This window comes from Agrobacterium sp. rho-13.3 (assembly GCF_033957765.2).
Classification (GTDB): Bacteria; Pseudomonadota; Alphaproteobacteria; order Rhizobiales; family Rhizobiaceae; genus Agrobacterium.
Map to the genome: position 1 here is coordinate 1,812,754 of NZ_CP192774.1, position 57,671 is coordinate 1,870,424.

Below are 57,671 nucleotides of genomic sequence, written 5' to 3' on the forward strand. Positions count from 1 at the left end.
CGCCAAATCCCCTTCATGTTCGCCACCGGTTATGCCGATGGCATCATGATCCCGGCGGAGTTTGCCCATGTTCCGGTTATTCGCAAGCCCTATGACGAGGACGCGCTGATGTCGTCCATCGGTAAGCTGGTGGATAAGCCGGTGGTGGCTTGAGGTTCTTTTTGGGGGTCTGATTTTTCGATAATAGACGGCAGCGGGTGTGGCTTTACCCCCCCTCTGTCCTGCCGGACATCTCCCCCTCAAGGGGGGAGATCGGCTAGACGTTTCTTCGTCACTCCATCTGCAAGGGTCGAGATACGCGAGGGGTTGCCGCGGTTCGATCTTCCCCCTTGAGGTGGAGATATCCGGCAGGACAGAGGGGGTAAGCCACACCCGCTGCCGCGTACCGTAGACCTCTGCCCGACATCCTTTAATCCGCAACCAGACCTATTTTCTTGACGTCATCGGCAGAAAACTTCTTGCCGATATCAAAACGAAAATCCGTCACGAGATAGCGGTCCATGTCGATCTCACAGCGATAATGGATTGGATACCACTCCGCACCGACGTTAAATGCACCATAAGCATCCAGAACGTTGCCCACAATCGGTTCGTTTTTGCCGATATGCGGTTCCAATCCCTCCGCCGGAGACTGGCCTTTCCGCTCGTCTTTGATTTGCGCCAGTGCTTCGACAATACACAGTTGTGCGACCCGCTGACGAGGTGGTAACTGGCCGAGAATTTGCCGCCGCATCGGGGTTGGAGCCTTTGCGCCTGCAAGAATCTTCTTTGCGGGTTTGAGTTTAGGATCGCCAGCGCCATCGGGCTGTGCCTTGGGTTCCTCTTCCGGCTTCGTCTCTACCTCTGGCTTGGGCGTCGGCACGGCGACGGCAGCCGTGTCTGGGGGAGCGTCCGCTTCCACGGCAGCAATTTCCCCCTGCTCTGCTGTCGGCTTGCTGGATGAAGGCTCAGGCGGCGTTTCATACTTCTGAGCCTCCTCCGTCGGCTTCGGCTCCGGTTGTGAGGTTTCAGGCTCCTCCGCTGGCTTGGGCTGCTCCTGCCCACCCGTCTCTTCCTGTGTGGCCGGATCGTCACGCTCGTCCAACTGTGTTCCGTCCGGGCGGATAGCAATGTTAGGGATGCGCGTCTGAGGCGCAGGTTCAGGCGGTTTGGTTTCCGCAGGCGGCGGCGGCGGTGGTGGCGGAGGTGGCTCCTCGGCTTTTTCCTCTTCCGGCTGCGGTTTCGGTTCTTCCTTGGGTGGCTCCTCTTTTGGAGGTTCCACCAGTTCCACGCTCACGCTTTCCGGCTCTGCCGGAGCTTGGATGTTTTCAGGCCATTGCAGGTAAAACACGCCGACGATCAGAACATGCAGCATCACAGAGAGCGGGATGGTCCAACTCCTCTGCCGCCAGCTCTTTTTCGTGACCGGTTCCATACAAACCTGTTCCTGTTTCTGCATGTCACAGATAGGCGTTTTGAACGCCCGTGCCATCCTGAAAAACAAAAACCCGGCCAGAATAAACGGACCGGGCTTTTTGAAATGCTATGCCAAGACTTAGCTGTCGAGGAACGAACGCAGCTTGCGCGAACGGCTTGGGTGCTTGAGCTTGCGCAGCGCCTTTGCTTCGATCTGACGGATACGTTCGCGCGTTACCGAGAACTGCTGGCCGACTTCTTCCAGCGTGTGGTCCGTGTTCATGCCGATGCCGAAACGCATACGCAACACGCGCTCTTCACGCGGTGTGAGCGAGGCCAGAACGCGGGTCGTCGTTTCTCGAAGGTTGGCCTGAATGGCAGCATCGATCGGCAGAAGCGCGTTCTTGTCTTCGATGAAGTCACCCAGATGCGAATCCTCTTCGTCACCCACAGGGGTTTCGAGCGAAATCGGCTCTTTGGCGATTTTCAGAACCTTGCGCACTTTTTCAAGCGGCATGGCCAGCTTTTCAGCCAGTTCTTCCGGTGTTGGTTCACGACCGATTTCATGCAGCATCTGGCGCGATGTACGAACGATCTTGTTGATCGTTTCGATCATGTGCACCGGAATACGGATGGTACGGGCCTGGTCGGCAATCGAACGGGTGATGGCCTGTCGGATCCACCATGTCGCATAGGTCGAGAACTTGTAACCACGGCGGTATTCGAACTTGTCGACCGCTTTCATCAGGCCGATATTGCCTTCCTGAATGAGATCGAGGAACTGCAAACCACGGTTGGTATATTTTTTCGCAATCGAAATCACCAAGCGCAGGTTGGCTTCCACCATTTCCTTCTTGGCGATGCGCGCTTCGCGTTCACCCTTCTGGACCATGGACACGATACGGCGGAATTCGGCGATGGAAATGCCGGTTTCCTGTGCAAGATTCTGGATTTCCGAACGGATATCGCGGATCGTGTTGTTTTCTTCGCGTGCGAATTCCTTCCAGCCCTTGGCGGCCAGATTGGCAATCGACTTCATCCAGTTCGGATCAAGTTCCGCACCGTGATATTGCTCAAGGAAGCCATCACGCTTCACGCCATAGGACTCAGCAAGACGAAGCAAACGGCCTTCGTTCTGCATCAGACGCTTGGAAATATCATAGAGCTGCTCGACAAGGCTATCGACGCGGTTCTGGTTCAGCGACAGCGACTTAACCGCCGTGATCAGCTGATCTTTCAGTTCCTTGTAGCGGCGTTCCTGACCGGTGGACAGCGTGCCTGTGCAAGCCAGACGTGCTTCAACCTGCTGGTCCTGAAGCTTGCGCAGCTTCTTGTAGGTGTCAGCAATGGTGTCCAGCGTTTCCATGACCTGCGGGCGCAGTTCGGCTTCCATGGCAGCAAGCGAAAGGTTCGACTCGTCGTCGTCCTCTTCCTCTTCCTCATGGGGAAGGCCTTCACCTCCCACATTGGTCACATCGTCTTCACCGCCCGGATTGCGCAGACGACGGGTCTTTTCCTTCTCTTCGGCAGCCTTGCGGTCTGCTTCGATCTTTTCCGGGCTCTGGAACTGCGGCGCAGCCTTGGCTTCCGGGCCAGAATAGGTGGTTTCGAGATCGATGATCTCGCGCAGCAGCGTCGTGCCTTCGTTGAGTTCATCGCGCCAGATAATCAGCGCCTGGAACGTCAGCGGGCTTTCGCACAGTCCGGAGATCATCGTCTCGCGGCCAGCCTCGATGCGCTTTGCGATGGCGATTTCGCCTTCGCGCGACAGAAGCTCGACAGACCCCATTTCGCGCAGATACATGCGCACCGGGTCATCGGTACGGTCGGTCGGTTCTTTTTTCTTGGCAGTGGCCAGCGCCGTGCCGCTGGAAGGCGCAAGTTCGCCACCCTCGGACTCTTCCGCCTCGGTATCGGTGTCTTCGGCTTCAGCAGGCGCCTCTTCGGCGTCCTCATCCTCGACAACATTGATGCCCATTTCACTGAGCATCGCCATGATGTCTTCGATGCGGTCAGGATCAACCTGATCCGACGGCAGAACCTCGTTCAACTCGTCCATGGTGACGTAGCCGCGCTTCTTGGCGGCTTTGATCATCTTTTTGACCGCGTCATCCGAAAGATCGAGAAGCGGCCCATCCGTAGCGCTATCGCGTTCGTTTTCAGCTTCTTCGTTTTCTTTGACTTTGGTTGCCATCTATCTCGTCGCTTTCCCTGACGCTAACATCCGCTCCGCCGCAACGCCGTTCGCCCCAAGAGGCATCCGGCTAGGCCGCGAATCACTTGTCAAACACCTAACGGAATGATCTTTAATTGCCGATTAAACACGGCCACTACCGGCGGAATATCAAGACAGTGCATACAGAAATGCTTTTTCATGCAGTTTCGATCCGCCAAGTCCCATTCCACCTTACTTTTCCTGGAATGGTGATTCCCGCTATTTCCCGTCACGTCAAGCCTTTCTGGCCAGACCGAGGGTTAAAAACCAAAAAAGCCGTCATTGCGGCGACATTTTGCGGGCCTTCACCAACTTATCCACTATTTAGGTCGATCTTTTCAAAAGACAAGCCTGCATTGTCGTAAAAGCGCTAACCACGGCTATACGCGGCACCCTTGACCCGGCCCGACATAACTCCAAAACCATCTATAATCGCCTCCTGATTTTCCATGCGTCCGATTTCAAGCTGCACTTCTGACAGTGCGCGCATCAACTGCACCATGCGGTCGCCATCACCCTCTTCCGCGGCCTCGGCAATCTCGCGCTCCAGATCGATCTTCTGCCAGCGCAGCGCCTTGGTGCGTTTGTGGAGAGAAAGTGACTGCGTGTAGCCCTCACGCGCATCCTCGGGAGCCGCCTGCTCCGTTGCAGTCCATAACCGCGCGTTGCGGATCTGCTGGTTCATGACTTTCAAAAGCGCATCGAACCCCTGCACTTCCAGCCGCGACACAAGCCCTTCACGAGACAGCTCGGCTGCATTTTCCGCCGCATAGGTCAGCACCTGCGACCATAACCGTTGCAGATCACGGTTCTCATAATCGATGGCGGCGATCTCGTCATATTCCTCCAGCAAAAGCTGCGGGTGATTGACGATGGTGAGCGCCAACACGCTTTCGCGCAGCGCAGGCGTTGAAAGATGGCCTTTGACAAGACCGGACTGGCTAAGCCGGTCTGAGATGCTGCCAGCACCGGTGGTGCTTCCGCGCGCCGGGGCTTTTTGGCCGTTGCGGGCATTGCCACCGCCACCGCGCTCGAAGTTCCGGTTACCGGGCGCATTGTTGCGCTGAAACTGCGGCTGGAAAAACGCATTCAGCCGTTCGCGAATATCCTGCTGGTAAAAGCGGCGCACGCTTTCATCGCCAATAACGGCCACGATCTGCTTGAGACGGTTTTCCAACTCGGCGCGCTTTTCCGGCGTATCGAATGATACCGACGCCGTTTCACGGCTCCAGATCATCGCCGCAAGCGGCTTGGCCTCAGCCAGCACCCGGTCAAACGGTGCCCTGCCCTCATGACGAACCAGATCATCCGGGTCCTTGCCATCCGGCAGCAAGGCGAAGCTGACGGAGCGGCCCGGCTTGATGTGCGGCAGCGCCAGATCGGCAGCGCGGCTGGCGGCGCGAATGCCCGCGCCATCACCATCGAAACACAGGACCGGCTGCGGCGTCATCTTCCACAACAGATCAAGCTGGTTTTCAGTGAGCGCCGTGCCGAGCGGCGCGACGGCATTTTCCACACCGGCCTGATAGAGCGCGATGACGTCCATGTACCCTTCAACGGCAATGACCGTGCCGGAGGTTTGCGTGGCCCGCCGTGCGCGGGCAAAGTTATAAAGCACATTGCCCTTGTGAAAGAGCTCCGTTTCATTGGAATTGAGATATTTCGCCAGCGCATCCGCCGCCATGGCGCGACCGCCAAAGGCAATCACCTTTTCCCGCGACGACAGGATTGGGAACATGATGCGATCCCGAAAACGGTCGTACGACACCGGCACATTTTCATGCACCACCAGACCGCAGGCCTCCATCTGTTCCTTGGCGATGCCTTTGGAAGCCAGATGTTCTTTCAGCGCGTTGCGGCTATCGGGCGCAAAGCCCAGACGAAAGGTTTCGATGGTCCGGCCCGTCAGCCCGCGATCCCGCAAATAGGCCCGCGCCCGCGCACCCACAGACGTCTGTAATTGATCCTGAAAAAACAGGGTCGCCATTTCCATGACATCTTGCAGCGAGGCCCGCTCACGCTCACGCCGCTCCGCCTGCACATCCGGCTGCGGCATGACAACGCCCGCCATATCGGCAATCTGCTGCACGGCTTCGGGAAACGCCATGCCATCGAGGTCTGTCAGGAAACGGAAATGGTCACCAGACACACCACAGCCGAAGCAATGGTAACGGCCCTTGCGATCTTCACAGTGGAAGCTGGGGCTTTTTTCGCCATGGAAGGGGCAACAGGCCCAGTAGTCACCCTTGGAGGCGTTGCTCTTCTTCCGATCCCACGTCACACGTCTGCCGATAACATCAGAGATGTTCACTCGGTCACGTATCTCGTCGAGAAATGAGTTTGAAAAGCGCATTTTTACCTGGGGTCACTGCCTGTTTTCGGCCAGTCTTTTATATAAGCGCAGTGGAGCCGGAATACCAAGGGCGGAAACAATCCATACCCGTTATTCACAGGCGCATCGCATCACAGCAAATCACTTTCACCTACCAACTTCCGGCAAATTTAAGGCAGGAAAACCGCACCGAAAATTATGTTTTTGTAATTTGATGACGCGGGCTGAAGGGCTTATTCTAACGGCATCGGCATGATGCCGAGCGTGTGCGTACTGATAAATTGTGTGCGTAATGCTTGATGGTTCAGGTGACCCCCCCAAGAGACCCTGTGCCGTATATCCAAGCATAAAGAAAGGCAGGGCACCACAAGTGACCTGCCTTTCTCTTTTCCGGTCTTGAAGGCTACTTCAACAAGTCCTTGATGAGACCCGAAGCCTTGCCGAAATCGATCTGGCCGGGATAACGCTCTTTCAAAACGGCCATCACCTTGCCCATATCGCGCAGGCCAGCAGCGCCGGTTTCAGCGATGACACCTTCGAGGATGGAACGTACCTGGTCGTCTGGAATTTCTTCCGGCATGAAGCCTTTGATGATCGTGATTTCCTCACGCTCATGTTCGGCCAGTTCGGCGCGGCCAGCCTTTTCGTAAATCCCGGCAGACTCTTCGCGCTGCTTGATCATCTTTGCCAGAATTTGCAGAATTTCCTCGTCGGAAACCGGCTCTTTGCCGATGCCGCGATTGGCAATGTCACGATCCTTGATCGCAGCCTGAATCAAGCGGATCGTCGAAAGGCGGCGCGGTTCGCGGGCCTTCATGGCGTCTTTCAAAGCGTCGGCGAATGTATCGCGGATCATGTCTCTCTCCTTGGGAAAAGCCGTGTCTACCGGCATATCCGGGTCAGGCTTTTCCTTCATAATTTTGCCCGTGGCATAAACGAGCAACCGGGCATCGGCAAATCATTTGCATAAACCATTGAATCAGCTGGATTTAAATTCCAGTTAATTATTGGCCACGCGGTTGACCGTTTGCGCCCCTTTCGTTATTTTCCGGCACCTGCACAGGATTTTAACGAAGGTTACGACGCGAAGGCTTTCGCGCGCCCTTATCCGCGAACAAAGATGACCGCTTTGCACCTGCCTTTCCGAAGGCGGGCCGCAGTGGCAGAAACGGAAAACGAGATGACCGAGACAGCACCCTGGACCACCCGCAAACCCACCGCCATGCTCGTTCTGGCAGATGGCACCGTGATCGAGGGAACCGGCATTGGCGCAACCGGCAAGGTACAGGCGGAAGTCTGCTTCAACACCGCGCTGACGGGTTATGAGGAAATTCTCACCGACCCATCCTATCTCGGCCAGATCGTTACCTTCACTTTCCCGCACATCGGCAACATCGGCACCAATGAAGAAGACATCGAAGACCTGACGCCCGCTGCACGGCGCGGCGCGGTTGGCGTCATCTTCAAGGCTGACATCACCGACCCTTCGAACTACCGCGCCATAAAGCACCTTGACGCCTGGCTGAAGACACGCGGCGTCATCGGCCTGTGCGGCGTCGATACCCGCGCCCTAACAGCATGGATTCGCGAGAACGGCGCACCAAACGCTGTCATCGCCCATGACCCGAACGGCGTTTTCGACATCGAAGCACTGAAGGCAGAAGCCAAGGCTTGGAGCGGACTGGAAGGTCTGGACCTCGCCATCGAAGCCACATCCGGCCAGTCTTCCGTCTGGAGCGAAACACCTTGGGTCTGGAACGAAGGCTATGGATCGCTTGCTGAAGGCGATGCCAAGTACCACGTCGTCTGCGTCGATTTCGGTGTGAAGCGCAATATTCTGCGCCTGTTTGCCGGTCTGGAGTGCAAGGTCACGGTCGTGCCTGCGCAAACCTCTGCCGAAGACATTCTGGCGCTGAAGCCCGATGGCGTCTTCCTGTCCAACGGTCCGGGAGATCCGGCTGCAACGGGCAAATATGCCGTTCCGGTTATTCAAGACCTCATCAAGTCGGAGCTGCCGGTGTTCGGCATCTGCCTCGGCCACCAGATGCTGGGCCTTGCGGTTGGCGCAAAAACCGAAAAGATGCATCAGGGTCACCACGGCGCGAACCACCCGGTCAAGGACTTTACGACAGGCAAGGTGGAAATCGTGTCCATGAACCACGGCTTTGCGGTGGATGCGAAGTCTCTGCCCGAAGGCGTTGAAGAGACTCACACTTCCCTGTTCGATGGCACCAATTGCGGCCTGCGCATCACCGGCAAGCCGGTGTTCTCGGTACAGCACCACCCGGAAGCATCCCCCGGTCCGCAGGACAGCCACTATCTATTCCGCCGCTTCGTCAACCTGCTTCGTGAGAAGAAGGGCGAACCGGCTCTGGCAGAACGCTGATAAGACTCATATTATTGAAGAACATGCGGCCCGCTTTAGAACCTTGGCGGGTCAGATTGAGGCTTTCTGCCGGAGCAGATTTTTGTCAGGGCGGCGACGGTTGGTGAAGAGCATACCCAAAGGTATGGTCGAGACAATCGTTGCTGATCCTGATGGAAATATGCCCGGCAGAAAGCCTCAATCTGACCCGCCAAGGTTCTTTTAGCGGGCCGTTTTCATTTCACGCTTCACCATCAGGTAAAAACGGATGGTCAGCAAAATCGCCGCCGCCGAGAGGCCGACGACGAAGCCGACCCAGACCCCGCGCCCGCCAAAGCCAAGCGGAAAGGCGGAGATCCACGCCAACGAGAAACCAATCGGCCAATAGGAAATCAGCGCCAGGATCATCGGTACGCGCGCATCTTTCAGGCCACGCAGCAGACCGGCGGCAACCGCCTGCATTCCATCCACCAGCTGAAAGACGCCAGCAATGATGACCAGCGTGCTGGCATAAGCCAAGACGTCCGTTGCGCCGGGAAGCGCCGGGTCCAGAAACCAGCTGGCCAGAAACTCGGGATAGATGGCAAACAGCAATCCGCCACAGGCTGCGATGGCACAGGCCACGACGTAAACGGTGATCGCTGCCCGCACGAGATTGGGGTAATCATTCTGCCCGTGTGCCACACCGATGCGCACCGTTGCCGCCTGCGCAAGCCCCATGGGAATCATGAAGGCAATAGAGGCAAGCTGTAGCGCGATGCCATGGGCGGCGAGCTCAATGGTGCCGATCTGCCCCATCAGGATGGACGCGGCGGAAAACAGGGTGACTTCGGCAAGAATGGTGACGCTGATCGGCAGGCCGAGCCGCAGCACGTCCCACAGGGCGTGCCAATCCGGTCTCCAGAACCGTACGAACAATTCGTATCGCCGCGTTTCTTCCCGCGTCTGGATGTAGACGATGATAAAAACGAGGCTGAACGCATTGACGATGACGGCAGCGAAGGCCGCGCCAATCATGCCGAAAGCGGGCGAGCCAAAATGGCCGAGCACCAGCGCATAGGCCAGAAAACCGTTGATCAGCAGCATGGCGATGGTGACGTAGAGAATGATGCCCGCCCGTCCGATGGCGCTGACGAGGCCACGCATGACGTAAAACAGAAGTGCTGGCAAAAGCCCGAATTGCGCCACGGCGAGATATTGGCCGGTCATGGCAGACACGGCAGGGTTTTGCCCCAACGAAAGAAGAATGGCTTCCGCGTTGAAAAACAGCGGCATAACAAGCAGCCAATAGACCGTCGCCACCCACATGCCCATGCGCAAGGCGCGGCGTGCGGACGTGGCATCGCCCTGCCCGTGGGCATTGGCAACCATGGGCACCACAGCAATCGAAAAACCGGAGCCGAAGATAAACACGACGAAATAGAATTGCCCGGCCAGCACCATGGCCGCAAGCTTTTCAGCGCCCAATTGCCCGACGATAATCATATCCGTGGTGTGAATGGCGAGCTGCGCCAGTTGCGCGCCGATCAACGGAATTCCCAACGCAAGCGTTGCTCGCAAATGCGCTGACCACGAACTGACACCCACTGGCGTGTTCCCAACCGCAACCGACGAAGACATGACATCACCTCAAAAAGCAAAAGCCGCTTCCCTGCAATTAGGGAAAGCGGCGCGACACGTCCATAAGACATTTCGCCTGGCTGCGCAAGAATGCGGCAAACGCGTAAAATAACAGCAGTCAAATAAGTTATTTAATAAAAACAGTAAGTTATAATAAAAGACTTACTACATTTGAGAAAACTTAAACTTTATTTACAGTTGCACAATAAAACCAAATACAAAGGTACATATACCTAAGGGTGCATGAGGCACGCCACACACGCCAGAGGCATGCTTCCTTCACAACTCCGGTGCTCCCGGTCTCATTCCGAGGTCTAAAAATTGTCCAGGAAATCCAACCTGATGACACGCATTGTTGTTGCGGCGTCCTGCGTGGTCGTCGCCGCATTTGCGGGCTTTTCGATTTACATCGATGGCCTTCAGCGTGATGCAGCCAATCACTTCGTTGAAGATAAACTCAATGCCGCTGGCAAACAGTCCGCACAGAGCATCGCAAACTGGCTGAATGGCCGCGTGATGATGACCGAAATGGTCGGCGCGGCCATGGTCAAGGCCACCGATCCCAAGCTGCTGGACGTGGCTTTGCACAACGACATTCTGGCGCGTGAGTTCAAATCCGCATATTTCGGCGATGAGGCCGGCGTCTTTGAAAACTGGCCGAAAACCACCATGCGGGCCGGTTATGATCCACGCCAGCGTCCATGGTATCAGGCCGCTGTCAAGGCCAACGGCACCGTGCTGACAGAACCTTACGTCGATGCCACCACGGGCAAGCTGGTGGTCAGTGCTGCCCTTCCCGTGATGCGCGAAGGCAAACTTGCGGGCGTTGCCGCCAGCGACTTTATGCTGACGACCCTCGTTTCCATGATCGGTTCTGTCGATGCGGGCGTGGATGGTTATGCGTTTCTGGTGAACAAGGACGGCAAAATCCTCATCCACCCGGATGATGCGATGATCAACAAGACGCTTGCTGACCTCTTCCCGGTCGCGACACCGAAGATTTCGCAGGCGATGTCGCAAACGCAGATCAACGGCGTGGATAAGATCACCAGCTTCATCTCCGTGCCGGGCCTGCCTTCCGTCGAGTGGTCCGTGGGCCTCGTGATCGACCGCAACGTGGCTTTCGCGTCGATTTCGCAGTTTCGTATTGCCGCTGTCGTCGCAACCATTCTGGCCGTCGCTGGCATGATTGCGTTCCTCGCATTCCTCGTCAACAGCCTCATCGTCAAGCCTGTCACGCAGATGACCTCGGCGATGGACCAGCTTGCGGCTGGCAATGTCAACGCTGCCATTCCGGGACAGGAACGCACGGACCAGATCGGATCGATGGCTGCAGCCGTTGCCGTGTTCCGTGCCAATGCCTTGGAGCGGCTTCGTCTTGAAGGCGATGCTGAGCAGACGCGCAATCTGTCTGAACGGGAGCGCAGCGAGCGCGAACAGCATTCGGCGAAAGACACTGCCGATATTCAATTCGCTGTCGATAAGCTGGCAGAAGGCCTTGCACATCTTTCGGATGGCGACCTGAACTACCGCATCAACACGCCGTTCGTCGCACGCATCGACCGCCTGCGCGAAGACTTCAACGGTTCGATCAGCAAGCTCAATGCCGCCCTCGTCAACGTTGGGCAGAACGCCCGCGCCATCGATGCCGGTGCCAGCGAAATCCGCCAATCCGCCGATGATCTTGCAAAGCGTACCGAACAGCAGGCAGCCTCGGTGGAAGAAACCGCAGCGGCGCTGGAAGAAATCACCACGACGGTGAAGGACTCCGCAAAGCGTGCCGAAGAAGTTGGCCGACTTGTCGAGCGTGCCCGCAGCAACGCCGAACAATCCGGCGTGGTTGTCAGCGATGCCGTCAAGGCCATGGAAGGCATCGAGCATTCCTCGTCCGGCATCTCGAAAATCATCGGCGTTATCGACGAAATCGCCTTCCAGACCAACCTTCTGGCGCTGAATGCAGGCGTTGAAGCGGCGCGTGCCGGTGAAGCTGGCAAGGGCTTTGCGGTCGTGGCGCAGGAAGTGCGTGAACTCGCTCAACGCTCTGCCAATGCCGCCAAGGAAATCAAGGTGCTGATCAGCGCTTCGACAACCCAGGTCGAAGCGGGCGTTTCGCTGGTCGGCAATGCCGGAAAGGCGCTGGACACGATCGTGGCCGAAGTGCAGGAAATCAACAAGCACATCAACGCCATCGTGCTGTCGTCCCGCGAACAGTCCACCGGCTTGCAGGAAATCAACACGGCGATCAACACCATCGACCAAGGCACGCAGCAAAACGCTGCCATGGTTGAAGAACAGACCGCAGCAAGCCACGGCCTTGCTTCCGAAGCCGCCGCACTGAACGCCCTGCTCGCCCAGTTCAAACTGGCAAACGAACAGAGCCAGCGTTACTCAGGCTACAACCGCGCAGCCTGATCAACATAAAGCGTGGCCGTGAACGCGGCCACGCTTTCCAATACCCGCTCCCGATAACGTCATGCGTGCCCTTGTCGCAGACGCAAAAACCCGACACGCTGCCGCACAGTGAAACGACTCGGGAGGGAATGATGTCGGAAACCATTTGGCGCGGCGTTGCAATGGGAATTGGCGGCACGGTTTTTATGGATATCTGGGCCATCATCCTTCACCGTTTTTTCCATCAGTCAGCGCCCAATTGGGGCCCCGTCGGACGGTGGTTCTGGCATCTGCCCAAAGGCAAGGTTTTTCACGATACTATCGCGACCGCCAGCCCTTACGACCACGAAGTCGCACTCGGCTGGGTCTCACATTATGCCGTCGGTGTTGCTTACGGAATCATTCTGGCCCTGGTCGCACCAGATGGATGGTTCGCTGCACCATCCTTCATTTTACCATGGGTTATTGGAATCCTGACCGTGGCCGCTGGCTGGTTTCTGCTCCAGCCGGGCCTTGGCATAGGCTGGGCGGCGTCGAAAACGCCCAACCCCACCAAGGTTCGCGCCCTCAACCTCGTCGCACATACGGTATTTGCGCTCGGAATGTACGTGACGGCACTGCTTCTCGCATAATTTCAGATATTGGCGGAAAACGTATCGCAGTCTTCCACGCGGCCACTGTCGAAACCACGCCGAAACCATTCGGCACGCTGCGCAGATGTTCCGTGGTTGAAACTATCCGGCACCACATAGCCTTGCGTTTCCTTCTGCAACGTATCGTCACCAATCTGATGCGCCGCGTTGAGCGCCTCTTCCAGATCGCCGGTTTCCAGAAGCCCCTTCTGCTGTGTGGATTTGCCCCAGATGCCGGCATAACAATCTGCCTGCAACTCGACCTTCACCGACATCTTGTTGGCATCGGTCTGGCTCATGGCTTGGCGGCGGCGGTTGAACTCGGGCAGAACGCCGGTCAGGTTCTGAATATGATGGCCCACCTCGTGCGCAATCACGTAAGCCTGCGCAAAATCACCCGATGCGCCGAAACGTTTGTCCAGTTCCCGGAAAAAGTCGGTGTCCAGATAAACCTTGCGGTCCACAGGGCAATAGAACGGGCCGCTTGCCGAAGACGCCGAACCACAGGCAGAGCGTGTCTGCCCGGCGAAGAGAACAAGCGTCGGCTTCTCGTAGGTTTCCCCGGCGGCGCTGAAAATCTTGCCCCAGGTATCTTCTGTTTCTGCCAGAACGGTCCGAACGAAAGCCGTTGTATCATCATTGGACTGGCCTTGAGGCCGCGTGCCCTGGGTCTGTTGACCGCCGCCATCCAGCGACACATCACCGCCGGAAAGCAGGGTCAGCGGATTGATGCCCAATGCCCAGCTGATCAGCAGAATAACGACAAGACCGCCAATGCCTATCCCGCCGCCACGACCACCACCGCCGGTGGGAAGGCGAAAGCCACCACCACCCGTGCCGCCGGAGGACATTCCGCGCCTGTCTTCAATATTGTCGGATTGGCGACGCCCTCTCCACTGCATATCAGTCTCCCCATCAGTCTGTCGCTAAACGCTAGAGTTTTGAAAGCGTTCCTGCAAGAGCGCTATGCGTCCATTCGGACGCATAAAAGACGCTCGTACCGTTTGAACCGACGCATCGCGCTTTCCGAAAATCGGCAACGATTTTCAGGCAGATGCTCGTCAGCTGTTGGCGTAAACATAGGCGCCACCCTTCTTCAATGCGCGTTGATAGGCAGGACGCGCACGAATGTTTTGAAGAAACTGAACAATGGCAGGCGTTTTGTTTGCACCCGCCGCGCGGCTCATGGCCGCTTCCACCGGAAAGCTCATGGCAATGTCTGCGCCCGTCAGTTCACTGCCCGCAAACAGGCCGTCCCGCGCCAGTTCGCTTTCCCAATAGGCCGTGTGGTCTTTGAGTTGCGGATCAACGAGTTTGCTGGCCACACCGTTTGAGATGAGATTGGCGACAGGCCGCAGCAAAAAAGGAACCTCACGCGGGATGCGTGAAAACAGGAGCTTGAGCAACAGCAGCGGCATGGCAGACCCTTCGGCATAATGCAGCCAGTATATATAGCGTCTGTATGCGTCGGTTCCCGGCTGCGGGCGAAACGCACCGTTTCCATAGGTATCGAGCAGATATTCGATGATCGCGCCGCTTTCCGCGTAGATTTTACCGCCATCCTCGATGACAGGAGATTTGCCCAGCGGATGGATGGCTTTCAGGCTTTTCGGGGCTCGCATGTCCGGCGCGCGTTTGTAGGTCTTCACCTCGTAATCAAGGCCAAGCTCTTCCAGCAGCCAGAGAATGCGATGTGCGCGGGAATTTTCGAGATAATGAACGGTAATCATATGGCCCTGCTCTATCTTTGTGGAAACAAACTAATTCCTTCAAATTTCACTACGTTTTTAGAAGCGACAAGGATCAGGTTGCGGCACAGTTTTATGACAATCAAACTTTCCTGTCAGAAAGCGAAGATTCGGGGTTCCGTTCGCCAAAACATTTGCCTATAAGCCGCTTCTAGCCTGAAAAGATTGGAATTGCGCGCCCCGGCCGGTGGATTTCACCTTGGCCGTTTTTTGCGCAACACGAAAAGCGGAACGAGAGCCATGCCGAAGCGCCAAGATATCAAGTCCATCCTTATCATCGGCGCTGGTCCGATTGTCATCGGTCAGGCATGTGAATTCGATTATTCTGGTACACAGGCCTGTAAAGCGCTGAAAGAGGAAGGCTACCGCGTCATCCTCGTGAATTCCAATCCCGCCACCATCATGACCGACCCCAATCTGGCCGACGCGACCTACGTTGAGCCGATCACCCCGGAAGTCGTCGCCAAGATCATCGCCAAGGAACGTCCAGACGCGCTGCTGCCCACCATGGGCGGCCAGACGGCTCTGAACACTGCCCTCTCCTTGAAGCGTATGGGCGTTCTGGATCGCTACAATGTCGAGATGATTGGCGCAAAGCCTGAAGCCATCGACATGGCCGAAGACCGCGCCCTGTTCCGCGAAGCCATGAAGCGTATCGGCCTTGAAACGCCGAAGTCGATGCTGGCCAATGCCACTGACATCAAGGACGCCGACCGCAAGACGCATGAAGCCGCCCGCGCAGAGTTGAAAACGAAGCTTTCCGGCGCTGAGCTGGACAAGGCGCTCGACAACCTCGAAAACCAGTGGAACCTTGGCGAGACGGACCGCAAGCAGCGTTACATCAGCCACGCCATGGCCATTGCCGCACAGGCCATCGATGTTGTCGGCCTGCCCGCCATCATCCGCCCATCCTTCACCATGGGCGGCACGGGCGGCGGCATTGCCTACAACCGTTCGGAATTCTTCGAAATCATCGGCGGTGGTCTGGATGCCTCGCCCACCACCGAAGTGCTGATCGAAGAATCGGTTCTCGGCTGGAAGGAATATGAGATGGAAGTGGTCCGCGACAAAGCGGACAACTGCATCATCATCTGCTCGATTGAAAACATCGACCCGATGGGCGTTCACACCGGCGACTCGATCACCGTTGCGCCTGCGCTGACGCTGACCGACAAAGAATACCAGATGATGCGCAATGCATCGATTGCGGTTCTGCGCGAAATCGGCGTGGAAACCGGCGGCTCGAACGTTCAGTTCGCCGTCAACCCGAAGGATGGCCGTCTGGTCGTCATCGAAATGAACCCGCGCGTCTCGCGCTCTTCCGCGCTCGCCTCCAAGGCCACCGGCTTCCCGATTGCCAAGGTCGCAGCAAAGCTTGCGGTTGGTTATACACTGGATGAGCTGGACAACGACATCACCGGCGGCGCAACACCGGCATCCTTCGAACCCTCCATCGACTACGTCGTCACCAAGATTCCGCGTTTCGCCTTCGAAAAATTCCCTGGTGCATCGCCCATCCTCACCACGGCCATGAAGTCGGTCGGTGAAGTCATGGCCATCGGCCGCACCTTCGCAGAATCCTTGCAGAAGGCCCTGCGCGGCATGGAAACCGGCCTGACCGGTCTCGATGAAATCGAAATCCCCGGCTTTGAAGAGGGCGAAGGCTCCAAGAACGCCATTCGCGCCGCCATCGGCACACCGACGCCAGACCGTTTGCGCATGGTGGCACAGGCTCTGCGCATGGGCATGTCCGAAGCCGAAGTGCATGAAAACAGCAAGATCGATCCATGGTTCATCGCCCAGTTCAAGGCGATTGTGGACACCGAAGCGCGCGTTCGTGAACACGGTCTGCCGCAGGACGCTGAAAACCTGCGGATGCTGAAGGCCATGGGCTTCTCCGACGCCCGCCTCGCGAGCCTCACCAAGAAGCGCCCGAAAGAAGTGGCAGAGCTGCGCAACAGCCTCAACGTGCGCCCGGTCTTCAAGCGCATCGACACCTGCGCTGCCGAATTCGCATCGCCCACCGCATATATGTACTCCACCTATGAGACACCTTTCGTCGGCCAGCTTCGTTCGGAAGCACAGGTTTCCGACCGCAAGAAGGTCGTCATTCTCGGCGGTGGCCCGAACCGTATCGGTCAGGGCATCGAGTTCGATTATTGCTGCTGCCACGCCGCCTTCGCGCTGAAGGATGCCGGTTTTGAAGCCATCATGATCAACTGCAACCCGGAAACCGTGTCCACCGACTACGACACGTCAGACCGCCTGTATTTCGAGCCACTCACAGCAGAAGACGTGATCGAAATTCTGCGCGCCGAGCAGGAAAAGGGCGAACTGGTCGGCGTTATCGTGCAGTTTGGTGGTCAGACGCCACTGAAACTGGCCGAAGCACTGGAAAAGAACGGTATCCCGATCCTCGGCACAGCGCCTGACATGATCGACCTTGCAGAAGACCGCGACCGTTTCCAGAAGCTGCTGATCAAGCTTGATCTCGCGCAGCCGAACAACGGTATCGCCTATTCCGTCGAGCAGGCGCGTCTTGTGGCATCCGAAATCGGCTTCCCGCTGGTGGTTCGCCCGTCCTACGTTCTGGGTGGCCGCGCCATGCAGATCATCCACTCAGAAGGCCAGTTGCAGACCTACCTGCTGGATACGGTTCCGGGCCTCGTGCCGGAAGATATCAAGCAGCGTTACCCCAACGACAAGACCGGCCAGATCAACACGCTGCTCGGCAAAAACCCGCTGCTGTTCGACAGCTACCTGACCAACGCTGTCGAAGTGGACGTCGATGCCCTGTGCGACGGCGAAAACGTCTTCGTGTCTGGCATCATGGAGCACATCGAAGAAGCCGGTATTCACTCCGGTGACTCGGCCTGCTCGCTGCCATCGCGTTCGCTCTCCAAGGAGACGCTCGACGAGCTGGAGCGCCAGACCACGGCACTTGCCAAGGCGCTCCATGTTGGCGGCCTGATGAACGTGCAATATGCCATCAAGGACGGCGTGATCTACGTTCTGGAAGTGAACCCGCGCGCTTCGCGTACCGTGCCTTTCGTCGCCAAGACCATCGGCGCGCCGATTGCCAAGATCGCCGCCCGCATCATGGCTGGTGAAAAGCTGGATGCCGCCATCGCCGCATACGGCGAAAAGCCTGATCCGCGCAACTTGAAGCACATTGCCGTCAAGGAAGCCGTCTTCCCGTTTGCCCGTTTCCCCGGCGTCGATATTCTGCTTGGACCGGAAATGCGCTCCACCGGCGAAGTCATCGGCCTCGATACGGACTTTGCGCTGGCATTTGCGAAGGCGCAGCTGGGTGCCAGCGTCGATCTTCCGCGCTCAGGTGCGGTGTTCGTTTCGGTGCGCGATGACGACAAGGAACGTGTTCTGCCTGCCATCCGCCATCTGGTGGACATCGGCTTCAAGGTTCTGGCAACCGGCGGCACGCAGCGCTTCCTTGCCGAACAGGGTATCGATGCAGAGAAGATCAACAAGGTGCAGGAAGGCCGTCCGCATATCGAGGACGCCATTCGCAACCGTCAGGTCCAGCTGGTCATCAACACCACGGACAGCAACAAGGCGATTTCCGATAGCAAGTCGCTGCGCCGCGCCACGCTGATGCAGAAGGTGCCTTATTACACCACCATGGCCGGTGCCGAAGCTGCCGCCCTTGCCATCAAGGCATTGAAGGCCGGCAACCTCGAAGTCAGGCCCCTGCAAAGCTACTTCTGATCATGCATGAAAGGGCGCCTTCGGGCGCCCTTTGTTTTTGGGTTATTTATCGATTGCCAATTCCACGATGGAGCGCGAAATTGCCCGCCGTGTGAATGGGGAGGAATGCATGCAGGAAACGACGCTCGACACCACCGCGCCACTGGCCGGGCGGCGGGAATGGATCGGCCTGTGCGTGCTGTCCATCGCCTGCCTGATTTATTCCATGGACCTGTCCGTGCTGTTTCTGGCGATGCCTGCCATCGTCGCCGATCTTGACCCCAATGCATCCGAATTGCTGTGGATCAACGACATCTACGGCTTCATGGTCGCTGGTTTTCTGGTGACGATGGGTACGCTGGGAGACCGCATCGGACGCCGAAAACTGCTTCTCGTTGGCGCTTTTGCCTTCGGAGTCGCTTCGGCGCTTGCTGCCTTTTCGGCAACCGCGCAGCAACTGATCATCTCCCGCGCACTGCTCGGCATTGCGGGTGCCACAGTTGCGCCGTCCACCCTGTCACTGGTCGTCAACATCTTCAAAAACGAATCGGAAAGAAACCGCGCCATTGGAATTTGGGGCTCGGCTTTCGCTTTGGGTGGCCTCATCGGCCCGCTGATCGGCGGCCTGTTGCTGCAATATTTCCATTGGGGATCGGTGTTTCTCATCAACATTCCGGTCATGTTGATTTTGCTGGCCATCGCGCCGTTCATCCTGCCGGAATATAAGAACGAAGATGCGGAAGGCATTGATCTGCCAAGCGTTCTGCTTTCTTTGGCAACGGTGCTACCGGTGATTTACGGTTTCAAGCACATGGCAGCGGATGGTTTTGCGCTGCGCCAGCTCCTGCCCATCGCAGCGGGCGTGGCCATCGGTTTCCTCTTCATCCGCCGTCAACAACGGCTGACCCATCCGCTGATCGATCTCAAGCTGTTTCGCATTCCAGCCTTCACCGCTTCGCTTCTGGTCAATCTGGCAGGCGTCTTTTTCGTGTTCGGAACGTTCCTTTATCAGAACCTGTTCCTGCAATTGGTGATCGGCCTTACGCCTCTGCATGCGGCCCTGTGGTCCATTCCATCCGCGACCGTTTTCACCATCATGTCGTTTCAGGCCTATCGTTTCACCAACCACTTCGGCCCGGTTAAAACGGTGCTGATGGGCCTGATCGTCAATGTCGCGGGTACCACCGTGATGGCGATTGCTGCCTATAATCAAAGCCTTATCGGCATTCTGTTCGCCAGCGTGTTGATCGGCCTCGGCTTCGTGCCGGTCATCCTCACAACAACCGGCCTCATCGTCGGCACCGCTCCGCCGGAACGTGCCGGATCGGCCTCCGCCATCTCTGAAACCAGCGCAGAATTCGGCGGTGCTTTGGGCGTGGCACTGCTTGGCAGTCTTGGAACCGTGTTTTACCGCATGACCATGGCAGGCGTTGACCTCACCGGTCTTACCGAAAGTCAGGCCCATGCCGTTTCCGCGACACTGGCCGGAGCCGTGGAGACTGCAAAAGCTTTGGGCGGCACCACGGAACCAGCCTGGCTGGAACCCGCACGAAACGGCTTTTCGCTCGGCTTTGCCGCTTGCTGCCTGCTGGCATCCGTAACCCTGCTTTTGCTGGCCATGGTTGCCCGCAAGGTCTACGCAACAGCACATATCGATGAAACCGCCGTGGGCACCCATTAACGTATCGGGTACCCACGTCGGCAAACTCGTTCAAGAGCGGCGGCGTCTCGGATTGGATCTATCCGGAGGCTTCAAGATGCAGAGCCATGTCCCGCACCAATTTCATATCTGCCTGAAACCGTTTCAATTCTTGCGCTTTTCGGACCTCATCTGGAATGCGCAGCAGGTAGGACGGATGGACTGTCACAAACAGCGTCCGCCCCGCCTCCATCGGCATTGGTTTTCCACGCAAATCCGATATTTTTTCATTCATACCGGTCAGTGAGAACACAGCAGTTGCTCCCATGGCAACGATCAGCTTGGGTTGCACCAGGTCCATCTCGCGCGTCAGCCACCAGCGGCAACGCTGCACTTCGCCCGCATCCGGGCGCTGGTGGATACGTTTCTTGCCACGCGCCTCATATTTGAAATGTTTGACGGCATTGGTGACATAAAGTTTCTCACGCGCCATGCCGGTCTCACCCAGCACTTGATCGAACACTTTGCCTGCGGGGCCAACGAACGGACGCCCCGCAAGATCTTCGACATCACCGGGTTGCTCACCGACAATCATAACATCTGCGTTTGACTGTCCTTCGCCAAACACTGTTTGCGTAGCCTTGCAATGCAACGGACAAAGCGTGCAGCTTTGCGCCTCGTGTTTCAAACCTTCCAGTGTATCGGCATCTGGCAAAACCGGCGCGGCAACGTTTTCTGCCGCCGCTTGCAGCCGATGATGAAAGAGCTGTGGCTCTGATGCGGCTTTTGCGGCCATCTCCAGCACCCGCGCTTCGGCACCCAAAATCAATTCCGGAATAAGGTCTGCCTCCGGCAGATTTTTCCAGTATTTCTTGGGCATTTCCGATGTCATCGCTTTGATCTTCAACCGTGCCGGATTGAAAATATTGGCATAATAGGTGCGCCAGAGATCCTCGGTCTCATCGTTGAGAACCCGCTTTTCCGCCGCCATCCGCGACGTCTCAAGCGTCTGTCCATCCCACCGCGCAAAACCCTTTGGTGTAGCGATAAACCAATCCATATCGGTAAATCGGCGCTGGAAAAATGACGCCTTGCGCTCGACAATAAAATGGTCCGGCTCAAACCACGCAACAAAGCGCCGCCGTCCGACCTCCCCTTCCGGCAAATCCACTTCCTTGAAGCGCACAAATGCCGTCATCTTGTGACTGTCGCGGCGAACGGATTTCTCCAGTTTGCGCGCCTCTGCCACATCCGAATCAGACTTGAATTGCAGCAGCGCCCGATCCTGAACCAGCCGCCACAAAAGGCGGTAAAGCAGCGCAAAACGTGCGGGATCGCTGTGACAGATAACGGTTTGGGCAAGTGGTACAAAAGACGACGGCACGCTGATATTGGCTGTACTGTCGAAGGACGGAACCGCATCTCCCTCTTCAAATCCCAGCAGGCCAGATTCTTCGCTGTGAAGTCGCCAGTCGATCTCCCGCGGTGAGACATGTGCGGCAAGAAAAGCCCGTGCAGCGTTGCGCCACTCGGCAAAATCTCCTCGTCCCTCCAGCGTAACCCGATACATTACAGCAACGATAGCTGTTCCGGCTGCGGTGCAAACATGGCCCGCAAATCCGGTCGTTCCGTTAATTTCCCCGGCGTCCACCCTTGCGCAACGATGAACGCTTTCACCTTTTTCAAAGACACGCCAAACTTCGCGACGTCTTCCAATCTCAACTGCCGAAACCGCCGCGATGACAAAATGGAACTGACCGTTTTGGTGCCAAAACCGGGAACACGCAGCAGGTTTTCGCGATCGGCCTTGTTCACATCCACCGGAAAATGCTGACGGTTTGCCAGTGCCCAAGCCAGCTTCGGATCAATATCGAGATCCAGCATCCCATCCTGCTGCGTGGAGGTGATTTCGGCGATATCAAAACCATAGAATCGGTAAAGCCAGTCGGCCTGATAAAGCCGATGCTCCCGCATCAAAGGCGGCTTGATGAGCGGCAGATTTTTCGACGAATCGGGAATTGGGCTGAACGCGGAATAATAGACGCGCCGCAACCCGTAACTGCCATAAAGGCGCGAACTGGTGGAGAGAATCGTGCTGTCACTGGCCCCGTCCGCACCAACAATCATCTGCGTGCTTTGGCCAGCCGGCGCAAATTTCCTGACCCGCTTCGTCTGCAATGTTGGCTCCCCCGCCTCCTCTATTTTCAGACGAATATCAGCCATGGATTTGCGAATATTGACGGGCTGTTTTTCCGGCGCAAACCGCCCAATACCGCTGTCGGTGGGCAATTCGATATTGATCGACAATCGATCCGCATAAAGCCCCGCCTCCTCCACCAAACGCGCCGATGCTTCGGGAATGGATTTGAGGTGAATGTAGCCGCGAAACCCATGCGTTACCCGCAGCTCCCGCGCCACACGAACCAGTTCTTCCATCGTGTGATCGGATGAGCGAATGATACCGGAGGACAAAAACAGTCCTTCAATGTAATTGCGCCGATAAAACTCGAGTGTCAGCCACACCACTTCTTCCACTGTAAAGCGCGCCCGCTCGACATTGCTGGAAGACCGATTGATGCAATAAGCGCAATCATAAATGCAGAAATTGGTGAGCAAGATTTTCAGAAGGGAAATACAGCGCCCATCTGGCGCATATGCATGACAAATGCCAGACCCTTCCGTGGACCCCAACCCGCCGGATGCGGATGAATTACGCTTTGTCGTGCCACTGGAGGCGCACGACGCATCATATTTCGCCGCATCGGAAAGAACCGCCAGTCTTTCTTTTATTGACTTTTTCATAGTAATGTTCACTATATGTTCTTGCATTGACTGTCAATCTGCGATTAAAAATAGGCCTATTGGTTTCAACTAGGGTTTGGCGGTTTCAAATTTTCTGGCAATTTGCGACGGTCTTCTGATATAGTCGCAGCAATTGTGATTTTGACATGGTTCCGAAGTTTTGCTCCGGAACCTGTTTCTTTTTGTGTCTGCGGGTGCCGCAGTTTGAATGCGAAGGACTAAAAAATGGTAGAAAAAGTACCGATGACTCAGAGTGGCTTCGTCAAGCTACAGGAAGAACTTCGCTGGCGTCAGCAGGAAGAGCGTCCACGAATCATCGAGGCAATTGCCGAAGCGCGCGCCCATGGCGACCTGTCCGAAAACGCAGAATATCACGCAGCCAAGGAAGCGCAGAGCCACAATGAGGGCCGCGTTGGCGAGCTTGAAGATCTGACAGCCCGCGCCGAAGTCATCGACCTGTCGAAGATGTCCGGTACGACGATCAAGTTTGGTGCGACGATCAAACTCGTGGATGAAGATTCCAAAGAACAGAAGACGTACCAGATCGTTGGCGATCAGGAAGCCGACGTCAAGCAGGGCCGTATTTCTATTTCCTCGCCTATCGCCCGTGCGCTGATTGGCAAGGAAGTTGGCGATAGCATTGAGGTGAATGCACCCGGCGGTTCACGCGGCTACGAAATTCTTTCCCTCACCTGGGGCTGATAAGCCGCATATTTCCCGCGAGATGCCGAATTTGCCCTATGTCGATATACGCGATGTCCGCGTGCTTGCTCCCAATTTCAAGCGCAGGCTTTCGGGCGTGACATCCACCATCATCCAGCTTTTGCCGATCCAGAATCGGCAAGGGCAAAAGGTTGCCGCTATCGGACCCGGCCTGCCGCAAAGCCTGCCGCATGTTCGTTTCCGCGACCTTTGGAGGCTGTGGCAGTTCGGACCGGATCACAAGCCGCGCGTCTGGCATGCGCGGCGCAACATCGAAATGCTGCCCGGCCTCATCCTGCGCGATATTTTGCGCATGAAGCTGAAACTGGTGTTCACTTCCGCATCACAACGCAAGCACAGCGGCTGGACGAAATTTCTGATTTCAAAAATGGACGCGGTCATCGCCACCAGCAGCAAAACGGCATCCTATCTGGACGTGCAAAGCACCGTCATCATGCATGGCATAGACACCGAGCGCTTCTCGCCGCCCGCCGACAAGGCTGAGGCGAAACGCACGCTCGGCCTTGATCCTCATCAGAAATACGTTGGGTGTTTCGGCAGGGTCCGCCACCAAAAGGGCACGGACCTGTTTGTCGACACCATGATTGCGGTGTTGCCACAGCAGCCCGAATGGTCCGCCATAATAGCAGGTCGTGCCACAGGACCGCATGTGGAGTTTGAAAACGGCCTGAAAGACAAAGTCCGCGCCGCCGGTCTTGCGGACCGCATCCTCTTCGTGGGTGAACACACCAACATCAACGAATGGTACCGCTCCCTCGACCTGTTCATCGCCCCCCAACGCTGGGAAGGCTTCGGCCTGACGCCGCTGGAAGCCATGGCAACGGGTGTGCCGGTGATCGCCACGGATGTTGGGGCTTTTCCGGAGTTGATTGTCGCGCCTCAAACGGGCGACATTATCGCCCGTAACGATCTGGACGCCATGAGCCTTTCGGCACTGGGCTGGCTGAAAGACGATGCAAGACGCGGCACCGCTTCGATTGCCGCCCGCGCCCACGTCGCCAATCACTTCACCATTACCGGTGAAGCCGAAAATATTGATCGCGCCTATAATGCCGTCACGGCTTGCGCTTGAACAGCTCAATATAAGCTGACGCAATCGCGTCTTCTGAAAACTGGTTCATCAGCCGCTCATGTCCGCCGGAAGCAACGCGCTGTGCCAAAGCCTGGTCGCTCAACAAACGGTTGATACTCTCCGCAAAACTGTCCGCCTCACCGATATCCGCCAGCAACCCATTCTGGCCGTCTTGCATGAACCACAAAGGCCCTTCCGACTTAGACGACACGACAGGCTTGTTTTGCGCCCATGCTTCCAGAATAACGTTGCCAAGCGGTTCATGGCTGGACGCCATGACAAAAATATCCGCAGCTGCCACATATGGACGCGTTTCATCCTGCCAACCGATAAAACGTACCCGATCACGCATACCACGCGCATCAACCTGCGCTTCGAGGTTTTCCCGCTCTTCTCCATCGCCGGCCAGCCAGAGATAAACGCCGGGCAATGTGGAAACCGCATCAATCAGCGTATGAAAGCCCTTCCGCTTTACGAAACGCCCCATGGACATCACGACCGGCACGCCCTCGGGCGTATCGAGCTGGGCTCGCGAAATCGGCGCTATTGCCTGCGTGCTGGTGAAGTTGGAGATAACCTCAACCCCACGCGTCCAGCCCAGCGCTTTGACATGCTCGCCAATACCCGGCGTGTTGCAAACGAGGACGTCCGTGTTTTTAAAGTAATCCAGCTTGGTCGGGTAATCGCCCAATCGCGAAAGTTTTATGCAGCCTTTGTAATTTGGCATCAAACGGCTGGGGCGTGTCGCCCATGACATGAGAGCGTTCGGCTGCTCCTGACGCGCCATCCGCATGACCTTCAAAGGCAACAAAAACCTGTCCGGCGAAAGATTGCGGAAATTGCTTTCGACAATGCCGCAAACGCCATCAATATTCTTGCGCCACAAGCGACCTGGGCGGATGACGGCTTTCTGCTCGACACCTCTGCGGGCAAGGGCATTCACGAGATGGACGAAAAAGCGCTCCGCTCCACCATCCTTGCCCAAATGATAATGCATGACTTTCATTATTCGGTCCTTCCGCGCTCCATATCATCGACATTGGGTCGACGTTTCAGCGCGTGACGCTGGTGGATTTTCGCTTGCGTGAGAAATGCATAGATTCCGCCCGTTGCAGCCTCGATAAAACCGGGCACGCCGCAGCGCCAGAGACCATTTCTGAAATAAAGACGGAAAAAATAAAGCCAAGGCGAAACCAACAGCTTGGACAGTTTTGCCTTGCGTCCCTCGGCAAATTGCTGATCAGCCTTCAAAGTTGAATATTTGTTCTCTTTCAATATCTGCTCATCGATGATGAGAGGCCGGTAGTGCAGCAAACTACCCTTATCAGATGCGCTGACACCACCCGTCGGAACGATGCCCTCATGCACCTTCTGCGAAAGATCATAGGTGCCCTTGCCGTTGCGGATCAGCCGAAGGTTTTTTCGCTCGCGCGCCTTTTCAGGCGTGTAACCATATCCAATCAGATAAGGTCTGCGGGCAACCCTCCAGCCAACAACAGTTTCCGGCGCTGAGAGCAACTCGGGCAAGACTGAGCGAAGAGCCTCATCCAACCGCTCATCCGCATCGATATTCAGACACCAGGGCTGCGTACATTGCTCAAGGGCAAATTGCTTTTGCCCGGCATAACCGCGCCACGGCTCATGCATGAAACGGATGGGCCAGCCTTTGTCGATGTAGGATTGCACCAGAGCTGCCGTGCCATCTGTGGATCCTGAATCAACAATGACGATTTCTGCGCAACCATCTAGGCTGTCGAGGCAGTTCCCGAGATACGCCTCTTCGTTGAGGCAGATGATGAAAGCGGAATAGGACAAAAAACACTAACTCAGTTATGTTGGTAAGCCGCGACCGAAATCTCTCAGTAGGCTTAGGCCAGAAGATTGGAATAGAATCTAACCGACATCTCGCGATTCACACAGGAATTTATGATATACCGACCAAAAGCTCGAAAAGCGGATCAGTTTGCATAACAAACTAATTTTCAGCTGCGCATTTTAATTAGTTTCGCTGGCACTCCACCATAGATTCCGTAGGGTTCAGTTTTTCCCCGGATGACAGCACCCGCCGCAATAACGCATCTTTTGAGATGTGTGAACCATCTAAAACGGTTACATTTGCGCCTATCCAGACATCATCTTCAATAACAATACCCAACTTACTAAGCTTCTGGAGTCGTATTGGCTTATTCCGGTCAGCAAAAATGTGATTGTATGGAATAATAACACATCCAGCTGCTATACGAACATCGTTGCCGATCACCAAACCACCCTGACCGTAAAGCACCGAGTAGGGGTTCAAGCTAAAATCATTCCCGATTGTGATTTTTCCACCATAGGGAATCAGCATGGCTCCACGCCGAATGCGGCATTTTGATCCCGCAGATATACTGCCGCGCTACCGCATATCAAGAATAGCACCACGCTCAATCCTGCATTTAGAACCTATGGAAATCTTCCCTAAAGATCTGACCCAAAGCCATAGCGGAAGCAAATCATTTGGCCTCACAATTACCTCCTCAAAAAATAAAATTACGTACATAAATAGCTTTTCTTAATCTAGTTACTCAAAGCCCTCAATATACTGTCCCTTCTATTTGGGTAAAATCCGCGCGACGAATTTCCTCCAACCTCCGCGTGTGTGGAGATTGGAGCGTCCTGATCTCAGTGACCAATAGTCGGATGGAGGCATTGTAGGGACGCGTAAAAAGTTTTCGGCACAGGGTAATTTATCTTTCTCTCTCTCGCGTAGAGTTAAAACTTCAGACTCGGAAAGAGAGGTGGCTCGGTTCGTCTGAACAGTTTCGGGCGTTTCGTTAAGTGGATTTCCGCCTCGATTATGCCGCCACCATCATTGGTGCCAGCGCGTTGAAGTAAGCCTGATCCGGCGTCTGCCGGTCAAGGGATGAATGTGGGCGTCGACTATTGTAGAAGGTCAGATATCGGCCAATGCCGACGCGGGCTTCGGACACGGTTTGGTAGGCGTGGAGGTAGACCTCCTCGTATTTGATCGAACGCCAAAGGCGTTCCACGAAGACATTGTCCCGCCAAGCGCCCTTGCCATCCATCGAGATGGCGATTTCGGCTTTCTTCAACACTGCCGTGAAGTCCATCGAGATGAACTGCGATCCTTGGTCAGTATTGAATATGTCGGGTTTGCCATAACGGGCCAGCGCTTCCTCGACTGCTTCGATGCAGAAGGCTGCTTCCATCGTGATCGACAGCCGCCACGACAGAACCCGCCGACTGAACCAGTCCACGACGGCGCAGAGATAGACAAAGCCGCGAGCCATCGGAATATATGTCAGGTCCATCGCCCAAACCTGGTTGGAACGGGTCACCGCCAGCTTGCGCAGGAGGTAGGGATAGATTTTGTGACCGGGTGCTGGTTTGGATGTGTTCGGGCGACGGTATATGGCCTCGATGCCCATCTTCTTCATCAGCGTGGCGACATGCAGCCGCCCAGCTTCCAGCCCTTCTCCTCTCAAGAGCCCTTGCAACATCCGACTTCCGGCAAAGGGGTAGTCGAGATGCAACTCGTCAATCCGGCGCATCAGGGCAAGATCACCGTCAGGCACTGGACGAGGCAGATAGTAGACTGTGCCACGGCTGAAGCCGAGAAGCTTCGCCTGGCGCACGACGGATAGCTTGTGCTCGCGGTCGATCATTTCTTTCCGCCCAGCAATCCCGCCTTGCCGAGCGCACCGGACAAAAAATCATTTTCCAGCGTCAGTTCGCCGATCTTGGCGTGCAGCGTTTTGACGTCAACGGTCGGGCCTGCCGGTTCCGTCTTCCCTTCGTCGCCGAAAACGCCTGTCGCCCCTTCAAGGAGTTGGTCCTTCCACTGCTTGATCTGGTTGGCATGCACGTCGAACTGCTGGGATAATTCCACCAGCGTCTGCTCACCTCGGATGGCGGCAAGTGCCACCTTCGCCTTGAAAGCCGGGCTGTGGTTCCGGCGCGGTCGTCTCGTCATGGTATCTCCTGTTCCCGGCATCTAAGCCGAAGTCAGGCAGAAATTCCACTTATCCCCGCTGTGCAGATTTCCCGAGCCAGCTCTGTCTTCCATGGCACTAAAGCCCAAACCCGACAATTCGGGAGTGGATGTCGTATTCGTGTGCCGCAATGATATTCATCTCATAAACAGTTTCTTACTGCATTACAGAGCGTTAGGAGCAACACGATTTATTGCGGTTGATGATGCCTCGACTGACGGAACCAGAGAGCTGCTGCTAGAGCAACCTGACGTTGACGTGTGGGTGTCTCCTGTTCGCTATTCCGAAGCAAGACGCGGACGACAGTGGCGAGAGCAATTATTTGAGATTTACGGAAAGAATCGATGGTACGTTAACGTCGACTCCGATGAGTTTCTCGTATTTGCAGATAGTGAAACGCGCACAATCTCGGATCTGATAAAAGTATTGGAAGCTGCGGGAGACAAGCGGCTAGCAGCACCCATGTTGGATATGTACAGCGGCCTAGGTCCGAAGGAACTTGCCCCACAGGACCCACCGTGGCTTGTCTCCGATCATTTGGACACGCAGGGCTATGATATGGCTATCGAGAAACGCGGCATCAGCATCAAGGGTGGCCCACGCGGGCGTAAGTTTGGCGAAGACAATGAGTTGATGAAGTACCCGGTTATTTACTGGGATAACTCCTGCTATTTTGGCAGTAGCCCTCATCGGCCCCTACCCTACGGTCGTAACTTTCCGAAAATCTGGGGCGCTCTTTTGCACTTTAAATTTTTCGTGGATTATAAAGAAAAGATTGCGGAAGCTGTTCGCGAAAAGCAGCACTTTGGCGGTTCGGCGCATTACGTCAAGTTGCTTGAAGAAATCCACAATAAAGGATCGATCGATCTTTATGACGAAACCGTCTCGGTTAAATTTACAGGCTCGCAACAGCTCGTCGACTTGGGTTTCATGACACCGATCAGTTGGGACAAATTGAAGTAGAGCTGCCCTCACACCTCAACCAGCCCCACCCGTTTCACCTGCCGTATCGTCAGCATTGTCCGCACCGTTTCGACATGCTCGTCGGCCGTCAGCACTTCAATGACGAAATCCTGGAATTGGGTCAGGTTTTCGGCGGTGCAGTGGAGGAGGAAGTCGCTTTCGCCGGAGACCATCCAGGCTTGGCGGACCAGGGGCCAGCGGTCTGTGGCGGCAGCGAAGGCTTTTAGGTTGGCTTCGGATTGGCGCTTCAGACCCACCATGCAGAAGGCGACGAGGTCGAAGCCGAGCTTTGGGGCGTTCAGCATGGCGTGGTAGCCTTCGATGATGCCGGCCTCTTCCAGCTTGCGCACACGCCGCAGGCAGGGTGGTGCGGAGATGCCGACGCGATCGGCGAGGTCAACATTGGTCATGCGCCCATCGCGCTGCAATTCACGCAATATCTTCAGATCGATGGCATCGAGTTCGACGCTGGCCACTATGCTCTTCCTTTTTGAGCTAAAGCATGTCGCGCAAAAGTGTGCGGCGGTTTTGCGATAACGACATGCGTAAAAACAAAGAGCTAAAACCGATCGCGTGAATCCCTTCACGCGATCGGTTTTAGAATGCTTCCTTCTACTCTTCGCGCAGGGATTCGCAATAATCTTGCACCGCCGCGACACAAAATTACGTGTTCATACCCGTATGCTCTGTTGGAAATGCAATGCTGCCCTTGAATAACGGCACTGGACACTCTTAAATATCCTCCATTGAAGGGGTGCTTCGTAACCGCGCCAGCATAGTGGCGAAATATCCGGTTAGCCCTGTTTTGAAAGGAACGTTCCATGTCCGCCCGCCACACAAAGGTTTTGATCATCGGCTCCGGCCCCGCTGGCTACACCGCCGCGATTTATGCGGCGCGCGCCATGCTTGAGCCTGTTCTGATTGCTGGCATGGAACAGGGCGGCCAGCTGATGATCACCACCGATGTGGAAAACTATCCGGGCTTTGGCGATCCCATTCAGGGACCGTGGCTGATGGAGCAGATGCTGAAACAGGCAACGCATGTCGGTGCGGAAATCGTCAGTGATCTGGTGACGGACGTGGACACGACGAGCCGCCCGTTTACGGTGAAAACCGATTCCGGCGCTGTCTGGACCGCGGACACGCTGATTATCTCCACCGGTGCAAAAGCAAAATGGCTGGGTATTGAGAGCGAACAGCATTTTCAGGGCTTTGGCGTGTCCGCTTGCGCCACCTGCGATGGCTTTTTCTATCGCAACAGAGATGTCATCGTCGTGGGCGGCGGCAACTCCGCTGTCGAAGAAGCGCTATATCTGTCCAACATCGCCAAGTCGGTCACGGTCGTGCACCGCCGCGATAGTTTCCGGTCGGAAAAAATCCTTCAGGAGCGCATTTTTGCGAAGGAGAATGTCAAAATTCTCTGGAACACCGAGATTGCGGAAATCACCGGTACACCTGCCAAGCACCCCATGCCGCCATCGGTAACGGGCACGAAAATCCGCAACGTGAAAACCGGCGAAATCACGGAACTGCCGATCCATGGCGTTTTCGTTGCCATTGGTCACGCGCCAGCGGTGGAGCTTTTCGAGGGCAAGCTGAAGCTGAAGCCGAATGGCTATTTGTGGACTGCGCCTGATTCCACCGCCACGGATGTCGAGGGCATATTTGCCGCCGGTGATGTGACGGATGACACTTACCGCCAGGCGATTACCGCTGCTGGCATGGGCTGCATGGCCGCTCTTGAAGCGGAACGTTTTCTCGCAGCGCAAGCACCGCTTGCGATTGCCGCTGAATAAGAAAGGCTAAAAACCGCATGCCTATGCCATTGGACTGGGACAAACTGCGCATATTCCATGCGGCAGCGGAAGCTGGCTCTTTCACCCATGCGGCAGATAAGCTGCACTTGTCCCAGTCGGCCATCAGCCGCCAGGTCAGCGCGCTGGAGCAGGATGTCGGCGTCAAGCTGTTTCACCGCCATGCGCGGGGCCTCATTCTGACGGAACAGGGCGAGTTGCTGTACAGAACCGCGCATGACGTTCTGCTGAAGCTCGAAACCGTGAAGATGCAACTGACCGAGACGACGGAGAAGCCAAGCGGCAAGCTGCGCGTCACCACCACCGTGGGTCTTGGCCAGGGCTGGCTGACAGACAAGGTGCAGGAGTTTCTTCAGCTCTACCCGGAAATGGCCATCCAGCTTATTCTCGACAATGAGGAGCTGGACGTGAACATGCGCCATGCGGATTGCGCCATTCGCCTGCGCCAGCCGCAACAGTCGGACCTTATCCAGCGCAAGCTGTTTACCGTGCATATGCACGTTTATGCCGCACCCTCCTATATCAACCGATATGGAGAGCCGCAGTCCATAGAAGATCTGGACAACCACAAGGTGATCTCCTTTGGTGAACCGGCCCCGAATTATCTTCTGGACGTCAACTGGCTGGAAAATGCCGGGCGTTCATCGGACAATACCCGTCTGGCGCATTTGCAGATCAACAGCCAGACGTCGATCAAGCGCGCCTGCCTGCTGGGGATCGGCATCGCCTGCCTGCCGGATTACATCGTGGGGCGCGACCCCGGCCTCATCCAGCTCTCCCTGCCCGCAGACATCCCCTCCTTCGATACATATTTCTGCTATCCGGATGAGTTGAAGAATGCTGCAAAGCTGAAAGTTTTCCGTGACTTCGTGGTCGCCAAGGCGCGCAACTGGAACTTCTGATTTTCGCAAAGGCTGAAAATCATCTAACATGCCAATGAGAACAATGTGTTACCTCAAGCAATGCGCTCATATGACTCGCTTGCTGGCGGGTAGATTTGCGAAATAAATATGACGGGAAATAACAGTGATGCGCTTAGCGCATAGCTGCACTGCACAAAAAAGAGTTGCTGCCTGCCCAAAAAAGCACCATATCGCACACAGCTGATGCACACGGCGGCTTTTCCTCCCAGTTCCGCCGCGTCAGCTGTTCCCCTCTGGAGGTTTTTTAAACCTTCACACTTATAAGGGCCCTGGAGTAATCCGGTGGCCCTCTTTTTTTGCCCGCAATATTTTTCTCGCTACTTAGAGTTAATTAAACAAAACGCCCTTGTTCTTGCGTGCCTCCTTTTCCATATTCAGTGCAGCTATCGCGGTGCCTCTTGCATTCGATAGCTGTTCCCCTCTGGAGGTTATGACCTTCAAAACTATCGGGCCGCGGAGAAATCCGACGGCCCTTTTTTTTTAAACAGACATGCAACAAAATTTCTCATCATAAAAATTCGCCCTCCGCCCTTGATATCGACTTTTCCCGATATAAATATCGCTATGTCCAGATATGCGGAAATGAGATGAACCACGAAGACGCTTTAAAGGCCATTGCCAACCCCGTACGCTTGAAGTTCCTCGAATGGCTGAAAGAGCCGGAGCGGCACTTCAATCAGGCGCACCCGTTTACCATGGGCGTTTGCGCACACCAGTTCGAGATCAGCGGCCTTTCACAATCCACCGTCTCCTCCCATCTTGCGGCCTTGCAGGCTGCGGGGTTGGTCAGGTCACGCAAGGTCGGTCAATGGAACTTCTATGAACGCGACGAGGAAAACATCGCAACATTTCTCAATTTTCTGAACCAGAAGCTTTAAGCACCGGACCGAAAAGTGCGAAGCGGTTTTCGGATCGTCCGGCGCTTCACAAACAACATAGAGCGGCGGGACTATTCCCGTTTTTTCTCCTGCCGCTCTAGGCGCACCTCAAGCGCTCTCTATCAACCAGAAGAGAAAGCCCATCCCATGACAAAATTGTTCGAACCGGCACAGGCAGGCGATATCGCACTGGCAAACCGCATCGTTATGGCACCGCTGACCCGCAACCGTTCTCCGGGCGCAATTCCAAACAATCTCAATGCGACCTATTACGAACAACGTGCCACCGCTGGCCTGATTGTGACTGAAGGTACACCGATCTCTCAGCAAGGTCAGGGCTATGCAGATGTGCCGGGTCTTTACAAGGCAGAGGCCATCGCAGGCTGGAAAACGGTAACGGATAGCGTCCACAAGGCCGGCGGCAAGATCGTCGCGCAAATCTGGCATGTGGGACGAGTCTCCCACACATCGCTTCAGCCACATGGTGGCCAGCCTGTTGCGCCCTCGCCCATCAAGGCAAATTCCAAGACCTACATCATCAATGATGATGGCACCGGCTCGTTTGCCGATACCTCGGAGCCACGGGAACTAGGCTTGGCCGAGCTTCCAATTATTCTGGAAGATTATCGCACGGGTGCCCGTGCGGCGATTGATGCCGGCTTTGACGGCGTGGAAATTCACGCGGCGAATGGATATCTGATCGATCAGTTCCTGAAATCCGGCACCAACCACCGCACAGATTCTTACGGCGGCTCCATCGAAAACCGTGCCCGGTTCCTGCTTGAAGTCGTCGACACCGTTGCCAAGGAAATCGGCGCTGGCCGCACCGGCATTCGCCTTTCCCCGGTGACGCCTGCCAACGACATCTTCGAGGCAGAACCGCAGCCACTGTTCGATTACGTGGTCAGCCAGCTCGGCAGCCGTGGCCTTGCCTTCATCCACGTCATTGAAGGTGCAACGGGCGGCCCCCGTGATTTCAAACAGGGTGACAAGCCGTTTGATTACGACGCGCTGAAAGCCGCATACGCCCATGCTGGCGGCAAGGGTCTATGGATCGCCAACAACGGCTACGACCGCGACAGCGCCATTGCCGCAGTCGATAGCGGCAAGGCGGATGCCATCGCATTCGGCAAGGCCTTCATCTCCAACCCGGACCTGGTGCGTCGTCTTGAAGAAAACGCGGCACTGAACGAGCCGAACCAGCCGACTTTCTACGGCGGCGGCGCTGCCGGTTACACCGACTACCCAGCACTAGGATAATCACAATAAAACGCCGCGCGCTCACAGGATCGCGCGGCGTTTTTGTTTTGCGCTTTGACCGCCCCTTGACTCCGGAATGCCTATACGAAAATGCTTCGTAAATTGGTTGGCTATACGGATTTCGATGATACGAGAGCAGCAGATAAGTTGGGACTATTACCGCACATTCCTCAACGTCATGAGGGATGGCTCCCTATCTGCGGCGGCACGCGAACTGGGCATCACCCAACCCACGGTCGGTCGTCACATCACAGCGCTTGAAGACGCCATCGGCTTTCAGCTTTTTATTCGCTCTCCGCACGGTTTGGTGCCTACGGACGCGGCGATTGCTCTCAAACCCTATGCGGAAAATCTCTCGGCAACGGCGTCAGCCCTCATGCGCGCAGCCTCCGGTGAAGTGGGCAAGATCGAGGGTGCGGTTCGCATCAGCGCATCGGATGTCATTGGTGTGGAAATTCTGCCACCGATCATCGCATCGCTTCAGGAGACCTATCCGAAGCTGGAAATAGAGCTTTCGCTGTCCGATACGCTGGAAGACCTGTTGCGGCGGGAAGCGGACATCGCCATTCGCATGACGGAACCGGTGCAGGACGCCATCGTCATGCGCTATATCGGTAATTTCAGGATGGGGTTTCACGCAACGGACGGCTATCTCCAGAAGGCGGGAACACCGATTTCAAAGCAGGATCTCGATAACCACCGGCTCATCGGCTTCGATCGCAAAACGCCGTTCATTCGTGCCGTCATTCAACGCATGAAAAAGGACAATCCTTCTATGCCCGACGCCGATCTTATTCGGTTCGCTTTGCGGGCAGATAGCAGTCTCGCCCAGCTTTCAATGATCCGGGTGGGCGGAGGAATAGGCATGTCTTTGATTAGCCTTGGGCGAAAAGACGAACACCTTCGCCATATTCTGCCCGGAATGGAAGTGCCACTGCACACTTGGGTGGCCATGCACGAGAACTTGCGAACCTCGCCGCGCTGCCGTGCCGTCTTCAGCGCGCTGGTGGACGGGTTGAAAGCCTATCTCAAGACAAACGACCCGGATGCGATATCGGCGAAGCGGTGAAATGAAGCGTGGCACAGGGCATTAACCGGCCGATCTATCCACCACTTCTGCTTCCGGCCGGTCGCCGCCCTGGCTGTATTCCTCATGCCAGCGGCCGCGCTCATCCTGAAAGCTGATTTCCTCATCCTCGCCACCAACCTGCTGTTCGGCAGCGGCGATGCGAGCGGCCTGCACGGCATCGGAATGCGTCGGAAATGTCTCGGAGTAGGCACCGCTCATCCGGTAGGCCCACCCGCCATCATGCTCCACAACTTCATATACCACTTTGGTCATGCATACTTCCTCCTGATATCTTGAAGGATCGTCGCAACCATTGCCGCGAATGCGCATTTGAGGACTGGATCGCAGCACTGTCGCTATGTCCTTGAGATATACTATCCTACCAAAACGCCCATAGTGCAAATCCTGCATAGTGTCGCAGCATCTGCAAATGATCGGTCTCATGTCATCCAAGGGGGAAACATGTCAGTTGCAACCACGCTGAAACAGGAACGCATGTTGCTGGCGGCGGTGCCGGTCGCCGTGGCCGCCTACGTCGCTGAACACGCCCTGATGGAGCAGAGCAAAATGCTCTCTTTCATCGTTGCGGCAGGCTTGATCGGCGTCATCATTCTGGTGTCGATGCGGGTCGCACATCACGCCGAAATTCTGGCAACGAAGGTCGGCGATCCCTACGGCACCATGATCCTCACTTTATCGGCCGTGGCCGTGGAGGTGCTGATCCTCGCCATCATCATGAGTGAGTCCACCTCCCCCACACTGGTGCGCGATACGATCTATTCCGCCGTGATGATCGACATCAACGGCATCCTCGGCATCGCCGCCCTGCTCGGCGGTCTTCGCCACGGTGAGCAGCCCTATAATGACGATTCCGCCCGCACCTATGTTGTCATGATCCTGACCGCCATGGGCATCTCCATGATCGTGCCGGAGTTCATTCCCGAGGCGAAGTGGCATTTCTATTCGATGTTTACGATAGGCGCGATGATCGCGCTCTACGGGCTGTTCCTCAAAATGCAGGTTGGGCCACACAGCTATTTCTTCAGCTACAGCTATCCGCGAACCGAGCGCAGGAAGACTGCAGCCGAACAACATGCGGATGACGAGGAAGACAGACCGGCCTCCTACTCCATCGGCGTCATTCTCATTGGCGTTGTGCTGATCGGCATTCTGGCAGAATTCATGTCCGCCTTTCTCACCCACGGGCTGGAAGGCAGCGGTGCGCCCGTCGCTCTGATGGCCGTGGTCGTCGCCACAATTTCCGCAGCACCGGAGATCATGACCGCCATGCGCTCGGCTTTGCGCAACCGTATGCAGTCTGTCGTGAATATCGCTCTGGGCGCATCGCTTTCAACCGTCATCCTGACCGTGCCGGTGATGGAAGCGATTGCGCTCTACACCGGCCAGCCCTTTATCATGGCGATGACGCCGGTGCAGACGGTCATGGTGTTCATCACGTTGATAGCGGCTGCGATAAACCTCAATGACGGTGAGACGAACGCGATTGAGGGCATGACGCATTTCATTCTATTTGCTGCGTTCGTGATGCTGCTGTTTTTGGGGCTTTAACCGCCTCAACCTCCGTCATGCCGCACTTGATCCGGCATCCAGCCTCATGCGTCTGCATGAGATAAGACTCTTTTGCGATCAAGGACTTGATCGCACTGGATCCCGGATCAGGTCCGGGATGACGGCGGGTGAGGACTTTGCCTTCGAACCAACTGTCACCAAACAAAAAGCCCGGCATAACTGCCGGGCTTTTTCTCAATCCAATCAAACCTTAGCGGCAGTTTGCGCAGAAACGCTGAATGCGGTTGCACGCTTCTTCCAGCAATTTCTCCGATGTGGCGTAGGAGATGCGGAAGTTGGGGCCGAGGCCGAAGGCAGAACCGTGAACCACGGCAACGCCTTCTGTTTCCAGAAGCTCGGTGACGAAGTCTTCGTCGGTTTCGATGACCTTGCCCGACGGTGCGGTCTTGCCGATCAGGCCAGCGCAGGACGGGTAAACGTAAAACGCACCTTCCGGCATTGGGCAATTGATGCCCTTGGCCTGATTGAGCATGGACACCACAAGGTCACGACGGCCTTCGAAGATTTTCTTGTTGGCCGGAATGAAGTCCTGTGTACCGTTCAACGCTTCGACAGCGGCCCACTGCGCGATGGATGTCGCGCCAGAGGTCTGCTGACCCTGGATCATGTCCATGGCCTTGATGAGCGCCAGCGGGCCAGCAGCGTAACCAATACGCCAGCCTGTCATGGCATAGGCCTTGGAAACACCGTTCATGGTCAGCGTGCGGTCATAGAGCGAAGGCTCCACTTCCACAGGTGTCACGAACTTGAAGTCGCCATAGGTCAGGTGCTCATACATGTCGTCGGTCAGAACCCAGACATGCGGGTGCTTGACCAGCACGTCGGTCAACGCCTTCAACTCATCGTGGGTGTAAGCCGCGCCCGATGGGTTGGACGGCGAGTTGAAGATGAACCACTTGGTCTTTGGCGTAATCGCCTTTTCCAGTGCTTCAGCCTTCAGCTTGAAATTATCTTCCAGCGTGGTGTTGACGAAGACGGGCGTGCCGCCGCAGATCGACACCATTTCCGGGTAGCTGACCCAGTAAGGTGCTGGAATAACAACTTCATCGCCGGGGTTAAGCGTCGCCATGAAGGCGTTGAAAAGAATCTGCTTTCCACCGGTGCCAACAATTGTCTGCTCTGGCTTGTACTCAAGACCGTTTTCGCGCTTGAACTTTTCAGCAATCGCCTTGCGCAGTTCAGGAATACCCGAAACCGGCGTGTATTTGGTTTTGCCTGCGTTAATCGCGGCAATGGCTGCTTCCTTGATATTGTCGGGCGTATCGAAATCCGGCTCGCCTGCGCCAAGGCCAATCACATCGCGGCCCTGTGCCTGTAGTTCACGGGCTTTCTGAGCAACGGCAATAGTGGCGGACGGCTTTACACGGGAGAGAATGTCGGCAAGGAAGGCCATTTTTATCGGTCCTATTGAAATTGACATCGGCAGACGTTTGCGAGGGTCGCTCTCTGCGGCAAGTGGTATGTCGAAAGACGCACATTGTTTCAAGGGCAAAAGCCACGAAAACGTTACGTCAGGACCAATTCCAGCAAAACTGTGAAGCCGTTTCGCGTCCCAAATTGCGTGACAACGAAAACCTCCTGGGTTTTCAAACGGGGTTTAACTGGCGAGTAACGCTTTGTATGTTAACCTCCCCCGGTTGAAATGATTTTCTGGATAGAACGCCGTGGCACCGAAAAGCATTTTCTCAAATCTTCTGCGGGAAGCCGATGGGTCTTGGTCCACGGCCTATGCCCCCTTTACCCTCAAATCTGCCCTTCAGCCCATCTTTCGCCGTCTGTCAGATGGACGTTTCGACATCGATTCCTTCGAAGGTCTGGTACGCCCCTATCAGGGCTCGCAACTGCTCTCGCCCGCGCAGCTTTTTGCGCAGGTGCCGCCTGAAGACATCGAGGCGATGGACAGCATTCTGCGCACCATCCACATTCTCAACACCGGTGCGCTGGAACGATCCCGCGCCCGCATCTTTGTCAATTTCCATCCCGGCCTGTTTCGCACACCGGGCAAGATGCGTCAGGAAGTGGAACGGATGCGGCTTTCCGCCCATGAAGCCGGGATGTCGCCAGACCGCATCGTCTGCGAAATCGCCGAAAAGAATGCCTCGGATACCGGACTTGTGGCAGACTTTGCCGACCACATGCGCGCCATGGGGTTTCGCGTTGCCATCGCCGATTACGGCGCGGGTGATTCCGACATAGAGCGCGTCAAGCTCATCAAGCCAGACTACGTGAAGTTCGAAACCGCATGGGCGCGGCAGTTCATGCGCAATTCCGCAGGCGCTGCCCTTTTGCGCGTCATCGTCAAACAGTTTGTAGGCGAAGGCATAGAGCCGGTGTTCGAAGCCCTGGAAGACGAGCAGGAAATCGAGCTTTGCCTCGACCTCGGCGTTGCACTGATGCAGGGTTATGCGCTGGCAAAGCCGGAACTGGCACCCACGACATTCAATGAACGGTTCCCCGAACTGCTGGGTGCCAGCCGCGCAGCCATGTTCGACACGCGCCGCGACGCCTTAGCCCAAGCCCCGTTACGCGCAGCATCGGGCCTTGAACCACGGGGCATAAAACCAGTCCGAACCTTCGGAAAACGCGGAACTTGACGGGTTTTTACACCCCGTTAACCTTTGCCTTGGTATCGCCACAATAAATACGCCGGACTGTCTGAATTCGGTCCACAAGACGTCCATTTCGGAGCCTCTTTTAGAGCCTGTCGCGAAAAAATGTGCGTGCGATAAGAGTGAAAAAAGGGACCGGACCATGTTTCTCAATGATCGCAATTCGGCGGACCGGCTGAGAACACAAAGAATGCTGTTTTCATTGTGGATGGCACTGGCTGCACTCATGGTCATCATCACCATGGCCGCGGGGCTGGCCACCACATCGCACGCCACGGAAATGGTCGATCAAATCCACACCTCCGCCATTGCCGCCGCCCCCATCTCCAAAGCGTCCGATCGCATTTTCGTTATCGCGCTGGTGGTGACGGGTTTTGTCACCATGGCCATTGGCGGCATCGTTTTGACATTGAACAGCATTCGCGAGACGTCGACGCGTCACAATCGCGATTAATATTGGCAGTTCTTGCCGAACCAAACCGATCCTGATACATCACCGGCGAAACGGGCACTTTGCCATTTCCAATCCATTGTGGTGTTTAAAGGTTGCGCCCACGCGCAGCCTTTTGTTTTTGGTGGTTCCATGACGCGCATTCAGGCCAATCTTGTTCTCTTGCTCGCAGCTGCGATCTGGGGCGGCGGCTTTGTCGCGCAATCGACCGCCATGGACAACATCGGCCCGTTCTGGTTCGTCGGTCTTCGTTTCGCCATCGCGGCGATTGCCGTCTTGCCATTCGCCCTGATGGAAACCCGCAAGATGAAGTCGGCTCCGAGCCGTGGCGAGATCAGAGCCTTCATGCTGGTGGGCCTTGCTCTGTTTATGGGCGCCACCACCCAACAGGTGGGCTTGCTGACAACAACCGTGACCAACTCCAGCTTCCTGACCGCCCTCTACGTCATCTTCGTACCGGTCATCGCAGTCGTCCTCTATCGCCGCCACCCGCACTGGGTCGTGTGGCCGGGCGCATTGATGATGTTGGGCGGCATATTTCTGCTGTCCGGCGGCGCGATCAATCAGCTCACGACAGGCGATACGCTGAGCATCATCTGCGCTTTCTTCTGGGCCATCCAGATCACGCTGGCGGGGCGTTTCGTCATGCAGAGCAACCGACCGCTGGCATTGTCCTGCACGCAATTTGCCGTCTGCGCAGGTCTGAGCATGTTGATCGGGGTTTTCATAGAACCCATCAATACCGCGGCCATCGCATCTTCACTCACTGAAATCATCTATGTCGGGCTGGTGTCGTCCGGGCTTGCGTTCGTGCTGCAAGTCGTTGCCCAGCGTTATACAACGGCTCCGCAGGCCGCTATCTTCCTGTCCTCCGAGGCCTTGTTCGGCGCGCTCTTCGCATCGATCTTCCTACAGGAAACAATTCCCGCAGCAGGATATGTGGGCTGCGCCATTATTTTCGCCGCCATTTTGCTGGTAGAACTGGTTCCTGAGATATCCAAGCGGCGCAACAGCCGTCTTGCTGCCGAAATATGAGATTTTTCTGCTTTTTCCTGTTACGATAAAATTTACGCCTTACACGCGAAAATAGGCGTCAAATCATATCGCCAACGATGTTTTCTTTTCACCACGCCGAAAACATGAGAAAAATTCTGCCGGTCCTGTCGTCAGCCGTTTAATCCCGGCTGCGGAGCATGAAATATGCGTAAAAACTTTTGCTTGCCAATTTAAAATAAACACAGCAATCTGTTGCGGTTCGGGCAAGTTGTGAGCATGGGAAGGCCTATAAATGAATGCTCCGGGGATACAAATACCTCGGGCGGCGGGGACAAAATAACGTTGATCAGAACGTCAAAAACTTTCCACGCGAAGGTCCACTTTCTCAATTATCAAAAACTGCCTGCCGTACGCCCTCACGGGCAAAACTGTAATGCTGCCTGGAGCTGAACACAGGCAGAGCGAAAAGGACCTGATGCATGGCCGAGACTGGCACTGTTAAATTCTTCAATACGGACAAAGGCTTCGGCTTCATCAAACCAGACAATGGTGGCGCCGATATCTTCGTTCACATCTCTGCCGTACAGGCTTCCGGCCTGTCCGCCCTTTCAGAAAACCAGAAAGTGAGCTTCGACACTGAACCAGATCGTCGTGGCAAGGGACCGAAGGCAGTCAATCTTCAGATTGATGGCTGAACCTAACGACTTTCTCTTCTCGTTGAAGCCCGGCAGGAATGCCGGGTTTTTTTATGCCTGCTAATGCAGATAGTTTGCAGAAAACATTGTCGACGATAGCGTGTACTGTGACAGAAAGCGGTCCTTACGCTCTAAATGCCCCGCAAATAAGGGTTGGTGCGGCGTTCTTCGCCAATCCGTCCACCGGGTCCATGCCCGCAGATAAAACCGACGTCATCTCCAAGTGGCAAAACCTTTTCACGGATAGAGGCCAGCAACTGCTCGTGATTGCCGCCGGGAAGATCCGTGCGCCCGATCGAACCGCTGAACAGCACGTCACCCACATGGGCAAAACCTTGTTCGCGGTTGTAATAAATGACGTGGCCCGGCGCATGGCCTGGGCAATGGTAGACCTCGAAATGATGGTCGCCAAAGGAAATGGTGTCGCCGTCATTCAACCAACGGTCCGGCAATACATTTTGAAGGCCTGTTATGCCGTATGTCTGTGCCTGCGTTTCAATGCGCTCAAGCAGCGGCTTGTCATCTTCATGAGGGCCGATGATCGGCAAGGACAGCTTTTCTTTAAGTTCCTTGGCACCGCCGGCATGGTCCAGATGGCCATGGGTCAGCCAGATTTCTTTCAGCGTAATGCCATTTTCCGTAACGGTCTGGATAATGACATCCACATCACCGCCCGGATCGACGATCACGCCTTCCTTGGTGTCTTCATCGAAGAGTATGGTGCAGTTTTGCTGGAATGGCGTAACCGGGACAACGCCCGCCTGTAACTTGCCCATCGTCTCTTCCTTTGCTTCGAAACACCGTTTTCTATAGCCCGGCAAATTGTGCGGCACAACAATAGCCAAAAAATTCCGCGCCGGTTTACAGCGAATGTGGCGGCCAAAAACCGTCAAAAAATCAGCGACATGCCTGCGATCCGAGGCCCATCGGTCCGTTTAGCAATCACGAAAACGGGAACAGACCCGCAAGTCATGCGTTCTTGCCCCAGTCTTCAAAGGAGTGAGACACATGAACACGAAGCTGAAACTTATGATCGCCGGTGGCGCTTTTGCGCTGCTTTCCGGATATGCGAATGCGGCGATGGTTGCCACCACAGCCTCGGACATTTCCGTGCGGTCAGGTCCAGGCGAAGATTACCCGGAACTTGGCCTTGCAACACGCGGCAGTAACGCAGTTCTCGATGGATGTCTGGATGGCAGCGCATGGTGCCGCATTGAGGTGAACGGTCTTCGCGGCTGGGCCAATGCCGATTACCTGAATGTGATGTATGAAGGTTCACCCGTTATCCTGCGCGAACGCCGCGCCGATATCGAGGTTCCTGTCGTGACCTATGAAAAAACCTCAAGCGTTCAATCGGAGCCAAACCCCGGCGACCCAAACCTTGGCCGCGTGGAAGATGTCGACGCCATCACGCCCCCTGAAACCGTCATCACCTACATGGACGAACATCCCGGTGACGATGTGAGCATAGAGGGCGATGTCGTTCTTGGTGGCACTCTCCCTGCCGGTACACAACTGGGCGCCATTCCGGATTATGAATATCGCTACGTGCGCGTCAACGACCGTTCCGTTCTGGTTGAGCCACGCACACGTCGTATCGTTTACGTGTACCAGTAACGATTTCCAGCCTGAGTTTGAACAAGAGAGCGCGGCATGTCCGCGCTCTTTTTGTATGTCCGCTTCTGGATCTCGTATAATGTCGTTGATGTTCAACCTGCGGCATATTATCGAACGCAACAGAAAATGATCGCAGGCATCCTCCCTGCGCCACATATTTTCAGATAGTCTTGCGTTTTGCGTGAATAAAACAAAGGAACGACAGTGCCTGCCCAATCGATGAAAAAGGCCGCCGTCAAACAAGCCCCGGCTCTTCCGCATGTCGATGATGGAAAAATCGACTTCGATACGATTGAGGCTTTCTTTTTTGCGTATCGGGATTTCGTGTCCGACCCCGACGTCATTCTGTCCAAGCTGGAATATGGCAGAGCGCACCACCGCGTCGTTTATTTCGTGTGCCGCCAACCGGGCATGACCGTAGCCGACCTTCTGGATACGCTGCAAATCACCAAGCAGAGCCTCGCCCGGGTGTTGAAGCAATTGATCGATGACGGCTACATCCGCCAGATGGCAGGGCCGGAAGATCGCCGCCAGCGCAGGCTTTATCCCACCCTGACCGGGCGCGAACTGGCACTGGCGCTCAGCGATCCGCAATCCAAACGCATTGACCGCGCACTTGAGGCCATGCAGCCAGAGGCGCGTGCGCATGTGCGTGAGTTTCTGGCGCGGATGCGCGATCCGGTACCGCAGGAGAGCAAATAACAATGTCAACCAATGCGACGAAACAGCCATTGGCTGAAGATGACGCCCCTCACCTCCTGATCGTCGATGACGATGCGCGCATCCGCGCTCTGCTTCAGCGCTTTCTGGGTGACAAGGGTTACCGGATTACATCAGCCGCAGATGCCGCAGAAGCCCGCCGCAAAATGCTGGGCATCCGGTTTGATCTTCTCATTCTCGACGTGATGATGCCCGGCGAAAACGGCCTCTCGCTCACCCGTTCTCTGAATGAAGACAAATCCGTTCCGGTCATCCTGCTCACGGCCCGCTCGGAAGCCGATGCGCGTATCGCGGGCTTGGAAGCCGGTGCGGACGATTATCTGGCCAAGCCTTTCGATCCGCGTGAACTGGTGCTGCGCATCAACAATATTCTGAGGCGCAATTCGTCGCCCGATACGCCGAAGATCGAACAGATCATCTTCGGCCCCTACAATTTCTCCGTTCCGCGCAAGGAACTGCGGCGTGGTGCCGAAGTTATCCGGCTGACGGACCGCGAGCAGGACATCATGTTGCTTTTTGCCCTGCGCGCCGGAGACACCATTCCGCGGCACGAGCTGGTGGACGCCGATGCGGATGTGGGCGAACGGACCATCGACGTGCAGATCAACCGCTTGCGGCGCAAGATCGAGGACGATCCTGCAAACCCCGTTTATTTGCAGACCGTGCGCGGCATTGGTTACCGTCTCAGCGTTGATTAACGATCGCGTTGCCCGCACGCCAATTCGAACAGGCGAGAAAATATGGCAAGCCTTGATTTCATAAATGCCGCGAGAAACAGTGCGCCTGCGCGTGCATGGCGTTTTTCCGTGCGCTGGCTTCGCCACTTCCTGCCGACCGGCCTCTACACGCGCTCTCTGCTCATCATCATCCTGCCGATGGTGTTGCTGCAAGTGGTCGTTGCCGCCGTATTTATGGAACGCCATTGGCAAATGGTGACGGAGCGGCTCTCCGCCGCCGTCACCCGTGATATCGCCGCCGTCATCGAACTGTTGGAAAGCGACCCGGAAGAAGACGATTATCAGCGCGTTATCCGCATCGCACGCGAGCGCCTCGATCTCAGCATCTATATCGAGCCGAAGTCGGAACTGCCCGCTCCACGCCCCCAGCCATTCTTTTCGATTCTCGACACCATTCTCGCCGACCAGATTCAGCAGCAAATCGGCAGACCTTTTTGGCTGGATACATTCGGAAACGGCGCATTGGTGGAAATCCGCATCCAGCTGGATGACAAGACATTGCGTGTCTTCACCCGCCGCAGTCAGGCTTATGCCTCCAACACCCATATTTTCCTTGTCTGGATGGGTGGTGCGTCACTGGTGCTGCTCGGCATCTCTATCCTGTTTCTGCGCGGCCAGATTCGTCCTATTCTGGCCTTGGCAAAAGCGGCGGAAAGTTTTGGGCGTGGCCAGAAAATCACCGCCTATTCGCCACGCGGTGCCGATGAAGTCCGCCGCGCCGGCCTTGCCTTCATCCTGATGCGTGAACGCATCGAACGGCAGATGGAGCAACGCACCGCCATGCTGAACGGTGTCAGCCACGATCTGCGCACCATCCTCACCCGCTTCAAGCTTCAGCTTGCGCTGGCCAGCGATAATCCTGATCTGGAGGGGTTGGACAAGGACGTGGATGATATGCAGTCCATGCTGGAAGCCTATCTCGCCTTTGCCCGCGACGATGCGGAAGAGAGCGTCGGGAAGCTGGAATTGACGCCTTTGCTCGACAGGCTGACCAGCGACTTCCAGATGTTTGGAAAAACCATGCATTACAAGCTGAACGGTATCGAAGAGTTACCCGTTCGGCCCAACGCCTTCTCCCGGCTGATCGGCAATCTGGCGGCCAATGCGCAACGTTATGCTACAACGCTCAACATCGACCTTCGCCGCGCGCCGAAATCCATCACCCTGGTTTTCGACGATGACGGACCGGGCGTGCCGGCTGAATCCCGTGAAGATGTGTTCAAGCCATTTTTCCGGCTGGACGAGGCACGCAACCTCAATGATTCAGGAACCGGCCTTGGGCTTTCCATCGTGCGTGACATTGCTCGCAGCCATGGCGGCGATGTGACGCTGGATGACAGTCCTCTGGGTGGACTGCGGGTTATCGTGAAAATTCCGGCCTGATCGCCGTTCAACACATCTTCTCGCCATTCGGAACAGCTTGTTCCACACTGGCGAGAACGATAGCGCCATCCTTATCGGCAAAACCAAGGGTCAGCACTTCGGAGCGAAATGGCCCGATCTGTCGTGGCGGGAAGTTGACGACGGCCAGAACCTGGCGGCCCACCAGCGTTTCCAGTGTGTAGTGAACGGTAATCTGCGCGGAAGACTTTTTGACGCCGATCTCCGGTCCGAAATCTATTCTGATCTTGAAGGCAGGCTTGCGTGCTTCAGGAAAGGGCTCGGCTTCGATGATGGTGCCGACACGAATATCGACCTTTTCGAAATCCGCGTAGCTAATCTCTTCGCTCATGAGACCCTCTTAAACGGCCAGTTCTTCGGCGCGTTTTTTAGCAGCCGCAATGGCCTTGTCGAAAAGCGGCTGCATACCGTCATCCGCCATCAAAACCGAAAGCGCCGCAGCCGTGGTGCCGCCGGGCGATGTGACGTTCTTGCGCAGACGTGATGCATCTTCGGAGGATTGATAAAGCAATTCGCCAGCCCCAGCGACGGTTTCCCGCGCCAGACGCATGGCAAGGTCTTCCGGCAGACCGGCTTTGCGGCCTGCTTCTGCCATGCATTCCACAAGATAAAACACATAGGCAGGCCCGCTGCCTGAAAGTGCGGTCACGGCGTCGATATCGCCTTCCGTCGCCACCCATTCCACCGGCCCGCTGACCTTCAGCAAGGTCTCGACCAGCGCCCGCTGCGGCTCTGTCACCGCGTCATTGGCGTAAGCACCCGTCACGCCGCGCCCTACCATGGCTGGTGTGTTGGGCATGGCGCGAATGGCAGCGCTTTTGCCAAGCGCCGCTTCAATACCAGACAGCGTCTTACCCGCCGCGATGGACACCACAACCGTTTGCGGCCCGACCAGCGACGTCAATGACGGCAAAACAGCGTCCATGAGTTGCGGCTTGACGGCCAGAAACAGAATTCCAGCCGCAACGTCTTTCGGTGCCTCGGTCAGATGCGTCGCACCCGCCTCGGAAATCACCCGCTTCATCGCATCAGAGGGGCCGGGATCGACAACGATGATCGAAGACCCCGTAACACCCTTTTTCAGCCAGCCCGACAGCAGGGCGCCGCCCATATTGCCAGCGCCGATGAGGACAAGCGGACCCGATGCGAGAGACACCATGATTTAAGCCTCGCCAACCGTCTCGAAAAGGGCGGCTTCCATGGCAGCCTTTGCTTCCATGCCAGACCAGACAACGAACTGGAATGCCTGAAAATACTGCTCGCAGGCTTCAAGAGCGCTGGACAGAAGCACTTCCACCTGCTGGTTTGTCGGCTCTGCACCACCCGCCAGCAAAAGCGACTGACGGAAAATGATGACATCTTCCTGACGCCACAGATCGAAATGACCCATCAGCGTCTGTCCGTTGACATGCGCCAAAAGGCGAATGACCTCGTTGACCCGGTGGTCGGCCACCTTGATGTCGAATGCACAGGCCAGATGCAGCGCTTCAAACTGCTCCATCCATGAAAACGAGACATGATAATCAGCCCACCGGCCTTCTACCGTCATGGCGATTTCGTCTTCGCCGGAGCGCTCGAACGTCCAGTCGTTGGACGCGGCAACGAACTCGATCATATCGACCGGGTTGGAGTGACGCTCGACTTCAAATTCCATTAGGCTCATACGGCACCTTCTCAGCCGGAGATGAATGTTCTGTTTCGCACGCAAAGCACAAAAACGCACACACAACCGCCGGGTTACGACACTTTGGGATGATGCCCGACGCCGCCAGAATAAAGCTGTTACCCTGTCTGGAGCTTACCGAGTGAATTACGAATCATCATGTAAAATCAGTGTATAACGAGCGAGTCTCGACGCCACCCCCTGCTTTGCGGTTTTACAATCAGAACGGTGGATATCTCCTCTCTCAACACGTCAGTTGTGAGTCATAACTGACTCTGCCAATTGTGTTTTTCGCGTGTTTCCACAGACGTTAAAAAATTCTGAATGAAATCGCTTGCTACGCCGTGCCGAATCCCCACTCGGCAAAAAACTGCATCAAAACAAGACAAAAACGAAAAATGCCGGACCTTGGAAAAGGCCCGGCATCAGAATCAATTGCGTTTGTTGCGGCTTAGGACGCGGTCGTGGAGAGCTTTGCTTCCAACGCGTCGAGACGGGCGCGCAGCGCATCGTTTTCGTCGCGCGCCTGAATTGCCATCTCGCGCACGGCCTCAAACTCTTCGCGCTTGACCAGATCAAGGCTGTTCAGCCAGCGTTCGGCCTGCGCGTGAAAAGCAGATTCCACTTCCTTGCGCATGCCTTGAGCGGCCCCTGCGGCGTCCGTCATCAGCTTTGCGAATTCATCGAAAATACGGTTGGTTCCTGTCGTACTCATGGTGCGATGCCCTCGTCAGTATCCGGGAAGGCCACTCGCCTCGTCCGGTTCATATCTTTCAGGTAGGCACTCACATATGCCGTTGCAAGCAAAATCAGGGAAAGGCGCTGCGGTAACTCTGTTTCATGGTGCCACGATCGTGCCGAAGAATCGCCTTGACCACACCCTTTTCAGCCGCCATTTTCCCGCACCGGGAGAAGACCATCGGATATCCGTTTTTTCTAGCACGCGGAAATCGTCTTTTCCCTCAACGCAATGACCATGGAATACGCGAATTGTTTGCACCGCTTGCCCAGTTTTCGATCATGCCGTTCCCGAATATCGACCCCGTGGCCTTTGCCATAGGGCCGCTGGCGATCCATTGGTATGGCATCGCTTATGTCTTCGGCATTCTGCTGGGCTGGTATTATGCCCGCCAACTGAGCCTCACCGACAGCCTCTGGCCGCATGACAAATCCCCGGTAACGCCTGTGCATCTGGATGATTTCATTGTCTGGGCAGCGGTTGGCATCGTGCTTGGCGGACGCATCGGCTATATTCTGTTTTACGATCTGGGTGCAATTCTCGCCAATCCCATCCGTGCGTTGCAAATATGGAATGGCGGCATGTCGTTCCACGGAGGCCTCATCGGCACCACCATTGCCATGCTGCTGTTTGCCCGCCGCAACGGCATTCCGGTCTGGAGCATGTTCGACATCATCGCGGCTGTCGCTCCGCTTGGCCTGTTTTTCGGACGCATCGCCAACTTCATCAATGGCGAATTGTGGGGCAGAATAACCGACGTGCCGTGGGCAGTCGTGTTCCCCACCGGGGGACCGTTTGCGCGCCACCCCAGCCAGCTCTATGAGGCAGGTCTGGAAGGGCTTGTGCTTGTGCTTATCCTTGCGATCCTGATCTATGGGTTCAAGGCGCTCAAAACTCCCGGCACCGTCACCGGCGTTTTTGTCTGCGGTTATGCGCTGTCCAGAATCTTTGTGGAGTTTTTCCGCGAGCCGGATGCGCAAATCGGATATCTTGCCGGGAACTGGCTAACCATGGGCATGGTTCTCTCCACGCCTATGTTTCTTTTGGGTGTTTGGGCAGTTGTACGCGCGCGTCGCGCCGCAGCCCTCCATTAAACCGGGTGAGATGCCATGTCGACACCACTCGCACGCCGCATTAAATCGCTGATCCGCCTCAACGGTCCGTTGAGCGTGACCGATTTCTTTTCGCTCTGCCTCGCAGACCCGGAACATGGCTACTACAAAACCCGTCAGCCGTTTGGCCGCACCGGCGATTTTGTAACTGCACCGGAAGTCAGCCAGCTGTTCGGAGAGATGATCGGCGTATTCATCGTCCACGCATGGCAGCGGCACGGCACGCCTGCCAATGCCCGCCTTGTGGAAATCGGCCCCGGTCGCGGCACGATGATGGCGGATATGCTGCGTGTCATTCAGCGCATCGCGCCACCGCTTTACGAGACCATGAGCGTCCATCTGGTGGAAACCAGCCCGCGCCTGACCGACACGCAGAAAGAAACGCTGGCAAGCCACGGAGACAAGATCGCCTGGCATGAGAGCTTCGACGACGTGCCCCCCGGCTTCCTGCTGATTGCTGCCAACGAACTTTTCGATGCCATTCCCATCCGCCAGTTCGTCAAGACACCGCAGGGCTTCCGCGAACGGGTGGTGGCGCTGAATGCCGAAGACGAACTTGTCTTCACCACCGGCCTTGCCAGCATCGATCCAGAGCTGCTGCCCCCTCTGCCGGAACGTCAGCCGACGGGCACGATTTTCGAATATTCTCCTGCGCGTGAAGCGGTGATGACGGCCATATCCCAGCGGCTGAAAATCAACGAGGGCACGGCTTTAATCATCGACTATGGCCATATCGTTTCGGGTTATGGCGATACCTTGCAGGCCATGCGTATGCACGAGTTCGATCCTGTTCTGGCCAGCCCCGGCGAGGCGGATTTAACCAGCCATGTGGATTTCGAAAGTCTGGTGAACACAGCCGAAAACAATGGCATTCACGTCAATGGCTGCTTGCGGCAGGGTGATTTTCTGTACGGCCTGGGCTTGAAGGAACGTGCGACGGCACTCGCCGCCAAGGCAACGCCGGATCAAACCCTGGCAATTGCCGAGGCGGTCAACCGTTTGGCGGGCGAAGGTGCGGGCAAGATGGGCGAACTTTTCAAGGTGCTTGCCGTCTCCAGTTCACCCGTGCATCTGTTGCCATTCCGCGCACTGGATTGACATCTCCACCCGGCTTGGGCCAACATCGCGCCAAATCGAAGCAGCACCAATCTGCCATCAGCATCCCCTGCGATGCGCTTCACCGGAAACACTCGCTCGCGAACATTCGTTTCAAAATCAGCGACATCGCCAAGGATTGATACCGTAATGCAGGACGAAACGCTGCCGCTTCCCATTCAAAGCCCACTGCTTTCCGCCTCCACCGGAGCCAAAATCCGTCACGGATTTTTCACCCGTCATGGCGGTGTCTCAGACGGCATTTATCGTGGCCTGAATGTCGGCTTGGGTTCGCAGGATGAGCGTGAGGCCGTGCTGGAAAACAGAAAACGTGTCGCAAACTGGTTCGATCTGCCCTTGGAAAAACTCGCCACCGTGCATCAAATGCACTCGCCCGACGTTGTGGTGATCGACAGCACCTATGACGGCGAAAGACCGGAGGCGGACGCCATGGTCACGGCAACACCCGGCATGGTCATCGGCGTACTGAGTGCCGATTGTGGGCCGATCCTGTTTGCCGATGCGCAGGCCGGTGTCGTCGGCGCTGCTCATGCGGGCTGGAAAGGCGCAGTTTATGGCGTTCTTGAAAATACCATCGACGCGATGATTGCCTTGGGTGCGACGCGTGCAAACATCGTCGCCACGCTCGGCCCCTCCATCTGCGGGGAAAATTACGAGGTCGGGCCTGAGCGTGTGGAAAGCCTCAAAGAGCTTAACCCTGCCCATGCCGCGTATTTCTCACCATCTCCCAATACGGGTCACGCCTTTTTCGACCTCAAACAATTGACCGTGGATCGTCTGATCGCCGCTGGCGTGAAGGCGGAAAATCTCGGCCTTTGCACCTATCCCGATGAGGATCGTTTCTATTCCTATCGCCGCACCACGCACCGCTGCGAGCCGGACTATGGGCGGCAGATTTCAGCAATAGCAATTCTGGAGAACTGATATGGCCTTGCACTTCGACGCCGCCGAATTCGAGGCACGACGCACCCGCCTGACCGAGAAGATGGCTGACGAGAAGCTGGATGCAATTTTGCTGTTTGCGCAGGAAAGCATGTACTGGCTGACCGGCTATGACACCTTCGGCTACTGCTTTTTCCAGACGCTGATCGTCAAAGCCGATGGCACCATGACGCTTCTGACCCGCTCTGCGGATTTGCGCCAAGCACGCCAGACCTCCAACATCGAAAACATCGTGATCTGGGTCGACCGCCTCAACGCCGACCCGACGCTGGACCTGAAAAACCTGCTGAGCGAAATGGACCTTCTCGGTTGCCGCATCGGCATCGAGTTCGATACCCACGGCATGACGGGCCGTGTTGCGCGCCTGCTCGACAATCAATTGGCCGGTTTCGGCCAGATCACCGATGCATCCAGCATTGTCAGCGGGCTGCGCCTCGTCAAAAGCCCGGCCGAAGTGGCCTATGCCAGACGCGCTGGCGAACTGGCGGATGACGCACTGGATGCGGCGCTGAAAATCGTCGCGCCCGGCGCAGATGAGGCGGATATTCTGGCCGCCATGCAGGGTGCCGTGTTCGCGGGTGGTGGAGATTATCCCGCCAACGAATTCATCATCGGTTCCGGACCGGATGCGCTTCTTTGCCGCTACAAGGCAGGACGCCGCAAACTGGACGCGAAGGATCAGTTGACGCTGGAATGGGCTGGCGTCAGCGCCCATTATCACGCGGCCATGATGCGAACCATCGTCATCGGCGAGCCGGAGTTTCGGCACAAGGAGCTTTACAACGCCTGCGCGGAAAACATCCGCGCCATTGAAGAGGTCTTGCGCCCCGGCAACACGTTCGGCGATGTCTTCGATGTGCACTCTCGTATCATGGACGAGCGCGGCCTGACGCGTCACCGTCTCAATGCCTGCGGTTATTCGCTCGGCGCACGCTTTTCGCCCTCATGGATGGAGCACCAGATGTTCTATGCGGGCAACACGCAGGAAATCCTGCCCAACATGACGCTTTTCGTGCACATGATCATCATGGACAGCGATGCAGGCGTGGCCATGACGTTAGGCCAGACCTACCTCATCACGGAAGGTGCGCCTGAATCCCTCTCCCGCCACAGCCTCGATATGCTGACCGTATAATCGCGATTTGACTCTGATCGAAATCGAGCCGTACATTGCCGCCGTCAAAGGGAGCGGCGGGGCACATCATGAAGGGACATATGGCATGAGCAGACTTGCGGCGGTCATCGCAATCCCCTGCCTTGCCTTTGTTTTATCGGCCTGCAACACCACGGATGCGCTGACACCGCAGGTCAATGTGGGGCACAACACCACGCAATCCACACCTGTTACGCAGGGTGATCTGGACCAGATGGCGGCGGCGGCGGATCGCTCGCCCAATGGCGCACCTTCGCGGGTTCCGGCCTATGCACCGCAAAACACGCTTCAGGCACAAGCGCAGGCCATGTCGGGTGGCGCGCAATACGGACAGCCCGTGTCCCAGCAACAGGCGGCATCGGTGCAACAGCAGACAGCAGCCCTGCCCGCAAGCACCGCGTCTGGAACCATTCGCTTCCTTCCCATCATCGGCGCGCCCGTTCAGGCCGTGACGCCGCTGTCACGCCAACTGGGTGCGGAAGCGCGGGCGAAAGGTCTCACCATTCGTCCTTCGACGGACACGACCGCAGAAAACATCCTGAAAGGATATCTCTCGGCCTTTGCAGACAGTGGCAATGTCACTGTTGTTTATGTGTGGGATGTGCTGGATGCCAACGGCGCCCGCCTTCACCGCTTGCAGGGGCAGGAAACCGTGGCAGGTCGTGGCAGCGATCCATGGGCATCGGTCACGGACGCCACGATGCAGAAAATAGCGGCAAAAACGCTCACCGATTACCAGTCCTGGAAGCAGGCGCAGCGTGGATAATGCCCGCCAGACCATGTGGATAACCTCTCAACTCCTGCGAAGTCACAAAGTTTTCACGAAAATTAAGGGTAACACCTTCTGGCCTCTTGCATTCACGGGCAACACCGCTATTAAGGCGCCCATGGCAAAACGGCATGTCCGGCACCCCTTTGGGCCGGGTATTCCTTCCCGTTGAACGACGCACAGACCAAAAAGAACGTCTCTTTCGGGTCTCAAGCGATGGCATGGAAACAGGCGGCAACAATGAAGGTTTTCGCAGGCAATTCGAACCGGCATCTGGCCGAAGCGATCTGCAAGTATCTGAATGTCCCTCTCGGAATTGCCACTGTAAAGCGGTTTGCGGACCAGGAAATCTTCGTTGAAATCGGCGAAAATGTCCGCGGCGAGGACATCTTCATCGTTCAGCCAACGTCATTTCCGGCCAATGACCATCTGATGGAATTGCTGATCATGATCGACGCCATGCGTCGTTCTTCGGCAAGGCGCATCACGGCGGTTCTTCCCTATTTCGGTTATGCCCGTCAGGACCGCAAGGCCGGCCCCCGCACTCCGATTTCCGCAAAACTCGTCGCCAATCTCATTACCGAAGCCGGTGCAGACCGCGTTCTGACACTGGACCTGCATGCCGGTCAGATTCAGGGCTTCTTCGATATTCCGACCGATACCCTCATCGCGATGCCAATTCTGGCGCGTGACGTGAAAGAACATTACGACCTGAAAAACCTGATGGTCGTTTCACCCGATGTCGGCGGCGTCGTCCGCGCCCGTGCTCTTGCCAAGCGTCTGGACTGTCTCCTGGCCATCGTTGACAAGCGCCGCGATCGTCCCGGCGAGTCTGAAGTCATGAACATCATCGGCGATGTGACCGGCAAGGATTGTATCCTTGTCGATGATATCGTCGATTCCGGCGGCACGCTTTGCAACGCAGCAGAAGCCCTGCTCAAGAACGGCGCAACCAGCGTTACGGCCTATATCACCCATGGTGTTCTTTCCGGCGGTGCCGTTGCCCGTGTGGCCTCATCCAAGCTGCGCGAACTGGTCATCACCGACAGCATTCAGCCGACGACCGCCGTGCAATCCGCCCACAATATCCGCGTCGTCACCACGGCCGCCCTGCTCGGCGAGGCCATCAACCGCACGGCGATGGAAAAATCGGTCTCCGGTCTCTTCGACTGACGCGATGTCTCATTCCACAACAATGAAAAAGCCGGGGCAAAAGCTCCGGCTTTTTTGTTTGATCGTTCACGGACCGGACTCCCGGAAGCCCCTCACGGGCTTCCGGGAGTTCACCGATGGCCAAAGCCACCGGCTCCGGGGAGGATTGTCGATTGATCGTAGAGCGTTTCCGTTTTTCGTCGAAGCGCGGAAATGCTCTAGAAGAAACCAAGCTTGTTGGGGCTGTAGGACACAAGCAGGTTCTTCGTCTGCTGATAGTGATCCAGCATCATCTTGTGCGTTTCGCGACCGATACCGGACTGTTTGTAACCGCCAAACGCCGCACCAGCCGGATAGGCATGGTAGCAATTGGTCCAGACGCGACCGGCTTCGATGCCGCGCCCTGCCCGGTAAGCGAGGTTCGTATCGCGGCTCCAGACGCCTGCTCCCAGACCGTAAACGGTGTCATTGGCAATTTCGATGGCCTCTTCCACCGTCTTGAAGGTGGTGACAGACACGACCGGCCCGAAGATTTCCTCCTGGAAGACACGCATCTTGTTGTTGCCTTCGAACACCGTTGGCTGAATGTAGAAGCCGTCTTTGAGGTTGCCGGAAAGTGATTTCTTGTCGCCGCCGGTCAGCACTTTCGCGCCTTCCTTTTTGCCGATCTCCAGATAGCTCATGATCTTGTCGAACTGCTCTTGCGAAGCCTGTGCGCCGATCATGGTCGAGGAATTGAGCGGGTCGTCCTGGCTGATCGCCTCCACCCGCTTGATGGCCTTTTCCATGAACCGGTCGTAGATCGATTCATGCACCAGCGCACGGGATGGGCATGTGCAAACTTCGCCCTGATTGAGCGCAAACATCGCAAAGCCTTCAAGCGCTTTATCGAGGAAAGCATCGTCTTCGTTCATCACATCCGCAAAGAAGATGTTGGGCGATTTGCCACCCAGTTCCAGCGTGATGTTGGTGACGTTATCGGCAGCATACCGCATGATTTCCTTGCCGACCGAGGTGGAGCCGGTAAAGGCAATCTTGGCGATGCGGTTGCTCTGGGCCAGCGGCTTGCCAGCTTCGATACCGAGGCCATTGACGATGTTGACGACACCCGGTGGCAGCAAATCTTCGATCAGCTCCATCACCAGAAGAATGGATGCAGGCGTCTGCTCGGCAGGTTTCAGCACCACGCAGTTGCCGGCAGCAAGCGCTGGCGCCAGCTTCCATGTGGCCATCAGAATCGGGAAGTTCCATGGAATGATCTGGCCGACGACGCCCAGTGGCTCGTGGAAGTGATAGGCGACCGTATCATTGTCGATCTGGCCGATTGACCCTTCCTGCGCACGAATGCAGCCCGCGAAATAGCGGAAGTGGTCGATGGCAAGTGGAATGTCGGCATTGGTGGTCTCACGCAGCGGCTTGCCGTTATCCCATGTTTCGGCCCGCGCAATGAGTTCAAGGTTGTCTTCAATGCGCTGCGCGATTTTCAGGAGAATATTGGAGCGCTCTGTCGCGCTGGTCTGGCCCCACGCGGCACGCGCCTTGTGCGCGGCGTCCAATGCCAGTTCGATATCGCCAGCGTCGGAACGCGGCACTTCGCAAATCTTGTGTCCTGTCACGGGCGACAGGTTATCCATATAGCGACCGGACTTCGGCTCCACCCATTTGCCGCCGATATAGTTGCCGTATTTCAGCTTGAACGGCGCTTCGCCGGCCTTCTGTTGGACCTGAATATTCATGGATTCATCCTCCCTGATGAAATGCGATCCGTTTCTGATCGCGTGACAGGAAGGTGGGCGCACACAGTGCTAATTCATAGATGTGAGGCTTGATACCGCACTGCACAGTGTTTCATATCTGCGACAGCGCAACCTTTGAATGCGAAAAACGCCGTTTCTAGTGTACTGCCAGCTTCTTCATCTTGCGGTGAAGCGTTGCGCGGCTGATACCGAGCAGAGACGCGGCCTGCGTGATGTTGCCGTTGGAACGGGACAGAACCCGCCTGAGGGCGGCTCTTTCCGCATCCGCTAGGTCTGCACCCTTTTCATGCCGCTCCTCGCGCAGCGCATCCGAGGCAGGAATGCCGAGCGCCAGTCGCGCATCATCCAGCCGCAACGCCACTCTGGCAGCCCGTGTTGCGCCCAGAATAATATCGTCCTGATCGACAGCCAACAGCGAAAGCGCCGTGGAATTGCCGGATGGCAGCATCAATATGCGCGCACCGAGGAAAGCCCGACGAAACAGATTGCCCTCGATACGTTGTGCTGCATCACGCACCGCCTGTGTCAAAACGGAGAACGTCAATTCATTGACGTCATCCCGGCAGGTTGAAATGTCCAGCGCGCCGGTAACATGGCCGCGATGATCGCGAATGGGCGCGGTGGTGCAGCACAGGCTGATATTGGACGAGAAAAAATGCTGGTCGCGATAGATGGTCACGGAGCGCTCATCCGCAAGCGCGGTGCCTATTCCGTTTGTCCCGACACTCGCTTCGCTCCACACGGCACCGGACCATAGGCCCAACTGCCGGAAATCCTCATCGTCGGTGGCGGCACCACGCCGGTCGAGCGCCACACCATCGGCATCCGTCAACAGAAGGCAGCACCCGGCTTTTCCGACGCTCAGAAAAATGCGGTCCAGCTCATCCGCGCTTTCGGCGATCAGGCCCGCAGAA

General features: G+C 56.3%; 52 protein-coding genes (2 of these 52 only partly in view). 29 read left to right on the plus strand and 23 right to left on the minus strand.

Annotated elements, in window-relative coordinates:
* Positions 1-153, plus strand: partial view of an HWE histidine kinase domain-containing protein gene (locus RMR16_RS09070; RefSeq protein ID WP_320200573.1) — the 3' end only. Its footprint begins 2,400 nt before the window's first position; the window shows 153 of its 2,553 coding nt (coding positions 2,401-2,553); its start codon lies beyond the left edge, outside the window; its stop codon occupies positions 151-153.
* Positions 154-409: 256 nt separating this feature from the next.
* On the opposite strand, the gene RMR16_RS09075 is transcribed toward RMR16_RS09070, so the two are convergent.
* The 4 genes from RMR16_RS09075 to RMR16_RS09090 all read right to left on the minus strand — a co-directional run bounded on the left by RMR16_RS09075 (position 410) and on the right by RMR16_RS09090 (position 6,798).
* Positions 410-1,414 carry a DUF930 domain-containing protein gene (locus RMR16_RS09075; protein WP_320200574.1) on the minus strand — a complete coding sequence of 335 codons (1,005 nt, stop codon included), beginning with the start codon at positions 1,412-1,414 and terminating at the stop codon, positions 410-412.
* A 120-nt stretch (positions 1,415-1,534) separates the two neighbouring features.
* Complete coding sequence (gene rpoD / locus RMR16_RS09080; RefSeq protein WP_320200575.1) at positions 1,535-3,589, minus strand: RNA polymerase sigma factor RpoD; 2,055 nt, start codon at positions 3,587-3,589, stop codon at positions 1,535-1,537.
* Between the two features lie 391 nt (positions 3,590-3,980).
* Positions 3,981-5,963 carry a DNA primase gene (dnaG, locus tag RMR16_RS09085; protein ID WP_320200576.1) on the minus strand — a complete coding sequence of 661 codons (1,983 nt, stop codon included), beginning with the start codon at positions 5,961-5,963 and terminating at the stop codon, positions 3,981-3,983.
* A 382-nt stretch (positions 5,964-6,345) separates the two neighbouring features.
* Positions 6,346-6,798: a GatB/YqeY domain-containing protein gene (locus RMR16_RS09090; RefSeq protein WP_320200577.1), complete on the minus strand. Its 453-nt coding sequence runs from the start codon at positions 6,796-6,798 to the stop codon at positions 6,346-6,348.
* A gap of 324 nt (positions 6,799-7,122) precedes the next feature.
* Between RMR16_RS09090 and carA the strand changes: the two genes are divergently transcribed.
* Entirely contained in the window at positions 7,123-8,328 is a 1,206-nt protein-coding gene (gene carA / locus RMR16_RS09095; protein WP_320200578.1) for a glutamine-hydrolyzing carbamoyl-phosphate synthase small subunit, read from the plus strand.
* 201 nt (positions 8,329-8,529) lie between these two features.
* Here carA and RMR16_RS09100 read toward each other — a convergent pair whose 3' ends face one another.
* Complete coding sequence (locus tag RMR16_RS09100) at positions 8,530-9,927, minus strand: MATE family efflux transporter (protein ID WP_320200579.1); 1,398 nt, start codon at positions 9,925-9,927, stop codon at positions 8,530-8,532.
* Positions 9,928-10,248: 321 nt separating this feature from the next.
* On the opposite strand from RMR16_RS09100, the gene RMR16_RS09105 reads away from it, so the two are divergent.
* Both RMR16_RS09105 and RMR16_RS09110 read left to right on the plus strand, forming a co-directional pair.
* The gene (locus RMR16_RS09105) at positions 10,249-12,339 is read left to right on the plus strand and encodes a methyl-accepting chemotaxis protein (protein ID WP_320200580.1); all 2,091 of its coding nucleotides are present in this window, start codon (positions 10,249-10,251) and stop codon (positions 12,337-12,339) included.
* Positions 12,340-12,470: 131 nt separating this feature from the next.
* Positions 12,471-12,950 carry a DUF2938 domain-containing protein gene (locus RMR16_RS09110; RefSeq protein WP_320200581.1) on the plus strand — a complete coding sequence of 160 codons (480 nt, stop codon included), beginning with the start codon at positions 12,471-12,473 and terminating at the stop codon, positions 12,948-12,950.
* Positions 12,951-12,952: 2 nt separating this feature from the next.
* On the opposite strand, the gene ypfJ is transcribed toward RMR16_RS09110, so the two are convergent.
* Together ypfJ and RMR16_RS09120 are read right to left on the minus strand one after the other, a co-directional pair.
* Positions 12,953-13,852: a KPN_02809 family neutral zinc metallopeptidase gene (gene ypfJ / locus RMR16_RS09115; RefSeq protein ID WP_320200582.1), complete on the minus strand. Its 900-nt coding sequence runs from the start codon at positions 13,850-13,852 to the stop codon at positions 12,953-12,955.
* 159 nt (positions 13,853-14,011) lie between these two features.
* Positions 14,012-14,680: a glutathione S-transferase family protein gene (locus RMR16_RS09120; RefSeq protein ID WP_320200583.1), complete on the minus strand. Its 669-nt coding sequence runs from the start codon at positions 14,678-14,680 to the stop codon at positions 14,012-14,014.
* A 258-nt stretch (positions 14,681-14,938) separates the two neighbouring features.
* On the opposite strand from RMR16_RS09120, the gene carB reads away from it, so the two are divergent.
* A complete protein-coding gene (gene carB, locus RMR16_RS09125; protein ID WP_320200584.1) occupies positions 14,939-18,424 on the plus strand; it encodes a carbamoyl-phosphate synthase large subunit in 3,486 nt (1,161 codons plus the stop codon).
* A 109-nt stretch (positions 18,425-18,533) separates the two neighbouring features.
* Positions 18,534-20,084: an MFS transporter gene (locus RMR16_RS09130; RefSeq protein ID WP_320200585.1), complete on the plus strand. Its 1,551-nt coding sequence runs from the start codon at positions 18,534-18,536 to the stop codon at positions 20,082-20,084.
* Positions 20,085-20,142: 58 nt separating this feature from the next.
* Here the strand turns inward: RMR16_RS09130 and RMR16_RS09135 are convergent, their stop codons facing one another.
* On the minus strand, positions 20,143-21,612 hold the full coding sequence (locus tag RMR16_RS09135; RefSeq protein ID WP_320200586.1) for a UdgX family uracil-DNA binding protein: 1,470 nt from the start codon (positions 21,610-21,612) through the stop codon (positions 20,143-20,145).
* Positions 21,612-22,844: a putative DNA modification/repair radical SAM protein gene (locus RMR16_RS09140; protein WP_320200587.1), complete on the minus strand. Its 1,233-nt coding sequence runs from the start codon at positions 22,842-22,844 to the stop codon at positions 21,612-21,614. Before RMR16_RS09140 ends, RMR16_RS09135 begins: the two co-directional genes overlap by 1 nt.
* Before the next feature lie 225 nt (positions 22,845-23,069).
* Between RMR16_RS09140 and greA the strand changes: the two genes are divergently transcribed.
* Both greA and RMR16_RS09150 read left to right on the plus strand, forming a co-directional pair.
* The gene (gene greA, locus RMR16_RS09145; protein WP_320200588.1) at positions 23,070-23,546 is read left to right on the plus strand and encodes a transcription elongation factor GreA; all 477 of its coding nucleotides are present in this window, start codon (positions 23,070-23,072) and stop codon (positions 23,544-23,546) included.
* Positions 23,547-23,577: 31 nt separating this feature from the next.
* On the plus strand, positions 23,578-24,639 hold the full coding sequence (locus RMR16_RS09150) for a glycosyltransferase family 4 protein (protein ID WP_320200589.1): 1,062 nt from the start codon (positions 23,578-23,580) through the stop codon (positions 24,637-24,639).
* On the opposite strand, the gene RMR16_RS09155 is transcribed toward RMR16_RS09150, so the two are convergent.
* The 4 genes from RMR16_RS09155 to RMR16_RS09170 all read right to left on the minus strand — a co-directional run bounded on the left by RMR16_RS09155 (position 24,623) and on the right by RMR16_RS09170 (position 28,612).
* Entirely contained in the window at positions 24,623-25,645 is a 1,023-nt protein-coding gene (locus RMR16_RS09155; protein ID WP_320200590.1) for a glycosyltransferase, read from the minus strand. The two genes, RMR16_RS09150 and RMR16_RS09155, sit on opposite strands and share 17 nt — an antisense overlap.
* Positions 25,645-26,454, minus strand: a complete 810-nt coding sequence (locus tag RMR16_RS09160) for a glycosyltransferase family 2 protein (protein WP_320200591.1) — start codon at positions 26,452-26,454, stop codon at positions 25,645-25,647. The genes RMR16_RS09155 and RMR16_RS09160 overlap by 1 nt, the downstream gene beginning before the upstream one ends.
* A 184-nt stretch (positions 26,455-26,638) precedes the next feature.
* Positions 26,639-26,986 (minus strand): acyltransferase, encoded by a 348-nt coding sequence (locus RMR16_RS09165; RefSeq protein ID WP_320200592.1) that lies wholly within the window; start codon positions 26,984-26,986, stop codon positions 26,639-26,641.
* 487 nt (positions 26,987-27,473) lie between these two features.
* Positions 27,474-28,612 (minus strand): IS3 family transposase gene (locus tag RMR16_RS09170; protein WP_432353455.1). Its coding sequence is split into 2 segments (ribosomal slippage): positions 27,474-28,354 and positions 28,354-28,612, totalling 1,140 coding nucleotides; the frame shifts between segments, so codons are not numbered across the junction.
* Positions 28,613-28,703: 91 nt separating this feature from the next.
* Between RMR16_RS09170 and RMR16_RS09175 the strand changes: the two genes are divergently transcribed.
* Complete coding sequence (locus tag RMR16_RS09175) at positions 28,704-29,594, plus strand: glycosyltransferase family 2 protein (protein ID WP_320198524.1); 891 nt, start codon at positions 28,704-28,706, stop codon at positions 29,592-29,594.
* An 8-nt stretch (positions 29,595-29,602) separates the two neighbouring features.
* On the opposite strand, the gene RMR16_RS09180 is transcribed toward RMR16_RS09175, so the two are convergent.
* Positions 29,603-30,070, minus strand: coding sequence for an Lrp/AsnC family transcriptional regulator (locus RMR16_RS09180; protein ID WP_320198523.1), 468 nt, complete (start codon positions 30,068-30,070; stop codon positions 29,603-29,605).
* A gap of 345 nt (positions 30,071-30,415) precedes the next feature.
* Here RMR16_RS09180 and trxB point away from each other — a divergent pair, with 345 nt between their 5' ends.
* The 5 genes from trxB to RMR16_RS09205 all read left to right on the plus strand — a co-directional run bounded on the left by trxB (position 30,416) and on the right by RMR16_RS09205 (position 35,538).
* Positions 30,416-31,390, plus strand: coding sequence for a thioredoxin-disulfide reductase (gene trxB / locus RMR16_RS09185; protein ID WP_320198522.1), 975 nt, complete (start codon positions 30,416-30,418; stop codon positions 31,388-31,390).
* A gap of 23 nt (positions 31,391-31,413) precedes the next feature.
* Complete coding sequence (locus RMR16_RS09190) at positions 31,414-32,310, plus strand: LysR family transcriptional regulator VtlR (RefSeq protein ID WP_320198555.1); 897 nt, start codon at positions 31,414-31,416, stop codon at positions 32,308-32,310.
* Between the two features lie 608 nt (positions 32,311-32,918).
* Positions 32,919-33,209 carry an ArsR/SmtB family transcription factor gene (locus tag RMR16_RS09195; RefSeq protein ID WP_320198521.1) on the plus strand — a complete coding sequence of 97 codons (291 nt, stop codon included), beginning with the start codon at positions 32,919-32,921 and terminating at the stop codon, positions 33,207-33,209.
* Between the two features lie 147 nt (positions 33,210-33,356).
* Complete coding sequence (locus RMR16_RS09200; protein WP_320198520.1) at positions 33,357-34,469, plus strand: alkene reductase; 1,113 nt, start codon at positions 33,357-33,359, stop codon at positions 34,467-34,469.
* Positions 34,470-34,593: 124 nt separating this feature from the next.
* Positions 34,594-35,538 (plus strand): LysR family transcriptional regulator, encoded by a 945-nt coding sequence (locus RMR16_RS09205; protein WP_320198519.1) that lies wholly within the window; start codon positions 34,594-34,596, stop codon positions 35,536-35,538.
* A 21-nt stretch (positions 35,539-35,559) separates the two neighbouring features.
* On the opposite strand, the gene RMR16_RS09210 is transcribed toward RMR16_RS09205, so the two are convergent.
* Entirely contained in the window at positions 35,560-35,811 is a 252-nt protein-coding gene (locus tag RMR16_RS09210; protein WP_320198518.1) for a DUF2188 domain-containing protein, read from the minus strand.
* 189 nt (positions 35,812-36,000) lie between these two features.
* Between RMR16_RS09210 and RMR16_RS09215 the strand changes: the two genes are divergently transcribed.
* Positions 36,001-37,107: a calcium:proton antiporter gene (locus tag RMR16_RS09215; RefSeq protein WP_320198517.1), complete on the plus strand. Its 1,107-nt coding sequence runs from the start codon at positions 36,001-36,003 to the stop codon at positions 37,105-37,107.
* 211 nt (positions 37,108-37,318) lie between these two features.
* On the opposite strand, the gene RMR16_RS09220 is transcribed toward RMR16_RS09215, so the two are convergent.
* On the minus strand, positions 37,319-38,521 hold the full coding sequence (locus RMR16_RS09220) for a pyridoxal phosphate-dependent aminotransferase (RefSeq protein WP_320198516.1): 1,203 nt from the start codon (positions 38,519-38,521) through the stop codon (positions 37,319-37,321).
* Positions 38,522-38,792: 271 nt separating this feature from the next.
* Between RMR16_RS09220 and RMR16_RS09225 the strand changes: the two genes are divergently transcribed.
* The 4 genes from RMR16_RS09225 to RMR16_RS09240 all read left to right on the plus strand — a co-directional run bounded on the left by RMR16_RS09225 (position 38,793) and on the right by RMR16_RS09240 (position 41,879).
* Positions 38,793-39,722 (plus strand): EAL domain-containing protein, encoded by a 930-nt coding sequence (locus RMR16_RS09225; RefSeq protein ID WP_320198515.1) that lies wholly within the window; start codon positions 38,793-38,795, stop codon positions 39,720-39,722.
* A gap of 157 nt (positions 39,723-39,879) precedes the next feature.
* Positions 39,880-40,191 (plus strand): hypothetical protein, encoded by a 312-nt coding sequence (locus RMR16_RS09230; RefSeq protein ID WP_320198514.1) that lies wholly within the window; start codon positions 39,880-39,882, stop codon positions 40,189-40,191.
* Positions 40,192-40,320: 129 nt separating this feature from the next.
* Positions 40,321-41,223 (plus strand): DMT family transporter, encoded by a 903-nt coding sequence (locus tag RMR16_RS09235; protein ID WP_320198513.1) that lies wholly within the window; start codon positions 40,321-40,323, stop codon positions 41,221-41,223.
* 440 nt (positions 41,224-41,663) lie between these two features.
* Positions 41,664-41,879, plus strand: a complete 216-nt coding sequence (locus tag RMR16_RS09240; RefSeq protein ID WP_042617292.1) for a cold-shock protein — start codon at positions 41,664-41,666, stop codon at positions 41,877-41,879.
* A gap of 131 nt (positions 41,880-42,010) precedes the next feature.
* Here RMR16_RS09240 and RMR16_RS09245 read toward each other — a convergent pair whose 3' ends face one another.
* A complete protein-coding gene (locus tag RMR16_RS09245; protein WP_320198512.1) occupies positions 42,011-42,655 on the minus strand; it encodes an MBL fold metallo-hydrolase in 645 nt (214 codons plus the stop codon).
* Between the two features lie 232 nt (positions 42,656-42,887).
* Here RMR16_RS09245 and RMR16_RS09250 point away from each other — a divergent pair, with 232 nt between their 5' ends.
* The 4 genes from RMR16_RS09250 to RMR16_RS09265 all read left to right on the plus strand — a co-directional run bounded on the left by RMR16_RS09250 (position 42,888) and on the right by RMR16_RS09265 (position 46,336).
* Complete coding sequence (locus RMR16_RS09250) at positions 42,888-43,496, plus strand: DUF1236 domain-containing protein (RefSeq protein ID WP_320198511.1); 609 nt, start codon at positions 42,888-42,890, stop codon at positions 43,494-43,496.
* Positions 43,497-43,700: 204 nt separating this feature from the next.
* Positions 43,701-44,198 carry a MarR family winged helix-turn-helix transcriptional regulator gene (locus RMR16_RS09255; protein WP_413785958.1) on the plus strand — a complete coding sequence of 166 codons (498 nt, stop codon included), beginning with the start codon at positions 43,701-43,703 and terminating at the stop codon, positions 44,196-44,198.
* Positions 44,199-44,200: 2 nt separating this feature from the next.
* Entirely contained in the window at positions 44,201-44,914 is a 714-nt protein-coding gene (locus RMR16_RS09260) for a response regulator transcription factor (RefSeq protein ID WP_320198510.1), read from the plus strand.
* 42 nt (positions 44,915-44,956) lie between these two features.
* Positions 44,957-46,336, plus strand: coding sequence for an ATP-binding protein (locus RMR16_RS09265; protein ID WP_320198509.1), 1,380 nt, complete (start codon positions 44,957-44,959; stop codon positions 46,334-46,336).
* A gap of 7 nt (positions 46,337-46,343) precedes the next feature.
* Here the strand turns inward: RMR16_RS09265 and RMR16_RS09270 are convergent, their stop codons facing one another.
* The 4 genes from RMR16_RS09270 to RMR16_RS09285 all read right to left on the minus strand — a co-directional run bounded on the left by RMR16_RS09270 (position 46,344) and on the right by RMR16_RS09285 (position 48,732).
* On the minus strand, positions 46,344-46,685 hold the full coding sequence (locus tag RMR16_RS09270) for a tRNA-binding protein (protein ID WP_320198508.1): 342 nt from the start codon (positions 46,683-46,685) through the stop codon (positions 46,344-46,346).
* A gap of 9 nt (positions 46,686-46,694) precedes the next feature.
* Complete coding sequence (gene proC / locus RMR16_RS09275; RefSeq protein WP_320198507.1) at positions 46,695-47,513, minus strand: pyrroline-5-carboxylate reductase; 819 nt, start codon at positions 47,511-47,513, stop codon at positions 46,695-46,697.
* A gap of 3 nt (positions 47,514-47,516) precedes the next feature.
* Entirely contained in the window at positions 47,517-48,017 is a 501-nt protein-coding gene (locus RMR16_RS09280; RefSeq protein ID WP_320198506.1) for a YbjN domain-containing protein, read from the minus strand.
* A gap of 451 nt (positions 48,018-48,468) precedes the next feature.
* Positions 48,469-48,732 carry an accessory factor UbiK family protein gene (locus RMR16_RS09285; RefSeq protein WP_320198505.1) on the minus strand — a complete coding sequence of 88 codons (264 nt, stop codon included), beginning with the start codon at positions 48,730-48,732 and terminating at the stop codon, positions 48,469-48,471.
* Positions 48,733-49,037: 305 nt separating this feature from the next.
* On the opposite strand from RMR16_RS09285, the gene lgt reads away from it, so the two are divergent.
* From lgt to RMR16_RS09315, 6 genes are all read left to right on the plus strand, one after another.
* Positions 49,038-49,850, plus strand: a complete 813-nt coding sequence (gene lgt, locus RMR16_RS09290; RefSeq protein WP_320198553.1) for a prolipoprotein diacylglyceryl transferase — start codon at positions 49,038-49,040, stop codon at positions 49,848-49,850.
* A gap of 15 nt (positions 49,851-49,865) precedes the next feature.
* The gene (locus RMR16_RS09295; RefSeq protein ID WP_320198504.1) at positions 49,866-50,966 is read left to right on the plus strand and encodes a class I SAM-dependent methyltransferase; all 1,101 of its coding nucleotides are present in this window, start codon (positions 49,866-49,868) and stop codon (positions 50,964-50,966) included.
* Positions 50,967-51,113: 147 nt separating this feature from the next.
* Entirely contained in the window at positions 51,114-51,908 is a 795-nt protein-coding gene (gene pgeF, locus RMR16_RS09300; protein ID WP_320198503.1) for a peptidoglycan editing factor PgeF, read from the plus strand.
* A gap of 1 nt (position 51,909) precedes the next feature.
* On the plus strand, positions 51,910-53,061 hold the full coding sequence (locus RMR16_RS09305; protein WP_320198502.1) for a M24 family metallopeptidase: 1,152 nt from the start codon (positions 51,910-51,912) through the stop codon (positions 53,059-53,061).
* An 85-nt stretch (positions 53,062-53,146) separates the two neighbouring features.
* Positions 53,147-53,845 (plus strand): hypothetical protein, encoded by a 699-nt coding sequence (locus tag RMR16_RS09310; protein ID WP_320198501.1) that lies wholly within the window; start codon positions 53,147-53,149, stop codon positions 53,843-53,845.
* 243 nt (positions 53,846-54,088) lie between these two features.
* Entirely contained in the window at positions 54,089-55,021 is a 933-nt protein-coding gene (locus tag RMR16_RS09315; RefSeq protein ID WP_320198500.1) for a ribose-phosphate pyrophosphokinase, read from the plus strand.
* A gap of 197 nt (positions 55,022-55,218) precedes the next feature.
* On the opposite strand, the gene adh is transcribed toward RMR16_RS09315, so the two are convergent.
* Both adh and RMR16_RS09325 read right to left on the minus strand, forming a co-directional pair.
* On the minus strand, positions 55,219-56,736 hold the full coding sequence (adh, locus tag RMR16_RS09320) for an aldehyde dehydrogenase (protein WP_320198499.1): 1,518 nt from the start codon (positions 56,734-56,736) through the stop codon (positions 55,219-55,221).
* Between the two features lie 157 nt (positions 56,737-56,893).
* Positions 56,894-57,671, minus strand: the 3' portion of a protein-coding gene (locus tag RMR16_RS09325; protein ID WP_320198498.1) for a helix-turn-helix domain-containing protein. It continues 182 nt past the right edge of the window; only the last 778 of its 960 coding nucleotides appear in the window; its start codon lies beyond the right edge, outside the window; the stop codon is at positions 56,894-56,896.

What these genes read in the sequence shown, in the direction of transcription:
- RMR16_RS09100 (WP_320200579.1), bottom strand. Translation starts at nt 9,927, where the DNA reads ATGTCTTCGTCGGTTGCGGTTGGGAACACGCCAGTGGGTGTCAGTTCG.
- trxB (WP_320198522.1), top strand. Translation starts at nt 30,416, where the DNA reads ATGTCCGCCCGCCACACAAAGGTTTTGATCATCGGCTCCGGCCCCGCT.
- RMR16_RS09285 (WP_320198505.1), bottom strand. Translation starts at nt 48,732, where the DNA reads ATGAGTACGACAGGAACCAACCGTATTTTCGATGAATTCGCAAAGCTG.
- RMR16_RS09305 (WP_320198502.1), top strand. Translation starts at nt 51,910, where the DNA reads ATGGCCTTGCACTTCGACGCCGCCGAATTCGAGGCACGACGCACCCGC.
- RMR16_RS09230 (WP_320198514.1), top strand. Translation starts at nt 39,880, where the DNA reads ATGTTTCTCAATGATCGCAATTCGGCGGACCGGCTGAGAACACAAAGA.
- RMR16_RS09315 (WP_320198500.1), top strand. Translation starts at nt 54,089, where the DNA reads ATGAAGGTTTTCGCAGGCAATTCGAACCGGCATCTGGCCGAAGCGATC.
- RMR16_RS09090 (WP_320200577.1), bottom strand. Translation starts at nt 6,798, where the DNA reads ATGATCCGCGATACATTCGCCGACGCTTTGAAAGACGCCATGAAGGCC.
- RMR16_RS09295 (WP_320198504.1), top strand. Translation starts at nt 49,866, where the DNA reads ATGTCGACACCACTCGCACGCCGCATTAAATCGCTGATCCGCCTCAAC.
- RMR16_RS09245 (WP_320198512.1), bottom strand. Translation starts at nt 42,655, where the DNA reads ATGGGCAAGTTACAGGCGGGCGTTGTCCCGGTTACGCCATTCCAGCAA.
- RMR16_RS09205 (WP_320198519.1), top strand. Translation starts at nt 34,594, where the DNA reads ATGATACGAGAGCAGCAGATAAGTTGGGACTATTACCGCACATTCCTC.
- RMR16_RS09135 (WP_320200586.1), bottom strand. Translation starts at nt 21,612, where the DNA reads ATGTATCGGGTTACGCTGGAGGGACGAGGAGATTTTGCCGAGTGGCGC.
- RMR16_RS09155 (WP_320200590.1), bottom strand. Translation starts at nt 25,645, where the DNA reads ATGAAAGTCATGCATTATCATTTGGGCAAGGATGGTGGAGCGGAGCGC.
- RMR16_RS09175 (WP_320198524.1), top strand. Translation starts at nt 28,704, where the DNA reads ATGGCACTAAAGCCCAAACCCGACAATTCGGGAGTGGATGTCGTATTC.
- RMR16_RS09250 (WP_320198511.1), top strand. Translation starts at nt 42,888, where the DNA reads ATGAACACGAAGCTGAAACTTATGATCGCCGGTGGCGCTTTTGCGCTG.
- RMR16_RS09235 (WP_320198513.1), top strand. Translation starts at nt 40,321, where the DNA reads ATGACGCGCATTCAGGCCAATCTTGTTCTCTTGCTCGCAGCTGCGATC.
- lgt (WP_320198553.1), top strand. Translation starts at nt 49,038, where the DNA reads ATGCCGTTCCCGAATATCGACCCCGTGGCCTTTGCCATAGGGCCGCTG.
- RMR16_RS09260 (WP_320198510.1), top strand. Translation starts at nt 44,201, where the DNA reads ATGTCAACCAATGCGACGAAACAGCCATTGGCTGAAGATGACGCCCCT.
- pgeF (WP_320198503.1), top strand. Translation starts at nt 51,114, where the DNA reads ATGCAGGACGAAACGCTGCCGCTTCCCATTCAAAGCCCACTGCTTTCC.
- RMR16_RS09265 (WP_320198509.1), top strand. Translation starts at nt 44,957, where the DNA reads ATGGCAAGCCTTGATTTCATAAATGCCGCGAGAAACAGTGCGCCTGCG.
- RMR16_RS09220 (WP_320198516.1), bottom strand. Translation starts at nt 38,521, where the DNA reads ATGGCCTTCCTTGCCGACATTCTCTCCCGTGTAAAGCCGTCCGCCACT.
- RMR16_RS09210 (WP_320198518.1), bottom strand. Translation starts at nt 35,811, where the DNA reads ATGACCAAAGTGGTATATGAAGTTGTGGAGCATGATGGCGGGTGGGCC.
- RMR16_RS09075 (WP_320200574.1), bottom strand. Translation starts at nt 1,414, where the DNA reads ATGGAACCGGTCACGAAAAAGAGCTGGCGGCAGAGGAGTTGGACCATC.
- rpoD (WP_320200575.1), bottom strand. Translation starts at nt 3,589, where the DNA reads ATGGCAACCAAAGTCAAAGAAAACGAAGAAGCTGAAAACGAACGCGAT.
- RMR16_RS09110 (WP_320200581.1), top strand. Translation starts at nt 12,471, where the DNA reads ATGTCGGAAACCATTTGGCGCGGCGTTGCAATGGGAATTGGCGGCACG.
- RMR16_RS09120 (WP_320200583.1), bottom strand. Translation starts at nt 14,680, where the DNA reads ATGATTACCGTTCATTATCTCGAAAATTCCCGCGCACATCGCATTCTC.
- RMR16_RS09190 (WP_320198555.1), top strand. Translation starts at nt 31,414, where the DNA reads ATGCCATTGGACTGGGACAAACTGCGCATATTCCATGCGGCAGCGGAA.
- ypfJ (WP_320200582.1), bottom strand. Translation starts at nt 13,852, where the DNA reads ATGCAGTGGAGAGGGCGTCGCCAATCCGACAATATTGAAGACAGGCGC.
- RMR16_RS09195 (WP_320198521.1), top strand. Translation starts at nt 32,919, where the DNA reads ATGAACCACGAAGACGCTTTAAAGGCCATTGCCAACCCCGTACGCTTG.
- RMR16_RS09270 (WP_320198508.1), bottom strand. Translation starts at nt 46,685, where the DNA reads ATGAGCGAAGAGATTAGCTACGCGGATTTCGAAAAGGTCGATATTCGT.
- RMR16_RS09130 (WP_320200585.1), top strand. Translation starts at nt 18,534, where the DNA reads ATGCAGGAAACGACGCTCGACACCACCGCGCCACTGGCCGGGCGGCGG.
- RMR16_RS09140 (WP_320200587.1), bottom strand. Translation starts at nt 22,844, where the DNA reads ATGAAAAAGTCAATAAAAGAAAGACTGGCGGTTCTTTCCGATGCGGCG.
- RMR16_RS09280 (WP_320198506.1), bottom strand. Translation starts at nt 48,017, where the DNA reads ATGAGCCTAATGGAATTTGAAGTCGAGCGTCACTCCAACCCGGTCGAT.
- RMR16_RS09200 (WP_320198520.1), top strand. Translation starts at nt 33,357, where the DNA reads ATGACAAAATTGTTCGAACCGGCACAGGCAGGCGATATCGCACTGGCA.
- greA (WP_320200588.1), top strand. Translation starts at nt 23,070, where the DNA reads ATGGTAGAAAAAGTACCGATGACTCAGAGTGGCTTCGTCAAGCTACAG.
- RMR16_RS09165 (WP_320200592.1), bottom strand. Translation starts at nt 26,986, where the DNA reads ATGCTGATTCCCTATGGTGGAAAAATCACAATCGGGAATGATTTTAGC.
- carB (WP_320200584.1), top strand. Translation starts at nt 14,939, where the DNA reads ATGCCGAAGCGCCAAGATATCAAGTCCATCCTTATCATCGGCGCTGGT.
- RMR16_RS09215 (WP_320198517.1), top strand. Translation starts at nt 36,001, where the DNA reads ATGTCAGTTGCAACCACGCTGAAACAGGAACGCATGTTGCTGGCGGCG.
- carA (WP_320200578.1), top strand. Translation starts at nt 7,123, where the DNA reads ATGACCGAGACAGCACCCTGGACCACCCGCAAACCCACCGCCATGCTC.
- dnaG (WP_320200576.1), bottom strand. Translation starts at nt 5,963, where the DNA reads ATGCGCTTTTCAAACTCATTTCTCGACGAGATACGTGACCGAGTGAAC.
- proC (WP_320198507.1), bottom strand. Translation starts at nt 47,513, where the DNA reads ATGGTGTCTCTCGCATCGGGTCCGCTTGTCCTCATCGGCGCTGGCAAT.
- RMR16_RS09310 (WP_320198501.1), top strand. Translation starts at nt 53,147, where the DNA reads ATGAGCAGACTTGCGGCGGTCATCGCAATCCCCTGCCTTGCCTTTGTT.
- RMR16_RS09240 (WP_042617292.1), top strand. Translation starts at nt 41,664, where the DNA reads ATGGCCGAGACTGGCACTGTTAAATTCTTCAATACGGACAAAGGCTTC.
- adh (WP_320198499.1), bottom strand. Translation starts at nt 56,736, where the DNA reads ATGAATATTCAGGTCCAACAGAAGGCCGGCGAAGCGCCGTTCAAGCTG.